Here is a 57,671-nt window from a genome sequence, read left to right as displayed (position 1 = left end):
GACCGCTGGCGCACCCGCTTCGGCGACGGCCGGGTGGTCCGGGCCGGCAGCGCCTGCGTCGGCCTCGGCGCGGCCGCCATCACCCCGTGCGTCTACGTCGTGGCCGCAGGCCACGGCTCCGACGCCCTGGCGCTGGTCGCCGCGATGGGCACCACGGGCCTCCTGGCGGGCCCCGCCCTGATCGGCTTCGTGGCGGGCGCGACGAACCTGACCCTGGGCATGACCACGGTTGCCGTATCGGCCCTGATCGTCACGGTGACGGCGTTCTGGATCCCCTGGGCCGGCCGCGTCTCCGTATCCGCCGCCCCCGGGGCTTCAGTTCCGGCGCACGAGAACGCGTAGGGCCCGGACCGGCGGCGGGCTCACGGAACCGCGCAGCACCCCGGCGCCGCGCGCCCGTACCGCGTCCGCGGTGAGCAGTTCGATCTCGACCAGCGCACGCACGAGCCGCCGTCCGGGAGCCGGGATCAGCGTGGGCAGCTCCCGGGCGGCCGTCAAGGAGGCGCGGGCGACGGCGACTTGGTCCGCCACCAGCGCGTCCAAGCCGCCGGAGCGGCCCGCCGCCAGCTCGGCCGCGCCGAGCGAGAAGCGTTCCAGGGTGGCCGCCGGGATGCCCACGCGACCCTCCCGCAGGTCCTCGGCGAGGTCGTTGACGAAGTCGAGCCGCTGGCTGCCGTCGATGAAGGTCCGGCACGCGGCCCGGTACCCCCGGTCGTCGTCATCCGGCCCGAGCAGGTCCGCGACCAGCATGAAGGCGGGGAACGAGTAGGCGTCCACATAGGCCTGATAGTCGGCCTCGGTGGCGAAGCCGGCGAAGCGCAGTTCGGCCGTGGCGGTCTCCAGATAGGTCTCCACGGTCTCGCGCAGCCGAGGCCGGGCGGACACGGTGTGCACGAGCGCACGCAGCAGCGGGGTGTCACTCGTCCCGGTCTTCAACGCCTCCTGCACCCGCTGCTCCCAGTCGGCCCAGGCCGCCTCGCGCTGTGGCAGCGGCCCGGTGTCCAGGACGTTGTCCCCGTGGTGCATCACGGCGGTCATGGCCACCACGTGCGGCAGCAACGGCCCCGGCAGCAGCAGCCTGGCGGCCAGGTAAGCGGTGCGCCGGAATCTCCGCACCAGCTGCCGCTGCCGGTCGTAGTCCGCACGCAGTCCTGGTTCCCGGACGCCGGCCGCGTCCAGGCTCTTCTTCCACCCTCGCATGAGCCGATCGTAGGGCCGGCCCGGCACGCGTCACCGAATGGCGATCACATTCGTGGCCTTCTTGCCGACGACGTCGAAAAGCACCCGCTGCCCCTCGCGCGTGGTCTGCGTCTCCATGCCGGAGAACGGGCGCAGCTCGCCGTCCTCACCGGTGATGATGCCCACGCCGTCCGCGTCGTTGTACACGGCGATCCTTCCGAGCGGCATCGTCCAGTCCTCCGTGGCTCGGTCGTAAGCTCCTGATGTCCCCCGGTGAGCAGAGCATCACCCGCCGTGTCCGGCGGCGGAAGAGGCATACGGCGCGTCGGCCACTGTTTGACTGAATGTCAACCGCCTACCGTCGAACGGGACACGGCCCTGCTCCGCCCACGGCCGCAGGACCCCGACGGGGCACATCAAGCCACGGGGTCAGCCGCCAGACGGATCACCTCGGCCGGCCCGGCGCGGAACGCCTTGTTGGCGGCGTCGGCTTCGACCATGTGGGGGGCGGCGTCATGGGCATCGAGGGCTTGCCGGCCGGCCCACTGTTCGATCAGGACGAACCGGTCCGGGTCGCCGGCCACCTGGTGCAGGTCGTAGCGCAGGCACCCCTCTTCGGCGCGGACGGTCGGGGCGAGGCGTTCGAAGGCGGCGATCTGCTCGTGACCCCGGCCGGGGAGGGTGGTGATCAGGATGACAAGTCGTATCTGCTCTGACATGCGGGCACCGTAACGAGCCCGCTCGGCTTCAGCAGGACATTTCCGAGGCATGGACAAACCCCGCTCCGGCAATTCCGGGGCGGGGTTCTCGCTGTCGGGCGGTCCGGGCTCCTAGATGTCCCGGAAGGTCTCGATCTGCGCTCCGATCGAATTCAGGCGCTCGGCAAGATCCTCGTAACCCCGGTTGATGACATACACGTTGCGCAGCACCGACGTGCCCTCGGCCGCCATCATCGCCAGCAGGACGACCACGGCGGGGCGCAGGGCCGGCGGGCACATCATCTCGGCGGCGCGCCAGCGCGTCGGGCCCTCGACCAGGACGCGATGCGGGTCCAGGAGCTGGAGCCGGCCGCCGAGGCGGTTGAGGTCCGTGAGGTAGATCGCCCGGTTGTCGTAGACCCAGTCGTGGATCAGGGTCTTGCCCTGCGCGACCGCCGCGATGGCCGCGAAGAACGGTACGTTGTCGATGTTCAGGCCCGGGAAGGGCATGGGGTGGATCTTGTCGATGGGGGCTTCGAGCTTGGAGGGGCGGACCGTGAGGTCCACCAGGCGCGTACGGCCGTTGTCCGCGCAGTACTCGGGGCTTCGGTCGTGGTCGAGGCCCATCTCCTCCAGGACCGCCAGCTCGATCTCCAGGAACTCGATCGGCACCCGGCGCACCGTCAGCTCCGACTCGGTCACCACGGCGGCGGCCAAGAGGCTCATCGCCTCGACCGGGTCCTCGGAGGGGGAGTAGTCCACGTCGACGTCGATGTTCGGCACGCCGTGCACGGTGAGCGTGGTGGTGCCGATGCCCTCGACCTTGACGCCGAGCGCCTCCAGGAAGAAGCACAGGTCCTGGACCATGTAGTTGGAGGAGGCGTTGCGGATGACCGTGACGCCGTCGTACCGGGCGGCGGCCAGCAGAGCGTTCTCGGTCACGGTGTCGCCGCGCTCGGTCAGCACGATCGGGCGGTCGGGCCGGACCGTGCGGTCGACCTGGGCGTGGTACTGGCCCTCGGTGGCCGCGATGTCCAGGCCGAACCGGCGCAGCGCGATCATGTGCGGCTCGATGGTCCGGGTGCCGAGGTCGCAGCCACCGGCGTACGGCAGCTTGAAGTGGTCCATGCGGTGCAGCAGCGGACCGAAGAACATGATGATGGACCGCGTGCGTACGGCGGCGTCCGCGTCGATCGCCGCCATCTCCAGCTCGGCCGGCGGCACCAGCTCCAGATCGACGCCGTCGTTGATCCAGCGGGTGCGCACGCCGATGGAGTTCAGCACCTCCAGCAGGCGGTACACCTCCTCGATGCGGGCCACCCGGCGCAGCACGGTGCGGCCCTTGTTGAGCAGGGACGCGCACAGCAGCGCCACACAGGCGTTCTTGCTCGTCTTGACGTCGATGGCGCCGGACAGCCGGCGACCGCCGACGACTCGCAGATGCATCGGCCCTGCGTACCCCAGCGACACGATCTCGCTGTCCAGGGCTTCACCGATCCGGGCGATCATCTCAAGGCTGATGTTCTGGTTCCCACGCTCGATGCGGTTCACCGCGCTCTGACTGGTGCCGAGCGCCTCCGCGAGCTGCGTCTGTGTCCAGCCTCTGTGTTGCCGGGCGTCACGGATGAGCTTGCCGATGCGTACGAGGTAGTCGTCTGCCATGAGGCTGAGGCTATCTCAGATATGAGATGACACCCGTCAGGGGGGTCCATTCGAGTGACGTGACGTCGGTGACGTCTGGCGTTTTACGTCCGACTTCACCCGAAAGATTCTGTCAAATCCGCCAATATCGCCCGAAATCAGGTATGCATGCCAGTCGCGGAGCGATGCGGACCCGGCCCGGTCGGCGCGGGTCATGGATGGCGTGCGTAACAGCCGTGCATGTTAACCGGGTTCACCGGGACGGAGCGGTGGCGACTCGCTTCGTTGCGACCGGACACTGCCCGGTTGCCACACGGGGTGGCAACCGGGCAGTGCCGCAGCCGGGGCTACTTTCCCCTCACCCGTTTCATCATGCTTTCCCCCCATGTCTCTGGTGCGTTTTCCGCGTCTGGGTTCTTCTCGCCTTTGACTGCCTTGTCCCCGGGGCCGAGGTACAAGTCGGCCTCATGCCTCCACGGCCAGCTACCTGCTTCGCCCACCTTGGGTGTGCCTTGGCTGATCCATATATACGTGTCGTTGAGGTAGGGGGCGTGCAGATACGTCTGGTCGGGGAGGGTCACGACGACCCACTCGAGGAGCCACTTGTCGTCACCGCTCGTCTTGAGCGCGATGCGCTGGGGGGTGCCGAAATCGCCTGGCATGGAGACCTGGTAGGTCCTCCAAGAACCGGCCTCGAAATCGTTTGCTGCGGAGTCCAGCTTGACCCACTCCGACTTGCGGTCGGCGCGTTGGAACCGGCAGAGCACGTCGTCGTCGGTACCGGCCCAGTCCTCTTTGGCGGTTTTGATGCTCACGCCGAACACCAGTGGCGTCGCTGCGGCCTTCTGGGCAGCCTTTTTCTCCGCGGCGGCCACTTGCTCGGATTGTGTGTCCTTGCCGGCCATCTTGCCGCCGGTCGCCACGAAGCCGAGGTCGGCGACGCGGCCGAGCGGACCGGAGGAGCCCTGGCCTGTACCGGTGTCCTTGTCGACCTTGCCGCCCGCCACTTGGTATCCGAGTCGGCGGAAGCCCTCGATCAGTCCGGGCGACGGCGGGTCACCCAAGCGCGTCGAGGAGACGAGGTCGCTCAGGCTCTTGCCGTTGGCGTTCTTGATGTAGCGCAGGTCGTACGGGCCGCCGGGTGGTATATCAACGCGCTCACCGCCGCTCTTCTCGTGCTCATAGAGCTCCAGCGTCCGGGTGGTCTTGTTCACCACACAGGTCACCGAGTCGTTGAAGCTGGAGTCCCCGGCGTCCCTGAAGTTTCCGACCGACTCGTCGGCGACCAGGACCCTGCCCGGGACGGAGTTGTTGCAGTTGGGGTGGTCGTACAGCGCGTAGTAGCCACGGGGGCACGCTTCGGAGCCTTTCCCACGCTTGATCGTCTTGGTCATGTGGACCCCTTCGATCACGTGATCGGTGAACTCTCGGTGACCACTGTGGGCGTGCGCTCGCCCCCTGGCACGCGCACTAGGCCATTCGAGTGAAGCCGACCACCCTGGGTGCCCGTCTGTGCGAGAGCCTTCTGGCCAGGTGTGGATTGCGACATCTGCACCGGCGGCCGGAAAGGCCCTCAGGCTAGGTCAGCCGGTTGGGCGGTAGCCCGACGACGGCCGGATCACGGCTGGGTTCCATCCGGGTACGGGGCGTACGGGTCGTTGCAGCCGCCACGGTCGCCATCCCAGTCCTGGCCGCCGTACCAGTGCAGCGTGGCCCACTCGGTGCAGCCGCTGGAGTTGACCTCCGCACCTGCACGCCAGGCGTCGGGGCTCGGCGTGCCGTGGGTCCACTGCGTCGCCTCGAAGTACCACTGGGTGTAGCTCGTGTTGACGATGCCAGATGCCAGGAGCGGCCCGTAGGGGGAGCTGACCTTGATGGTCGCCGTTCCGCCGACCCGGTTGATGAAGTCCTGGTTCCACCACCAGTAGACGCCCACATGATCGGTGCACTGGTTCCAGTACTGCTGGACCCATCCGGCGGTGATCCAACCCTGCCAGCCGTACGGTGCCTGGTCCCCGATCCAGACCCGCGGGTTGCACGTGGTGGTCACGCTCGGTGTCGCCGTGCTCGTGCGCGGAATGTGGTGCTGCGCGGGGTGAGCCGCGCCGCTGGTGACGCTGATGGTTGCGGGCGCGGCGTCAGCGGCGGTCGCCGTGGTGGCGGCGCCGAATGCGGTTCCGCCGGCGAGAGCGAGCACGGCGGTGGTCATGGCGATGGTGCGGCGGAACTTGCGTGCTCTAGGCAGTGCAGACACGGTTTCCCCTCGTCTCGTGTTGCCGGTGCGTGCGCAACGGCATTGACTGCGCGGTGCTTCTGGAGCGCCAACAAACGTGGCCGGTAGCCCATCGCGCCGGAACGGGCTGAACAACACGGAGGCTACGAAAACGTGTCCTTGGGCCGTCCTGGATTCGTCCTAGCCTCGATCTTGCGTGACGGTCTGCCGACGAGTTCCCAGCGGAACGCTGCGTCTGCCAGCTTCGTTACGAGGTCAGGGAGTTGCTCTCGTGTCCAGCGCTGACTCTCTTGTCTGCGAACGAGGTAAGAAGAAAGGCCGACATCGACGTCCAGTCGACGTGATGTTGTGGCCGTTGTCATTCAGCGCTGGGTGGTGTTGAAGGCGGAGGTCGGAGGGGGCGGCTCGGCGGCTGGGCCGGCATTCACAAGGGTTTTTGCCAGGACCTCCGTCGAGCGTCCGCTGAGGGCGGCGTAGTCAGGCGCGTGCCGCCGCCGCTTGCTCCCCTCGCGCCAGTGCAGCCACAACGGCTGGGAGGTGCGGTCCCGCTCCAGCCACGACTCGTGGCCCACGTGCCCGCCGGTGGTCACCGCGTAGTACCAGCCCGGGAAGCTGCGGTCGCCCTTGTTCCAACGGAACCCGCGTGCTCAACCTTCGCCGCGAGAGATCAACCCCGCCCGTGCATGACCATTCCGCGCCCATGTACTAGAGTTATCTCGACATCGAGATATCTGCCTAGGCGCACCGCAGCCGTCACCCACTAAGGGTTACCTAACTTAGCCTTACCTTAGCGGATTGGCCAGACCGGCGTGGCGGCACGATTGACGGTGGTACGCGCACATCAATGAAGGAGACTGTCGTGTCGGCGAACAGCTTCGACGCCCGCAGCACGCTGCAGGTGGGCGACGAGTCGTACGAGATCTTCCGGCTGGACAAGGTGGAGGGCTCGGCCCGCCTGCCGTACAGCCTCAAGGTCCTGCTGGAGAACCTGCTCCGCACGGAGGACGGCGCGAACATCACCGCCGACCACATCCGTGCCCTCGGCAACTGGGACTCCCAGGCCCAGCCCAGCCAGGAGATCCAGTTCACGCCGGCCCGCGTGATCATGCAGGACTTCACCGGCGTGCCCTGTGTCGTGGACCTCGCCACGATGCGTGAGGCCGTGAAGGAGCTCGGCGGTGATCCCGCCAAGATCAACCCGCTGGCGCCGGCCGAGCTGGTCATCGACCACTCCGTCATCGCCGACAAGTTCGGCACGAACGACGCCTTCAAGCAGAACGTCGAGCTGGAGTACGGCCGTAACAAGGAGCGCTACCAGTTCCTGCGCTGGGGCCAGACCGCCTTCGACGAGTTCAAGGTCGTCCCGCCGGGCACCGGCATCGTCCACCAGGTGAACATCGAGCACCTGGCCCGCGTCGTCATGGTCCGCGACGGCAAGGCCTACCCCGACACCCTCGTCGGCACCGACTCGCACACCACCATGGTCAACGGCCTCGGCGTCCTCGGCTGGGGCGTCGGCGGCATCGAGGCCGAGGCCGCCATGCTCGGCCAGCCGGTCTCCATGCTCATCCCGCGCGTCGTCGGCTTCAAGCTCACCGGTGAGCTGCAGCCCGGCACCACCGCCACCGACCTCGTGCTCACCATCACCGAGATGCTCCGCAAGCACGGTGTGGTCGGCAAGTTCGTGGAGTTCTACGGCGAGGGTGTGGCGGCCACGAGCCTCGCCAACCGCGCCACCATCGGCAACATGTCGCCGGAGTTCGGCTCCACCGCCGCGATCTTCCCGATCGACGACGAGACCCTGAACTACCTGCGCCTGACCGGCCGCTCCGAGCAGCAGGTCGCGCTCGTCGAGACCTACGCCAAGCAGCAGGGCCTCTGGCTGGACCCGAAGGCCGAGCCGGACTTCTCCGAGAAGCTCGAACTGGACCTGTCCACGGTCGTGCCGTCCATCGCCGGGCCGAAGCGCCCGCAGGACCGCATCGTCCTCGCCAACGCCGCCGAGCAGTTCAAGCTGGACGTCCGCAACTACGTGGACGACGCAGACGAGGCGGGCAAGGAGTCCTTCCCGGCCTCCGACGCCCCGGCCGTCCACCCCAACGGCTTCCCGTCCAACCCGGTTCCGGTCACCGCCCCCGACGGCACGACCTACGAGCTGGACCACGGTGCGGTGACGGTCGCGGCCATCACCTCCTGCACCAACACGTCCAACCCGTACGTCATGATCGGCGCCGCCCTGGTCGCCAAGAAGGCGGTCGAGAAGGGCCTGACCCGCAAGCCGTGGGTCAAGTCCACCCTCGCCCCGGGTTCGAAGGTCGTCACCGACTACTTCGAGAAGGCCGGCCTCACCCCGTACCTGGACAAGCTGGGCTTCAACCTCGTCGGCTACGGCTGCACCACCTGCATCGGCAACTCCGGTCCGCTGCCGGAGGAGGTCTCCAAGGCCGTCAACGACCACGACCTCGCGGTCACCTCGGTCCTGTCCGGCAACCGCAACTTCGAGGGCCGGATCAACCCCGACGTCAAGATGAACTACCTGGCGTCCCCGCCGCTGGTCGTCGCGTACGCCATCGCGGGCTCCATGAAGGTGGACATCACCCGTGACGCCCTGGGCACCGACCAGGACGGCAACCCGGTCTACCTGAAGGACATCTGGCCGACCGAGGCCGAGGTCAACGACGTCGTCGCCAACGCCATCGGCGAGGACATGTTCGAGAAGTCCTACGCCGACGTCTTCGCGGGCGACGCCCAGTGGCAGTCGCTCCCGGTCCCGACCGGCAACACCTTCGAGTGGGACGCCGAGTCCACCTACGTCCGCAAGCCCCCGTACTTCGAGGGCATGGGCATGGAGCCGGCCCCGGTCACCGACATCGCCGGCGCCCGCGTCCTCGCCAAGCTGGGCGACTCGGTCACCACCGACCACATCTCCCCGGCCGGCGCGATCAAGGCCGACACGCCGGCCGGCCAGTACCTCACCGAGCACGGTGTGGAGCGCCGCGACTTCAACAGCTACGGCTCCCGCCGAGGCAACCACGAGGTCATGATCCGCGGTACGTTCGCCAACATCCGTCTGCGCAACCAGATCGCGCCGGGCACCGAGGGCGGCTACACGCGCGACTTCACGCAGGAGGGCGGCCCGGTCTCCTTCATCTACGACGCCTCGCAGAACTACCAGGCCGCCGGCACCCCGCTGGTCGTCCTGGCCGGCAAGGAGTACGGCTCCGGCTCGTCCCGCGACTGGGCCGCCAAGGGCACCGCGCTCCTGGGCGTGAAGGCCGTCATCGCCGAGTCGTACGAGCGCATCCACCGCTCGAACCTCATCGGCATGGGCGTCCTGCCGCTGCAGTTCCCGGAGGGCGCCTCCGCCGCGTCCCTCGGCCTGACCGGTGAGGAGACCTTCTCCTTCTCGGGCGTGACCGAGCTGAACGAGGGCACCACGCCGCGCACGGTCAAGGTCAGCACCGACACCGGTGTCGAGTTCGACGCGGTCGTCCGCATCGACACCCCCGGTGAGGCCGACTACTACCGCAACGGCGGCATCATGCAGTACGTGCTGCGGAACCTGATCCGCAAGTAACCTGCAGAGCTGGTCCTGAGGGCCGCATCCCTGTGCCGGGGGTGCGGCCCTTTGCCGTACCGCGACTCCGCGCCCAGGTCATCGCCCTGGCTCAGGTGGAACACAGCCTTCCCTCAGCGGACCGGTACAGGATTGCCACATGTCGGCAAGAGCGCGGAGAGGAAACCCCGAGATGACTCGCCGCCCCCTGTCCCGCACCCGCCGCTCACCCCGCCCGCTGCGCACCCGCCTGCCGCTCCTCCTCACCGCGATCCTCGTCTCCGTGTGCGGCGGGCTCGCGCTCACCACCGTCCTCGCTCAACGCGCCTATCTGACCGCCGAGTTGGACGGCCGGGTCAGCGACGCCGCCGAGCACGGGGTGACCGGTGCCGCGCGCCACCCCGAACGCCCCGCCGACCTCGCCTTCCTCGGTACCGGCGGCCAACCCTCCGGACTCCTCGCCGCCCGGTTCGACACCGGCGGCGAGGTCCTGGCCGCCGCGGTCGTCCGCCGGGACGACCGCCCCCGCGCGCTCACCGCGGCCCAGCGCTCCGCCCTCGCCGGCGTCCCCGACGACGGCGCGGCCCGCACCCGTACCGTCCCCGGCCTCGGCACCTACCGTGTCACCGCGCTCGACGCGAGCGGCATCCGCGTCCTGGCCGGCCTGCCCATGGACGACCTACGGCACACCCTCGACGGACTCGTCCGGATCGAGGCCGCGGCCGGCGCCGTCGCACTCGCACTCGCGGGCGGCGGCTGCACCCTCGCCGTACGTCGGCAGCTGCGCCCGTTCGGCCGGGTCGCCGCCACCGCCGCCCAGGTCGCCCGGGCGCCGCTAGGAGCGGACCGGCCCACCGTCCTCGCCCGGGTCCCCGCACCCGACGCCGACCCCGGCACCGAGGCCGGCCAGGTCGGTGTGGCCCTCAACCGGATGATCGACCAGGTCGAGGCCTCGTTCGCCGAACGCCGGCGCAGCGAGGAACGCATGCGCCGCTTCATCGCCGACGCCGGCCACGAACTGCGCACCCCGCTCGCCTCCATCGCCGGGTACGCCGAGCTGATGAACCGCGGCCCCGGATCCGGCGGCACCGCCGATCTCGCCTGGCGCCGGATCGGCGCGGAGTCGGCCCGGATGACCGGCCTGGTCGAGAACCTGCTGCTGCTCGCCCGCCTCGCCGAGGGCGGGCCCCTCCAGTCGGCCGAGGTGGACCTCGCGGTGGTGGTCGCGGAGGAGGTACGGGACGCCCGCACGGCCGGCGCGGACCACGTATGGCGGGTCGAACTGCCCCTGGAATTCCCGCTCCTGGTCACGGGCGACGGCCCACGCCTGCGGCAGGTGGTGTCCGCCCTGCTGGCCAACGCCCGCGTGCACACCCCGCCCGGTACGACGGTCAGCGTCGCCGTCGAGACCACCGCCGGCCACCACACCCTCCGGGTCCGAGACGACGGCCCCGGCATCCCGCGCGACCTCCTCCCCGCGGTCTTCGACCCCTTCACCCGCGCCGATGCCTCCCGCGCCCGCACGGGCCTCAGCGAGGGCGGCTCGGGCCTGGGGCTGGCCGTGGCGGCGGCGATCACCCGCGCCCACGGCGGCACCGTCCGAGCGGACAGCGCCCCCGGCCGGACGGAGTTCACAGCGGAGTTCCCCGCAACCGGCCCGTCGTTCCCACTGTCCGGACACCCGGCGCCGGCCCGCGCACCCGCCGCCGGACGCCGGGCCTCCCGCCCGCTCGGCAGCTCCGCCTGACCTCAGCACGCGTCGGTCCGCCCCGGTCCGCGAAGAACGCGCCGCCTCACTCCGCGAGCAGCGCGTCCAGGTCCGGCACCGTCAGCTCGGCCCAGATCACCTTGCCCTGCGGGGTGTACCGGGTGCCCCAGCGTTCGGCCAGTTGCGAGACCAGGAACAGGCCCCGTCCGCCCTCGTCGGTCGTCGCCGCGTACCGCAGATGCGGCGAGGTGCTGCTGCCGTCGGCGACCTCGCAGATCAGCGTGCGGTCATGGATCAGCCGTACATGGATCGGGTCGGAGCCGTAGCGGATGGCATTGGTGATCAGCTCGCTCAGCACGAGTTCCATGCCGAAGCCCAGCTCGGACAGGCCCCACTCCGCCAGCTTCTCGGACACGGCCGCGCGCATCCCCGACACGGCGGCCGGGTCGCGTGGCACGTCCCAGTCGGCGACCCGCTCGGCCGGCAGCGCCCGGGTGCGCGCGATGAGCAGGGCGACGTCGTCCCTGGGGCGCTCGGGCAGCAGCTCCTCCAGCACCGCCTGGCAGCTCTCCTCCGGCGGCCGGTCGGGGTGCCCCGCCAGCGACCGGCGCAGCAGCTCCATCCCCACGTCGAGGTCGCGCGAGCGGTCCTCGACCAGGCCGTCGGTGTACAGCGCGAGCTGGCTGCCCTCCGCCAGCTCGAACTCCGCCGCCTGGAACGGCATGCCGCCGAGGCCCAGCGGCGGCCCGGCCGGCACATCAGGGAAGGTAACGCTGCCGTCGGGCGCCACCAGCGCGGGCGCCAGATGCCCGGCCCGCGCCATCACGCAGCGCCGCGTCACCGGGTCGTAGATCGCGTACACGCAGGTCGCGCCCACGATCTCGCCGGCCGTCTCCGCACAGGCCTCGTCCTGGTCGATGCGGCCGACCAGGTCGTCCAAGTGGCTGAGCAGCTCGTCGGGCGGCAGGTCGAGGGTGGAGAAGTTGTGCACCGCGGTCCGCAGCCGGCCCATCGTCGCGGCGGCGTGCAGACCGTGCCCGACGACATCGCCGACGGCCAGCGCCACCCGGGTCCCCGGCAGCGGGATCACGTCGAACCAGTCGCCGCTCACCCCCGACTGGGCGGGGAGATAGCGGTAGGCCACGTCGAGGGCGCTCTGCGGGGGCAGCGCCCGCGGCAGCAGGCTGCGCTGGAGGGTGACGGCCAGCGCGTGCTCGCGGGTGTACCGGCGGGCGTTGTCGATGCTGACCGCGGCGCGCGCCACCAGCTCCTCCGCCAGCGACAGCTCCTCCTCGTCGAAGGCCTCCCGCTTGGAACGCCAGAAGTTGGCGATGCCCAGGACGATGCCGCGGGCCTGTATGGGGGCGGAGATGAGCGAGTGGATGCCGTAGTCCAGTATCTGACGGGCGCGCTGCGGATCCTGCTCGCGCCAGCCGCCGGCGGTCGCCAGGTCGGTCACCAGCTCGGTGCGGCCGGCGCTGTAGCCGCGGGCCTGCGGGGTGGAGGGCAGGAAGTCGATCAGCCGGCCCTTCTCGTAGAGGGGGTGATCGTCGCGGATGCCGCTCACCGCCACGCGCCGCATGTCCGTCGCCGTGGGAGCCGGTTCCTCGCCGTGCAGCACGGCGTCGGCCAGGTCCACGGTGACGAAGTCGGCGAAGCGGGGTACGGCCACCCGCGCCAGCTCGTCGGCCGTCTGCATCACGTCGAGGCTGCTGCCGATGCCCAGGCCCGCGTCGTACAGCAGCTCCAGCCGCTCCCGTGTCACCTCCGCCCGGCCGGTGACGGCCTGCAGCTCGGTGCAGTCCCGGAGTGTCACCACGGTGGCGCACACGCCGCTCGCCCGGTCCGTGGGCCGCTGGTTGACCGCCAGCAGCCGGCCCCCGGCGAAGTGCACCTCGTCGGAGGCGTCGCGCCCGCAGGCGAGCAGTTCCACCGTCGCGGGATCGAGGCCCGGCAGCTCCCGCACGGTGCGCCCCTCGGCATCGGGGGGCAGCTCCAGCAGCCGTCTGGCCTCGTCGTTCACGAGAAGCAGCCGCCCCTCGTCCCCGACGATGAGCACGCCCTCACGCACCGAGTGCAGCACCGTGTCGTGGTGCTCGTACATGCGGGTCATCTCGTCCGGTGCCAGGCTGTGCGTCTGCCGCCGCAGCCGCCGGCCCACCAGCGCCGTACCGCCGGTCGACACCACCAGTGCTCCGGCCCCGGTGGCCAGGATGATCGGCAGCTGACGGTTCACCTCGCTGGTCACGTTCTTCACCTTGAGCCCGGCGGAGACGAGGGCTGTGACCTTGCCGTGGGTGTCGTAGATGGGAACGGTCGCCTGTTCCTCGTGGCCGAGCGGCCCGTGGACCTCCTCGGTGTAGACCTTCCCGGCCAGGGACGGCCCGATCTGGCCCACGAACCGGTGCCCGATCTTGCTCGGCATGGGATGGGTGTAGCGGATGCCCTTGGTGTTCATGACCACGATGAAGTCGACGCCCGCGGACTTGCGTGCCGCCTCGGTGAGGGGCTGGAGCACCTTGGACGGGTCGGGGGTGCTCAGCGCCTGCAGCACGCCGGGGGAGTGCGCGAAGGTCTGCGCGACGGCGATGGACCGGCGCCGGGCTTCGCTGCTGGTGTCACGCTCCGACTGCAGGACGAGAGCGATGACGCCGCAGACCACGAGCAGTACCACGAGGGCCGCCTGCAGAAGGAAGACCTGCCCCCAGACGCTGCGTGGGCTCGTGCCGGCCTTGAAGCGCCAGAAGCTACGCCTGAATCGGGCGAATGCATCCGACATGCGGCATTTGTAGCACTGGTTGGTCTCGCTGCCTATGGCTGGTCCGGTAACCGGACACATTTTCACCGCCTCGCGCATCACACGAGGAAACTCTCGCCCCTCAGGTCACGAGCCGGGGGCTTCTTTCCCGGTCTGCTCCGCCCGGGCGGTGGCGCGCGGCAACGTTGTCTCGATCTGTGCATGACTCCATCGACTCAACCGACAACGATGTCTCTCACTTGGGGTAGTCCGACCGGGTGATCCCGGCCGTGTGCCTGGCGGGGCGTGCGCGATCTTCCGTGGTAACGGTGGCGCACGTCACCGTCCCTGCGGCTTGTGCGACCTGTGGTGCGCGACCCGTCCGTCAGGAGGAAGGGCCGCGTCTTGCGTTTCAGACCCTTGTACCTGCTGCTGGCCGCCACGCTCACGATCGGCGGCGCCATTCCCGCCCTCGCGGCGACCGCCGCACCCCCCGGCCTCGTCAAGGACCCCACCCGGTACGTCGACCCGCTGATCGGCACCAGCAACGGCGGCGATGTCTTCCCGGGCGCCGTCCTGCCCTTCGGCATGCTCTCCTGGAGCCCCGAGAACACCCGAGGAAACGCCACCAGGACCGCCGCGCCCGGCGGCTACCAGTACGACGCCACCCGCATCCGGGGCTTCAGCCTCACCCATCTGTCCGGCACCGGCTGCGCCGGCGGCAGCGGCGACATCCCCTTCTTTCCGTACGCCGGCGAGGTCACCTCGTCCCCGGCGAGCGACACGAAGGACGCCGTCTACGCCTCCGGCTTCACCCACACCGACGAGACCGCCGAGCCGGGCCACTACCGGGTGGGCCTGGCCTCCGGGGTCACCGCCGACCTCACCGCCACCGCGCGCACCGGCTCGGCCCGCTTCGCCTTCCCGTCCGGCAAGCCCGCCTCGCTGCTGGTGCGCACCGCCAACTCCGAGGTGGGATCGGCGGATTCGGCCGTCACGATCGACCCGGACACCCGCACCGTCTCCGGCTCGGTCACCTCCGGCGACTTCTGCGGCTACCTCGACCCGGAAGGCCAACGCGCCTACTACACCCTGTACTTCACCGCCCGCTTCGACCGCCCCTTCAAGAACGCCGGCACCTGGCAGGACGACAAGCTCAGCCCCGGCTCACTGGCGGCGACCGGCGGCACCGGGGGCTTCGCGCACGGCGGGCGGCCCGTCGCGGGCAAGGGCGCCGGCGGCTACGTCGAGTTCGCGCCCGGCACCGGCCCGGTCAACGTCAAGGTGGGCATCTCCTACGTCAGCAAGCGGGCCGCCGAAGCCAACCTCGCCGCCGAGAACCCGCCCGGCCGCTCCTTCGAGGCGATCGAGGGCGCGGCCCGCCGGGCCTGGCGCGAGCGGCTCGGCGCCGTCCGCGTCGGCGGCGGCACGGACGCCGACCGCACCACCTTCTACACCGCGCTCTACCACGCGCTGCTGCACCCGAACGTCATCAGCGACGCCGACGGCAGGTACCGGGGTGCCGACGGGCACGTGCATGCAGCCGGCCGTCGGCAGCATGCCCAGTACGGCACCTTCTCCGGCTGGGACGTCTACCGCGACCAGCTGCAGCTGCTCACCCTGCTCGACCCTCGCACCGGCTCCGACATCGCCCAGTCGCTGTACGAGCTGGCCGGGCAGAACGGCGGGACCTGGGACCGCTGGCTGCACGGCGCGAGCGGTACCCATGTCATGAACGGCGACCCCTCGCCGACCGCGCTGGCCGGCATCCGCGCCTTCGGCGGCACCGGCTTCGACCTGCACGGCGCCCTGGACTCGCTGGTCAAGGCGGCCACCGTGCCCACCCGGCAGGACCTCTCCCCGGCCGGCAAGCCGGTGCTGTCCGCAGGCCAGCGGCCCTCCCTGGACAAGTACCTCACACTGCACTACATGCCGAGTGTCTCCAACGCCTGGGGCGGAGCCGCCGAGACCGTGGAGATGTCCACGGCCGACTTCTCCCTGTCCCAACTCGCCGCAGCGGCAGGGCAGAGGGAGACGCAAGCCGCTTTCGCCCGGCGCGCTCAGTGGTGGCAGAACACCTTCGACATCGCCGCCGACCCCGGCGGCGGCTACATCGCCAACCGCAGAGCCGACGGCAGCTGGGTCACCGGCTTCACCCCGGACACCGGCAACGGTTTCGTCGAGGGTACGGCGGCCCAGTACACCTGGACGGTCCCGCACGACCCGGCGGGCCTGTTCGCCGCGCTGGGCGGCCGCGACAAGGCGCTCGCCCGGCTGGACGACTTCTTCCACACGGCCGACGGCGGCTGGGCCTTCACCGGCCAGGGCGGCACCAAGTCCGAGCTGGACAACGAGCCGTCGATCAACGTCCCCTACCTGTACGACTACGCGGGCGCCCCGTACAAGACGCAGGAGACCGTGCGGGCCGCGATGCGGCAGCTGTGGTCGCCCGCGCCCGGCGGTGTCCCGGGCAACGACGACCTCGGCGCGATGTCGTCCTGGTACGTCTTCTCGGCTCTCGGCATGTATCCGCAGGTGCCCTCCCGTGCCGAACTGGTCCTCGCCTCCCCGCTGTTCGAGCGCGTGGAGATCAGCCGGCCCCAGGGCAACGACATCTCCATCCGCGCGACCGGCGCGGCGCCCGGCGCCCCGTACATCCGGTCTCTGAGCGTCAACGGCCGTATCAGTACCCGCCCTTGGCTGCCGGCGTCCTTCGTCCGCGACGGCGGCCGGCTCGACTACACCCTGTCCGCCACCCCGAACCGCGACTGGGGCGCGGACAGCCCGCCGCCGTCGTTCCGCGAGGGCGAGCAGCCGTACCAGATCGGCGTCGGCCCCACCGCCGCCACGCTGGCACCCGGTGACAGCACCAAGATCGGCGTTCGCACGCTGTCCCTGAACGGCGGCACCGGCCCCGACGTGCGCTTCCGGGTGGACACCCCGCCCGGCGTGACGGCCACGCCCGCCGAGGGGACGGTCAGCGGCGGCACCCAGGAGATCACGTTCACCGCCGCCCAGGACGCCGAGCAGGGCTTCGCCGACGTCAAGGTGTCGGTGACCTCGGGCGACACGTCGTACGAGCAGCCGGTCGCGCTCACGGTGGCCGCCCCCGGCACCCTCCTCGCCGCCTACGACACCACCGGTGTCTCCGGCGACACGGGCGACCACGACGAGGCCGACTACGACGGCGGCGGCCGGAGCTACTCCCGCCAGGCCCTCACCGCGGTCGGCCTGCCGCCGGGCGGGCGGTCCACGATCGACGGCCTCACCTTCACCTGGCCGAACTCACCCGACGGCCGCCCGGACAACGCCTCCGGAGCCGGCCAGACCATCGAACTGCCCATGCCGACAACCAAGTTGTCCTTCCTCGGCAGCGCGGTCAGCGGCAACCAGCAGGCGGCGGCGACCGTCACCTACACCGACGGCACGACCGGCACCGTCGACCTCTCCTTCACCGACTGGACCGTCGGCGGCGGAGCCGGCACCGTCCAGTACGGCAACGAGGTCGTCGCCAGGACGCCGTACCGCAATGCCGCGGGCGCCGGCAAGGACTCGGTGCCCACCTATGTGTTCGCCACCAAGCCGTTCATGGCGCCGTACGGCAAGTCCATCGCGAGCGTCCGGCTCCCGAAGAACGGGAACCTGCACGTGTTCACCCTGGCCACTGGCTGAACCGCAGCACAGGAAAGCGGCCGTCCCTCGCGCGAGGGACGGCCGCTCGCGGGCGTGTGCCCGTCAGGCCAGCAGTTCCACCTCCGCCAGCGTCGACTCGCCGTCCAGGACCAGCCGGTACTTGGAGTACGTGCCCGGCGTGGCGATGGTGAACGCCCGGGTCTGGTGGTCCCAGGGGAAGGACTCGCCGGAGCGGTGGTCCAGGGTCTGCCAGGTGGTGCCGTCGGTGGAGCCCTGGAGGGTCCAGCCGGTCGGCGCCTTGGTGTGGTCGGCGGAGGAGGTCAGCGTGTACTGGACGGGTGTGACGGAGTGGTCGACCGGCAGGTCGACCGAGGTGACCGTCGCGTCCGTCGCCGACGTGTTGTCGAACAGCGGACCGTCGCCCTTCAGGACGTCCGACCGGGGCGCCGGCACCTTGTCGTCCTGGGTGATCGAGACCGGCGCCGCGTCCTTGCCCGTGCCCCACGTGGAGGGCTCGGCGCCCATGGCGAACTCCAGCACCCCGCCCTTGGCCAGCAGCGAGTGGGGGAGCGAAGTGGAGTTCCAGGGGCGGCCGTTGAACGTCACGCCCTGGATGTAGACGTTCCTCGCGCTGTTCCGCGGCGCCTTGACGACCAGGTCACGGCCGTTCTCCAGGTGCACGGTGACCTTCTTGAACAGCGGGGAGCCGATGGAGTAGTCGCCGCTGCCCATGACCAGCGGGTAGAAGCCGAGCGCGGAGAAGAGGTACCAGCCCGACTGCTCGCCGTTGTCCTCGTCGCCGTGGTAGCCCTGCCCGATCTCGCTGCCGGCATAGAGCCGGGAGAGGATCTCGCGGACCTTCGCCTGTGTCTTCCAGGGCTCGCCGGCCGCGTCGTACATGTACGGGATGTGGTGCGCGGGCTGGTTGGACTGGCCGAGCATGCCCATGCGGACGTCGCGCGCCTCGGTCATCTCGTGGATGACACCGCCGTAGGAGCCGACGAACTCCGGGGAGGCCGTCTCCGGGGTGGAGAAGAACGCGTCCAGCTTGTCCGCGAGCCCCTGCCGGCCGCCGTAGAGATTGGCCAGGCCCCGGCTGTCCTGCGGAACGGTGAAGGCGTCGCCCCAGCCGTTGGTCTCCGTGTAGTCGTATCCCCACACGCGCGGGTCGTACTTCGAGGAGTCCAGTCGCCATTTCCCGTTCCCGTCGCGGCCCTGGAAAAAGCCTGCCTTGGAGTCGAACAGGTTCACATAGTCCCGGGCGCGGTTGAGGAAGTACTCGGACTCGTCCTTGTAGTGCTGGTCGCCCGTCTTCTTGTACAGGGCCTCACCCATCCGCGCGATGCCGTAGTCGTTGACGTAGCCCTCCATCGCCCAGGACAGACCCTCGGTGGTGGCGGTGCTGGTGTAGCCGAGGAACGGCGAGGTGGTCATGCCCTTACGGCCCACGCCCGACATCGGCGGGACGACGGTCGCGTTCTTCAGCGCCGCCTGGTACGCCGCCTTCGCATCGAACGTGACGCCCTTGACGTAGGCGTCGGCGAACGCCACGTCCGAGGAGGTGCCGGTCATCAGGTCGGCGTAACCGGGCGAGGACCAGCGGGAGGTCCAGCCGCCGTCCTTGTACTGCTGCACGAACCCGTCGGCCATCTCGCCCGCTTGAGAGGGCGTCAGAAAGGTGTACGCCGGCCACGTGGTCCGGTAGGTGTCCCAGAAGCCGTTGTTGACGTACACCTTGCCGTCGACGATCTTCGCGCCGGTATGCGTCGGCGTGTCCTGGCTCTGCATCGGAGAGAACGGGGAGGCGTACTGATAGGTGTCCCCGACCTTCTCGAAGCCCGAGTTCGGGTACAGGTACAGCCGGTACATGCTGGAGTACAGCGTGGTCAGCTGGTCCGGGGTCGCGCCCTCCACCTCGACCTTGCCGAGCAGCTTGTCCCAGGTGCGCTGCGCCTGGGACTTCACCGTCTCGAAGGAGGCGCCGTCCGGGATCTCCTGGCGCAGGTTGTCCTTCGCCTGGTCGACGCTGATCAGCGAGGTCGCCAGGCGCAGTGTGACGGTGTGGTCCGCGCCCGCGTCGAACCGCAGATAGCCCTTGACCCCGCTGGATCCGCCGTCGGTCACCGGCTTGTCGAACTCGCCGTACACGAACAGCCGGGTCGCGCCGGTCGACAGGCCCGACTTCACGTCCGAGAAGCCGGTGACGGTCCCGTTCTCCTGGTCCAGGGTCAGCCCCGCCTGCTCGGTGATGTTGTCGAAGAGCACGCTCGCGTCGTCGCCGGGGTAGGTGAAGCGCAGCATCGCCGCATGGTCGGTCGGGGTCATCTCGGCCTTGAGACCGTTCTCGAACCGGACCCCGTAGTAGTACGGCCGCGCGGTCTCGTTCTCGTGCCGGAACGCCAGCTGCCGTGCCTCGGGGCCGGTGTCCGGGGTGCCGGCCGCGGCCGACGGCATCACCTGGAAGGTCTGCCGGTCGCCCATCCACGGGCTCGGCTCATGGCTCGCGCTGAACGCCTGGATCGTCGGCAGGTTGTCGTCGTTGTTCGCCCGCGCGTACTCGTACAGCCAGCTCAGCGAGGACGCGTTGGTCACCGGCGTCCAGAAGTTGAAACCGTGCGGAAGGGCCGTCGCCGGGAAGTTGTTGCCGCGCGAGAAGCTGCCGCTGGAGTTGGTGCCGCGTGTGGTCAGCGCGTAGTCCGACAGATGCGCCTGCGGCTTCTCGGGGGGTACGGGCTTGAGAGCCACGTCGTCGATCCAGCCCCGGAACTTCGCCGGCCCGTCGGGGGAGTCGTACGCCACCAGGATCCGGTCGACCGTCTTGCCGGCCGCCACCGAGCCGATCCGCGAGACCACGTTGTTCCACTGGTTGACGTACAGCGACTTGGAGGCGCCCTGGCCGCGCGGCGACAGCGGGAATCCGTGCTGGTCCAGCGCGCCCAGATCGCTCAGGTAGGTGCCGTCGGTGAAGGCCAGGTCGAGGGAGACGTTCGTGGCGTCGTAGTCCCGGTCGCCGTCGGCCATCGACGGGAAGACGCGGTACGACAGCTGGGTGTCGCCGCCGACCTTCACGTTCACGTCGAAGACCTTGTTGTACGAGTAGGCCCGGCCGCCCGCCGTGTGCCGTCCGGCGTAGCGCAGTGCCCTCGTTCCGGTGAACCCGGCTCGTGCCTTGGCTGTCGGCGAGGCGGTCGGGCCCTTGTCGACCAGCGTCAGCATGTCCTGCGGCACCGGGCCGCCCCCGCCGCCGGTGGAGAACTGCACATCGGCGAGCTGCAGGATGCCGGAGGCGCCGTTGTTCTTCGTGATCTCCAGCCGGAAGTGCTGGTACGCGGCCGGCTCGGCCAGGTCGTAGGACTTGGTCTGGAAGCGCTGGTCGAAGCTTTCCCCCGAGCGGGTGTCGACCGTCTTCCAGTCCTTGCCGTCGGTGGAGCCGAGCAGCGTCCAGTCCCTCGGGTCGCGCTCGGCGTAGTCGTTGGCCGAGGTGAGCGCGTATGTCTGCAGCTTGATGGGCTGGTCGAGGTCGAACTCCACCCAGCCGGTGGGCGCGAAGGTCAGCCATTTGGTGCCGGGCTCGCCGTCGACCAGGTTCTCCTTCACCTCGCCGGCGCCCGTGTTCTCGCCGCTCGCCCGGACATCGGTGACATGGTCGGTCACATTGCCCGGAATGCCGGTGCTGTAGCCGCCGTCGACCCCCGAGGCGCGCTTCTTGCCGTCCGGCCCGGTGTCGACGGTGTTCAGCCAGTCGGGTGCCGGATCGCCGGTCTCGAACGAGGATGCGAACTCCCGGCCGGCGGCCGGAGCCTTGGCGGGCAGGGCGACCGCCGCGCCCTGTGCTCCGGCGGCCATGACAAAGGCGGCCGTGAGGACGACCGCCGGACCCCATCTGTGCCGAGTTCTCCGCTGCATCTACGGATTCCCCTCCTGCGCCCCCTCCGGACAACGTTGTCAACTACGAGGCGCAGGAACCAGTAGGGCGTCAAGTGGCCCGTGATGTCAAGGGTGTTGGGTGTGGCATTCAGGGACATATGTCGCGAATATTTGTGCCAGGCGACCCACAGGGGGCTCATATGTCCCCGAGGTCTCAACTCGGAAAAGACCCATCGCCAACCCTGCATTCGATCTTGCTCAGGCGACCGAAAGTGGACTATACCTGTCGGCACTTCCAGCACGACTTCTGCACGACCCAGCACTACCCCTGCACGACCCAGCACTACCCGACCGCGGTGCCGGGGAGGATCCGGTTCACCGCCTGAGTCCTGGAGAAGGCGAGGACTTGAGCATGGGATCCACCTCGAACCACGGTGCCGAAGGCGTCGGCCGTCGTGATCTGATCAAGCGGTCCGCCGCACTGAGCCTGGTCGCGGCCCCGGGCATGAGCCTGCTGTCCGCCTGTGCGAGCAGCGGCGGGGGCGGGCAGACCAAGGACAAGGCGGGGAAGAAGACCGCCAAGAACCCGCTCGGGGTCAACGAGACCGCCCAGATGGAATTCGTCCTCTTCGACGGAGGCTTCGGCCAGGAGTACGCCCAGGACGCGGTGAAGATCTATGAGAAGGACTTCCCCAAGGCCCACGTGAAGTTCTCCGCCACCCAGAAGATCCAGTCCACCCTCCAGCCCCGCTTCAACCAGGGCAACCCGCCGGACCTCATCGACAACTCCGGCGCCGAGCAGATGGACATGGGCGTCCTGGTCGGCAAGAACCAGCTGTCCGACCTCACCCCGCTGCTGGACGCACCGTCGTACGACGACCCGAACAAGAAGGTCCGCGACACCCTGCGCCCCGGCATCGTGGAGATGGGCCAGTTCGACGGCAACCCGGTCTGGATCATGTACTACGCCTACACGGTGTACGGCGTCTGGTACTCGCAGAAGGCCCTGGACTCGCTCGGCGCGGAGTACCCGAAGACCTGGGACGAGATGCTCCAGGTGTGCGAGAAGGCCAAGAAGAAGGGCATGGCGGGCTGGACGTACGCGGGCAAGTACCCGTACTACCTCCCCTTCTCGCTCTACCCGATGATCGGCAAGGTCGGCGGGCGCGAGGTGCTCGACGCCATCGACAACCTGGAGCCGAACGCCTGGAAGCACCCGGCCGTCAAGGCCTGCTTCGAGGCGTACTACGAGCTGTACAAGAAGGGCTACATCCTCAAGGGCACCCCCGGCCTCGACCACATCCAGTCGCAGACCGCCTGGGCCAAGGGCGAGGCGCTGTTCATTCCGAACGGCTCCTGGGTGGAGAACGAGTCGGCCAACGTCATCCCGAAGGACTTCAACCTGGCCGTGTCGGCGCCGTCCGGCATCGACAGCAACGACAAGCTGCCCTTCGGCACCATCTGGGCCTCCGGCGGTGAGCCGTTCATCGTCCCGGCCAAGGCCGCGAACGCCGAGGGCGGCATGGAGCAGCTGCGCATCATGCTCTCCGAGGCGTCCTCCAAGAACTTCACCGCCAAGGTGAAGTCGCTGACCGCCTACAACGGCGGCACCACCGGCATCACCCTCACCCCGGGGCTGAACTCCGGTGTGGCGGCGCTGAAGCTGGCCGGATCCAACGTGGTGAATCCGCGGCTGCAGGACTGGTACGTGCAGCTGCAGAAGGAGAAGATCGGGGTGGCCGGTCTCGGCGAGATGATGGCCGGCCGGCTCACCCCGGCCGAGGCCATCAAGAAGATCCAGGGATTCGCCGACGAGGCGGCCAAGGACTCCTCGATCAAGCACTACAAGCACCAGTAACCAGCACCCTCTCAACGCACCGGAGTGGCGATGCAGCACGGCAAGTACCGGTTCATCGTGGGGTTTCTGGCGGTGCCCCTGGGACTGTACGCGCTCTTCGTGGTGTGGCCGTTCATCCAGTCCATCTATTACTCGTTCACGGACTGGACCGGCCTGAGCCCCGATTTCAAGATGGTCGGCTTCGACAACTACACGAGGATGCTCCACGACGACGTCTTCTGGAAGTCGTTGCAGCACAGTCTGCTGTTCGCCCTGGTGCTCCCGCTGGTGACGATCAGTCTGGCGCTGTTCTTCGCCTTCATGATCAATGTGGGCGGGCGCCGGAGGAAGGGCGGCCCCGTGATCTCCGGGGTCCGGGGCTCGTCCTTCTACAAGATCGTGTATTTCTTCCCGCAGGTACTGTCCATCGCGATCGTCTCGCTGCTGTTCGCCTTCGCGTACAACCCGGACAGCGGCGCGATCAACTCCCTGCTGCGCGGGATCGGCCTCGACCACGTCCAGCCGCTGTGGCTGGGTGACCCGAGCCTCGCGCTGTGGTGTGTGATGGCGGTGCTGGTGTGGTCCACGACCGGCTTCTTCGTGGTCCTGTTCTCGGCGGGCATGGCCTCCATCCCGACGGAGCTGTACGAGTCGGCGCTGCTCGACGGCGCGGGCCGGGCCACCACCTTCTTCCGCATCACCCTGCCGCTGCTGTGGGACACCGTGCAGTCCGGCTGGGTCTACATGGGCATCCTCGCGCTCGGCGCCGAGTCGTTCGCGGTCGTACAGATCATGACGACCGGGCCGGGCGGGCCCGACTACTCGACCACGGTGATGGTCCTGTACGTGTACCAGAAGGCGTTCCGGGACGGTCAGGCCGCCTACGCCACCACCATCGGCGTCGCCCTGCTCGTCGTCACCCTCGCCTTCGCGGCGATCGTGATGCGGCTGGGCCGTCGCGAGCGGCTGGAGTTCTGAACCGATGGAACCGATGAAGACGACCGAGACCCCCGCACCGCGGCCGGCCGAGTCCGGCGCCGGCGTCTCCAAGACCGACGCACTCGCCCCGAAGCCCGACCGGCGGAAGAAGGAAGGCGGCGTCCTCAACGTCTTCTCACACGGCGTGCTGATCATCTGGGCGATCATGGTGGTCACGCCGCTGCTGTGGGCGGTGATGACGTCCTTCAAGTCGGACAGCTCGATCTTCGGCTCGCCCTGGTCGCTGCCGGACAAGCTGCACTTCGACAACTGGTCGCGGGCCTGGACCCAGGCCAACATGAGCGACTACTTCCTCAACACCGTCCTGGTGGTCGGCGGCTCGCTCATCGGCACCCTGGTGCTCGGCTCCATGGCGGCCTATGTCCTCGCCCGGTTCGACTTCCCGGGCAACCGCTTCATCTACTACCTGTTCGTCGGCGGCATGAGCTTCCCGATCATGCTCGCGCTGGTTCCGCTGTTCTATGTAGTGAACAACATGGGCATGCTGAACACGATCCATGGCCTGATCCTGGTCTACATCGCGTACTCGCTGCCGTTCACGGTCTTCTTCCTCACGGCCTTCTTCCGCACCCTGCCCACCTCGGTGGCGGAGGCGGCCTTCGTGGACGGCGCTTCGCACACGCGTACGTTCTTCCAGATCATGCTCCCGATGGCCAAACCGGGCCTGATCAGCGTGGGCATCTTCAACTTCCTGGGCCAGTGGAACCAGTACATGCTGCCCACGGTCCTCAACACCGACCCCGACAAGAAGGTGCTCACCCAGGGCCTGGTCCAGCTCGCGGTCAGCCAGGGCTACAAGGGGGACTGGTCCGGCCTCTTCGCCGGCCTGGTGATGGCCATGCTGCCGGTGCTCGGGGCGTACATCGTCTTCCAGCGCCAGGTCGTCCAGGGCCTGACCGCGGGGGCGCTGAAATAGGGCCGCGGGGGCGCTGAAACGGCACTGCGAGCCAGGTGGGGTGACGCCCCGCGTTCGTCCGTACGCACGCCGCTTCCTCGCTGGGGGCGGCGTGTGCGCGTGTTTCCCGGGACCCGGAAACGGTTCAACCTCTTGACGTAAGCAGCCCCGAACGGCTCAGCTTAGAGTTCACTAGTTGGACATACGCGGGGCCTCGCCGAAGCGGCCTCGCGCTCAGGAGGTCGTCGTGGAGACTCCAGGGTCGCAGTCGTCGCTGCACCGAGCCAACCTGGAGCGGGTCGTACGGGCCGTACGCTTGGCCGGGTCCCTCACGCAGGCGGAGATCGCGCGGACGACCGGTCTGTCCGCCGCGACCGTCTCCAACATCGTGCGGGAGCTGAAGGACGGCGGAACCGTCGAGGTCACGCCCACCTCGGCGGGCGGGCGGCGGGCCCGCAGCGTCAGCCTCAGCGGCGACGCCGGCATTGTGATCGGCGTCGACTTCGGGCACACCCACATGCGCGTCGCGATCGGGAACCTCGCCCATCAGGTGCTGGCCGAGGAGTCCGAGCCGCTGGACGTCGACGCCTCCGCCGCGCAGGGCTTCGACAGGGCGGAGCAGCTGGTCAGCCGCCTGATCGCGGCCACCGGGGTGAACCCCTCCAAGGTGGCCGGCGTGGGCCTCGGCGTACCGGGTCCGATCGACGTGGAGTCGGGGACGCTGGGGTCCACCGCCATCCTGCCGGGCTGGACCGGCACCAAGCCCGCCGAAGAGCTGCGCGAGCGGCTCGGCGTGCCCGTGCACGTGGACAACGACGCCAACCTCGGCGCCCTCGGCGAGCTGGTCTGGGGCAGCGGCAAGGGCGTCCGGGACCTCGCGTACATCAAGGTCGCGAGCGGTGTCGGCGCCGGTCTGGTGATCGACGGGAAGATCTACCGCGGCCCGGGCGGCACAGCCGGAGAAATCGGACATATTACACTCGACGAATCCGGCCCGGTCTGCCGTTGTGGGAACCGCGGCTGCCTGGAGACGTTTGCGGCCGCACGCTATGTGCTCCCGCTGCTGCAGCCCAGCCACGGCCCCGACCTCACCATGGAGGGCGTCGTACGGCTGGCCAGGGACGGTGACCCGGGCTGCCGTCGGGTGATCGCCGACGTCGGCCGCCATATCGGCTCTGGGGTGGCCAATCTCTGCAACCTGCTGAATCCGAGCCGGGTGGTCCTCGGCGGTGATCTCGCCGAGGCCGGTGAGCTGGTGCTCGGCCCGATCAGGGAGTCCGTCGGCCGCTACGCCATCCCCAGCGCGGCGCGCCAACTGTCCGTTCTCCCGGGGGCACTCGGGGGCCGTGCCGAGGTGCTCGGGGCGCTCGCCCTGGCCCTCAGCGAGATGGGCGATTCGACTCTTTTGGACGGATCGCTGGCTGTTGCGGCCCCTGCCTTCACTTAGAGAACGGATGGCACCGTTGCCATCTCGTTAAGGATTTACTTCTTGACGTCGCACGTGTGGCCGAGTTGACTTCCAGCCACCTCGGCCGCAACGACGCGGCCTCGTCAGGGAGGTTTCTGAAGTGAACGCACGTATGCGTCGTGCCGCCGTTGCCGTAGCCGCCGGTGCGATGGCGGTCTCGCTGGCCGCCTGTGGCAGTGCCAAGGAGTCGAAGGGCGGCAGCTCTTCCTCCTCGTCCTCCGCCAAGAAGGGCGACAACATCAAGGTCGGTCTCCTGCTTCCGGAGAACAAGACCGCGCGTTACGAGAAGTTCGACCGGCCGCTGATCGAGAAGAAGATCAAGGAGCTGACGAACGGCAAGGCCACCATCGACTACAACAACGCCCACCAGGACGCGAACCTGCAGGCCCAGCAGGTCGACACCATGATCACCAACAAGGTGGACGTCCTGATCGTGGACGCGGTGGACGCCAAGGCCATCCAGAACTCCGTGCAGAAGGCCGTGGACGCCGGTATCAAGGTCGTCGCCTACGACCGCCTGGCCGAGGGTCCGATCAGCGCCTACACCTCGTTCGACAACGAGAAGGTCGGCGAGACCCAGGGCCAGGCCCTGCTGACGGCGCTGGGCAGCAAGGCCAACAAGTCCTCCAAGATCGTCATGGTCAACGGCTCGGTCACCGACCCGAACGCCGCCCAGTTCAAGGCGGGCGCCCACAAGATCCTCAACGGCAAGGTGACCATCGCCAAGGAGTACGACACCAAGGAGTGGTCGCCGGACAACGCCAACTCCGAGATGGAGACGGCGATCTCCGCGGTCGGCAAGAACAACATCGCGGGTGTCTACTCCGCCAATGACGGCATGGCCGGCGGTATCATCACCGCCCTCCACGCAGCCGGCATCAACGTCCCGGTCACCGGCCAGGACGCTGAGCTGGCCGGTGTGCAGCGCATCGTCGCCGGTACCCAGTACATGAGCGTCTACAAGCCGTACGCCCCCGAGGCCGACGCCGCCGCCGAGATGGCCGTCGCGCTCGCCCAGGGCAAGTCGCTGGACTCCGTCGCCAAGGACAAGGTCTCCAGCAACTCCCAGAAGGGCGTCCCCTCGGTCCTCGTCCCGGTCACCGCGCTGACCAAGGACAACATCAAGGACACCGTCATCAAGGACGGCGTCTACACCGTCGCCGACATCTGCACCGCCGACTACAAGGCGGCCTGCGACAAGATCGGCCTCAAGTAAGCGGCGTCAAGTCCCTTCCCGTACACGGGTGTTCGTCCTTGAATGCCCTCAGGGAAGTCCGACTGGCCGCCTCCGGCTCCTCCGGCGTCCCGCGATCACACAGCCCCGCAAGCTCGGCGCGGGGCGCCGGACGGAACTCCCCCAAAATCTTTCTGCACAACCTCCCGCCGGGTCAGGCGGCGAAGGAGATGGTTCACGTGTCCGCTACGCCCGTGCTGGCGTTGCGCGGGGTCTCCAAGCGGTTCGGTGCCGTTCAGGCGCTCACCGACGTAGAGCTTGAGGTCCACGCCGGTGAGGTGGTCGCCCTGGTGGGCGACAACGGCGCCGGAAAGTCCACGCTGGTCAAGACGATCGCCGGCGTGCACCCGATCGACGAGGGTGTCATCGAGTGGGACGGCAAGCCCGTCACCATCAGCCGTCCGCACGACGCCCAGGCCCTGGGCATCGCGACGGTCTACCAGGACCTCGCGCTGTGCGACAACATCGACGTCGTCGGCAACCTGTTCCTCGGCCGTGAGCTGAGGAAGTGGGGCGTCCTGGACGAGGTCGAGATGGAGCGCCGCTCCCGCGAGCTGCTGACCACGCTGTCGATCCGCATCCCCAGCGTCCGCATCCCGATCGCCTCGCTCTCCGGCGGTCAGCGCCAGACCGTGGCCATCGCCCGCTCCATGCTCGGCGAGCCCAAGCTGGTGATCCTCGACGAGCCCACCGCCGCCCTCGGCGTCGAGCAGACGGCCCAGGTCCTCGACCTGGTGGAGCGCCTGCGCGAGCGCGGCCACGCCGTCATCCTCATCAGCCACAACATGGCGGACGTGAAGGCGGTGGCCGACAAGGTCGCCGTCCTGCGCCTCGGCCGCAACAACGGCGTCTTCGAGGTCAAGACGACCTCGCAGGAGGAGATCATCTCCGCCATCACCGGCGCCACCGACAACGCCGTGACCCGCCGTGCCGCGCGCACGACCAGCGCGAACGGGGAGGCTTCCCAGTGAGCATCGACAAGACCTCCGCGAACGTCGACGAGACGCCGTCCCAGGACGACCCCGTCGTCGAGAACCCCGAGGCCGCGGCCGCCGCGGTCACCGCGGTCGACCCGCGCCTGCTGGTCCAGCAGGAGGGCCTGCTCGGCTACTGGCACGAGTTCAAGCGCAAGATGAAGGCCGGCGAGCTGGGCTCCCTCCCCGTCGTCCTGGGCCTCGCGATCATCTGCGTCATCTTCCAGGTGCTGAACTCCGAGTTCCTGTCCGCGCAGAACATCAACGACATCACGATCACGATGGTCGGCACGGGCATGATCTCGGTCGGCATCGTCTTCGTGCTGCTGCTCGGCGAGATCGACCTGTCGGTCGGCTCGGTCAGCGGCGCGGCCAGCGCCCTCGCCGGTGTGCTCGCGGTCAACCAGGGCTGGCCCGAGTGGACGGCCGTACTCATCGCCATCGCCGCCGGCATCGCCATCGGCGCGCTGCACGGCTTCTTCTTCGCGGTGCTCGGCGCCCCCGCCTTCGCCGTGACGCTGGCCGGTCTGCTGTTCTGGCTCGGCTTCATGCTGAAGGTGCTGGGCGCGGACGGCACGATCAACCTCGACCCGAACGGCCTGGTCGGCAAGCTGACCACGTACTACTTCTCGGACGTGGCCGCCGCCTACGGGCTCGCCGTCGTCGTGGTCGCCGTGTTCTTCCTCACCTCCTTCCTGAGCAACCGGCGCCGGCAGGCCGCGGGCATCCCGTCCCGGCCCCTCAGCGACACGGTCCTGCGGACCGTGCTGCTGGCGGTGATCTCCTTCGCCGCGGCCTACATGTACAACCAGTACAAGGGCCTGCCGCTGGCCACGGTGATCTTCCTCGCGTTCCTGATCGCCACGGACTTCGTGCTGCGCCGTACCTCCTACGGCCGCAAGATCTTCGCGCTCGGTGGCAGCGTGGAGGCGTCCCGCCGTGCGGGTATCAACGTCACCGCGGTGCGGATCTCCGTGTTCGCCATCTCGGGTGGTTTCGCCGCGATCGGTGGTCTGTTCCTCGCGTCGAAGATCGCTTCTGCCAACCAGAGCGCCGGTACGGGTGACCTGCTGATGAACGCGATCGCCGCCGCGGTCATCGGTGGTACGTCGCTCTTCGGCGGGCGTGGGCGTACGTGGAACGCGCTGCTCGGTGTGCTGGTGATCGTCTCGATCCAGTACGGGCTGCAGCTGGAGTCCATTGCCGAGCCGGTCAAGTACATGATCACTGCGGCTGTGCTTCTCACCACGGTGGTGATCGACTCCATCACCCGTAAGACGCAGAAGACGGCCGGACGCGCGTAAAGAGCGCCGTCCGACCGACTCGACGTGCCCGGTGCCCGAAAGGCGCCGGGCGCTGTCGTGTCGTGCAAAGCATGAACATTAGACTCGGGCGAGCCCGGCGAAAGCTCGATCAGCTCTACTGCAAGGAGGCACGGGTGCCGCTGCTGACCCGCATCAGGGGACCGCGCGATCTGGACCGGCTCAGCCTGGAGCAGCTGGACCAGCTGGCACAGGAGATCCGGACCTTCCTCGTCGACGCCGTCTCCAAGACCGGCGGCCACCTCGGCCCCAACCTCGGTGTGGTGGAGCTGACCATCGCCCTGCACCGGGTCTTCGACTCGCCGAAGGACAAGGTGCTCTGGGACACCGGCCACCAGTCCTATGTGCACAAGCTGCTCACCGGCCGGCAGGACTTCTCCAAGCTGAAGAAGAAGGGCGGCCTGTCCGGCTACCCCTCGCAGGCCGAGTCCGAGCACGACGTCATCGAGAACAGCCACGCGTCGACCGTGCTCGGCTGGGCCGACGGCATCGCCAAGGCCAACCAGCTGAAGAAGCGGGACAGCCATGTCGTCGCCGTCATCGGTGACGGCGCCCTCACGGGTGGTATGGCCTGGGAAGCCCTCAACAACATCGCCGACGCCAAGGACCGCCCGCTGGTCATCGTCGTCAACGACAACGAGCGGTCGTACGCCCCGACCATCGGCGGTCTCGCCAACCACCTGGCCACGCTCCGCACGACCGACGGCTACGAGCGGTTCCTCGCCCGCGGCAAGGACATCCTGGAGCGCACCCCCGTCGTCGGCAAGCCGCTCTACGAGACCCTGCACGGCGCCAAGAAGGGCCTGAAGGACTTCATCGCCCCGCAGGGCATGTTCGAGGACCTGGGCCTGAAGTACGTCGGCCCCATCGACGGGCACGACATCGAGGCGCTGGAGTCCGCCCTGGCCCGGGCCAAGCGGTTCGGCGGGCCGGTGCTCGTGCACTGCCTCACCGAGAAGGGCCGCGGCTACCAGCCCGCCCTCCAGGACGAGGCCGACCGCTTCCACGGCATCAGCCCGATCCACCCCGACACCGGCCTGCCGGTCAAGGCCTCGGGCGCCGACTGGACCTCGGTCTTCGGCGACGAGATGGTCAAGCTGGGCAAGGAACGCGACGACATCGTGGCGATCACGGCGGCCATGCTGCAGCCGGTCGGCCTGAAGAAGTTCGCCGACACCTTCCCGGACCGGATCTACGACGTCGGCATCGCCGAGCAACACGCCGCCGTCTCCGCCGCCGGCCTCGCGCACGGCGGGCTGCACCCCGTCTTCGCCGTGTACGCCACCTTCCTCAACCGCGCCTTCGACCAGGTCCTCATGGACGTGGCCCTGCACAAGTGCGGGGTGACCTTCGTACTGGACCGCGCCGGTGTCACCGGCACCGACGGCGCCTCCCACAACGGCATGTGGGACATGTCGATCCTGCAGGTCGTGCCGGGCCTCAGGCTGGCCGCGCCGCGTGACGCCGAGCAGGTGCGCATGCAGCTGCGCGAGGCCGTCGCCGTGGACGACGCGCCGACCGTGGTGCGCTTCTCCAAGGGCGCCGTCGGCCCCGCCGTACCCGCCGTGGGCCGGGTCGGCGGCATGGACGTGCTGCGCGAGCCCGGCACCGACAGGCCGGACGTGCTGCTGGTCTCGGTCGGCGCACTCGCCCCGATGTGCCTGGAGATCGCCGGCCTGCTGGACAAGCAGGGGATCTCCACCACCGTGGTCGACCCGCGCTGGGTCAAGCCCGTGGACGAGGCCATGGCCCCGCTGGCCGAGCGGCACCAGGTCGTCGTCACCGTCGAGGACAACAGCCGCGTCGGCGGTGTCGGCTCCGCGATCGCCCAGGCCCTGCGCGACGCCGGCGTGGACGTGCCGCTGCGCGACTTCGGCATCCCGCCGCGCTTCCTGGACCACGCCGCCCGCGGCGAGGTCCTCGCCGAGATCGGCCTGACCGCGCCCGACATCGCCCGCCAGGTCACCGGGCTCGTGGCCAAGCTGGACGGCCGGTACGACCGTACGGCCGCCGAGGTGGACTCGGTGGAGCCGGCGCGCGACTGACCCGGAACGCGCCCTTGCGGGCCGGTTCCGCCACCCACTGCGGTGGCGGAACCGGCCCGTTTGCGTGAACCTTCCCGTACCGGGGCATACGCATCCCGACCCACTCGATCATGTCGAGGACGACGGGCGTGGGAGGTAGGCACGTGAGCAGCGCGCTGTTCAGGACGAAGAACGTCGAGCAGTCCATCCAGGACACCGAGGAACCGGAGCATTCGCTCAAGAAGTCCCTGTCCGCGCTCGACCTGACCGTCTTCGGCGTCGGCGTCATCATCGGTACCGGCATCTTCGTCCTCACCGGACAGGTCGCCAAGAACAACGCCGGTCCGGCGGTGTCCCTGGCCTTCGTGGCGGCCGGCGTGGTCTGCGGGCTCGCCGCCCTCTGCTACGCCGAGTTCGCGTCCACGGTCCCCGTGGCGGGCTCGGCGTACACGTTCAGCTACGCCTCCCTGGGCGAGCTGCCCGCCTGGATCATCGGCTGGGACCTGGTCCTGGAGTTCGCGCTGGGTACGGCGGTGGTGGCGGTCGGCTGGTCCGGCTACATCCGCTCGCTGCTGGACAACGCCGGCTGGCATCTGCCGGACTATCTGGCCGGCCGGGACAACGCCACCGGCTTCGGTTTCGACATCCTCGCCGCCGCCCTGGTGCTGGTGCTCACCGGCATCCTCGTCCTCGGCATGAAGCTGTCGGCCCGGATCACCTCGCTCGTCGTCGCCATCAAGGTGGTCGTCGTCCTCATCGTGATCGCCGCCGGTGCGTTCTTCATCCACGGAGACCACTACAAGCCGTTCATCCCGCCCTCCCAGCCGGTGCCCGCGGGCGGCAACCTCAAAGCCCCGCTCATCCAGCTGATGTTCGGCTGGGCGCCGTCCAACTTCGGCGTCATGGGCATCTTCACGGCCGCCTCGGTGGTGTTCTTCGCCTTCATCGGCTTCGACATCGTGGCCACGGCCGCCGAGGAGACCCGCAACCCGCAGCGGGACATGCCGCGCGGCATCCTCGGCTCCCTGTTCATCTGCACCGTGCTGTACGTGGCCGTGTCCATCGTCGTCACCGGCATGGAGAAGTACTCCAAGCTGTCGGTGGAAGCCCCGCTTGCCGACGCCTTCAAGGCCATCGGGCACCCCTGGTACGCGGGCGTGATCAGCTTCGGCGCGGCGGTCGGCCTGACCACCGTGTGCATGATCCTTCTCCTCGGCCAGACCCGGGTCTTCTTTGCGATGAGCCGCGACGGACTGCTGCCGCGCTTCTTCTCCCGGGTCCACCCGCGCTTCAAGACCCCGCACCGGCCGACCGTCCTGCTCGGCGTGATCATCGCGATCGTCGCCGGGTTCACCAGCCTGAGCGAGCTGGCCGAACTGGTGAACATCGGCACGCTCTTCGCGTTCGTGGTGGTCGCGATCAGCGTGATCATCCTGCGCCGGACCCGCCCGGACCTGCCGCGCGCCTTCCGCACCCCGTGGGTCCCCGTCATCCCGGTCCTGTCGGTGTGCGCCTCGCTGTGGCTGATGCTCAACCTCCCCGCCGAGACCTGGCTGCGGTTCGCCATCTGGATGGTGATCGGCTTCTTCGTCTACTTCCTCTACGGCCGTACGCACAGCCGGCTGGCCCTGCGGGACAAGGCCGCGCAACAGACCGCCGGCGACACTCCGTAACCGCTGTCTTGGGACAGCGTGGCCGGTCATGCCTGCCGCCCCGCCCACCCCCCGCACGCACCGTAGTCACGAGATCCGGCACAGGACCGTCACCCGGACGGTTCACCGGACGCGGCTGCTGCCCCTCCTCGCGGCCCTGGCCCGGGTCACCCGGCTGCCGTCCGGTCTTCCGGCGGGAGACGGACACGCACGCCCCCGCCCTGGTCGTGGACGGCGGCCGGGCAAGCCGTACGCCCCGACCGCGTCCCGGCCCTGCGACGGCTGCCGGCCGCGCGGTACCGGGAGGCGGACACCGTGGACGGGGCGGTGCGGTACACCCGGGTGCCGGGGGAGTGACGTCGGGATCAGGCCCGTGCTCAGGCCCGTACCGAGCGCGGCCCGGTGACCTGTGCGCCGTGTTCCTGGACCCGGCGGCGCAGTTCGCGGTCGGCCGTGACGACCAGGCACGGGCGGTCGCCGGCCGCTGCCGCGAGGGCCGCGATGTGGTCGTCGCCGCTGCCGGGCGCCTCCTCGACACGTACCCCGGCCACCGAGGCCACGCCCCGGGCCGCGCCCTCCACCACGAGGACCAGCTCCAGCGGACCGGGCAGGCCGGCCACCCCGGACCGTGCGAAGGGCACCAGCCGGTCGCGCAGGCGCTCGGCGGCACCGCGGCGGTCGCGCCACCAGCCGTCGGGCACCGACCCGACGACGTTGGCGCCGTCGACGATGAGCAGGGGGAGGGGCGGTGCGTCCGCCGCGCCCGAAGTATCCGTCATGGCAGGTGAAAGCCCTGTTTCGTCGTGTTCGTGGCCAACTCAGTCTGTCACGGGTTGCCCCGCCCACCGGCGGGTGATCTCGGCGACGGCGTCGGCCGCCCGCTCGGCGGGCCGTCCGCCGGCCCGGATCGTGGGGGAGAACTCGACGTGCAGGAACGGCACATGGTCGGCGTCGGCGACCTGGCCCTGCACGTTCGTGCGGCCCTCCAGCGGACAGGACCGCACCCAGGCCCGGCACACCCGGAAGCCGTGGCCGCGCAGGGCGTCGGCCAGCTCGCGGCCCTCCGGCCGGGCCGCCGTACCGGCGCCGGTGGAGGTGATCACGTCGTAGTCGGGCGCGGCGGAGGCGGCGAATCCGTGCAGCTGGATCCCGGGCATGCCACGGCGGGCCAGCTCGGCGCAGATGGCGTGGAAGACGCTGTCCCGGCGGTGTGCCACATCCGCGGAATTACCGACCCCGGCTTTGCGATGTGCACCTGCGATGACCAGGATGCCACCGGGGGAGCCACGCAGCACGCGCACGCCCAGCTGCTCGGTACCCAGGTCGAAACCGGGATGCGGAACCTGGACCGACCAGCGCGGGCGGTGGTCCAGATCGACGTAGACCCGGCCCCAGCCGCGCGGTGTCACGGCCGTGTCGGTACGGTCGGCCACCTCGGCGTAGCGATGACCGGAGGGTCGGTCGACGACCGTGCGGACACTGAAGTCCCGCTGTGCAAGCCGCTGTTCCGCTTGTTCGCGGTGACCGTCGAGCAACAGGCCGATGGCCGCGGCGATGCCGTCCCGGTCTGCCTGGCCGGGCTGGGCGTAGCCCCGGCCGGGGCCGAACCGGCTCGTGTAGCCGGCCACCTCGCGCGCCAGGTCGATCTGTGCGGCCCCCTTCGGGGCGGGCCGGCCGGGGTCGTCGGGGGCGCCCGTGCGGTGGAGCAGGGCGGTCAGTACCCCGGCGAGAGTGGCGATGACGAGCAGAAGTGTTGCGACCGTTATGACGCGTGAGCGATGGGCTCTCATGGTTGTATCAAGATATCTTGGTGAACAGACGCCCTAGCCGGACCCTGCGGTCCCTGTTGTCCCTGCTGACCCCGCTCTCCCTGCTCGCCGCCGTCTCCGGCTGTGGTCTCCTCTCGGACGACGCCTCGGCCCAGGGCGGCGGGCGCTCCTTCACCGTCGCGGCCGCCGGGGACATCCTGATGCATCCCGAACTGGTCGAGCAGGCACGCAAGGACGCGAAGCGCACCGGCGAGGGCGTGGACGGGCTGGACTTCGGGCCGATGATGGCCGGTATCAAGCCGGTGATCAGCAAGGCGGACCTGGCGATCTGCCACTTCGAGCCGGTGATGGGCTCGGCGAAGGGCCCGTTCGAGGGCTTCCCGGACTTCCAGGTGCCGCCGCAGCAGGCGAAGACGATCAAGGACATCGGCTACGACACCTGCTCCACCGCCTCCAATCACACCCTCGACCACGGCTACGGCGGCGTGCGGCGCACCCTGGACGCGCTGGACGCCGCCGGGCTGAAGCACACCGGCTCGGCCCGGACCGCCAAGGAGGCGCTTACTCCGCTGGTCATGGACGTCAAGGGAGTCAAGGTCGCGCAGATCTCCTACGCCTACGGCTTCAACGAGCCGCACACGCTGCCGAGGGACAAGCCGTGGCTGGCCGGCCAGCAGGACCTGGGCCGGATCAAGGCCGCCGAGCAGCGGGCCCGCAAGGCCGGTGCCGAGGTGGTGATCCTCTCCCTGCACTGGGGCCGTGAGCACCATCCCGAACCGTCCGCCTCGCAGCTCTCCTTCGCCCGGCAGATCGCCCGGCACACCGGTGTCAACCTGGTCATCGGCCATCACGCGCATGTCGTGGAGCCGATGGAGAAGGTCGGCGGGACCTGGATCAGCTACGGGCTCGGCAACCAGATCGCCCGGCACGAGGTGCCGACGGGGCTGACCGAGGAGGGCGTGATCGCCTGGTTCACGTTCACCGAGCGCGGCAAGGGTCACTGGGAGGTCCGGCCGCGGTACGAGCCGACGCTGCTGACGATCCCGCCGGACGCCGAGAACGTCCGGGACGGCGGCACCGCCGCCTACGGCGACGACGACGTGCGCGACTACCGTCTGCTGGACGTGCCGGCCGCGCTCCGCGACGACCACGGCCTCACGGACGCCCAGAAGGCCCGGCTGCGGCTGGCGTTCGAGCGGACCGAGGGCACGCTGCTGAACCGGGGCGCGGGCGCGGACGGACTGAAGCCGCTGACCCCGCTGCCCCAATAGGCGGGGCGTTCGTCTAGTCGGGGCATTTACCCGAATATGTCCATGAGTTAAGGAATGTTGCCTAGATCACGTACGACTTACGGCAACTTAACCGTCCTCTTATCTGTCTGAGGTTTCCGGACGCGCTCTTACCTTCAGCGCATCCGGACCACATTCAAGAGAGGACCGTCCTGTGGCGTCATCGCCCCCGGCGCGGCAGCACCGAGCCCGCCGCCGAGCCGACATGTCGCTGATCGGCGGCATACGCCCGCCGATCGCGGTCCTCTCGGCGTTGCTGCTGACGCTCGCCGGCATCACGGCACTCGTGCTCGGCCGTGTCGACGACGCCGGTGTGCCGAGGGCGGTCATGACGTCCCAGCAGCACTTCGCCGAGGACGGCGCCGTAGCGCTGCGTGCCTCCATCGACGAGTCCGTCACCGACGTCACCCGCTCCGCCGCGCTGTTCGGCGCCGGGCAGCCGGTCTCCGGTGACGCGGTTCTCGACAAGCTCGGCAGCACCTACCAGAAGTGGACGGGCACCGCCGTCGTCGAGATCCGCACCGGCAAGCTCGTCGCGGCCCGTGGCGAGACGGTGCCGCTGACCTCCGTGGACCTCTCCTCGCTCAAGGGCGAGGACGGGCTGGCCCCGCGCATGGTGCGGCTGAGGAACGGCGAGGTACGGCTGCTGTCCTTCGGGCTGCTGACCTGGCCGGGCAAACCACAGCTGCTGCTGGTCGCCTCCCGGAACCTGAAGTTTCCCGGTATCAGTCTCGGCCAGTTCCGCTCCATCGCCGTGGTCGACTCGGCCGGCGCGATCCTCAGCAGCGACGGCATCGCCGAACCGGAGTCGGCGCGCAACAGCACCGACCGCAAGGACATCAAGGACTCCGCCAAGCAGCTCAAGGACTTCGCCCAGCGGGCCGCCCGCAAGGCGGAGCAGGATCCGCGCAGCAGCAAGGAGCCCGGTAGCGGCGGCTACCAGGGCGTCAGCGGCAGCCTGCTCGGCGGGAAACCGGCCGGCGACCGGTCCGTCGCCGGCTACGCCACCCTCGCCGCGGCCGAGCCCGGCGTCACCACCACCGCCGGCGGGCTCGGGCTGTCCGTGGTCGCCATGGTCAAGGTGACCGAGGAGTCCGGCGGGACCCATTCCCCGGTGTTCGGACTGGCGGCGGGCGGCGCGCTGCTCCTCGTCGGCGCACTGGCCGTGGCGGTGCTGCTGGGCACCGTGCAACGCCCGCTCATCCGGCTGTTCCTGGAGTCCCGCCGGCTCACCCGCGGCGATCTGACCCGGCCCGTCACCGTCCCCGGCTACGGCGAGGCGCACCGTATCGGCGGCGCCCTGGAGCGGCTGCGCCGCCAGCTGCTCGGCGAGAGCGCCGAGGCCACCGGCCCTGCCGAGCGCCCGACCGGGCTGCGCCGGGTGGGCACCGGCGCCCTCCTCGCAGTCTGCGCGGCCCTGCTGCTCGCCTGGTCCGCACCGCTGATGCTGCTGGTCAACCGCGCCGACAGCACGGCCGACGTACCCCGGCAGCTCGTCAACGACCAGCGCGAACGCACCGACACGCTCAGCGACCGGGTGCGCCGCGCGCTCAACGAGGGCGACGCCGACCTGCAGTCGGTCGCTTCCCTCATCGGCGACAAGACCTCACCCGAGGCCATGGAGGAGGTGCTGGAGCGCACCTACAACGAGAACAGGCGCTACCGCTCCCTCTACGTCGTCGACTCGCACGGCGGGATCCAGGCCCGCGAGGGCAAGGAACCGAAGGTGATCAAGTCCGACCGCGTCTCCGGCAAGCCCCTCAGGCTGCTGGGCCGCGGCGGCAAGGAGCCCGTGGTCGTCGTCGCCGCCGAGATCCCCGGCCGTAGCGGAGCCCAGCTGGTCGGCGAGTTCCGCGTCGAGTTCTTCAACGCGCTGCTGACCCGGCCGGGTCTCGGCGTGGTCCGGCTCGTGGACGACCGGCACCGGGTCATCGCCGGCAACACCGGCTTCCTCGCCTTCCAGTCGCTGCCAGACCAGCACCTGAAAGACCTCGTCACGGCCGGCGCCCAGCGGCTCGGCAAGAAGCCGCGCCCGGGCGGCGTGCTGTACCGCGAGAACGGGATACGGATCGCCGCCGCCGCGCCGTTCTCCGGCAGCGGCTCGGCCGAGTCGCTGCACTGGGGCGTGGTCAGCTGGCAGCCCGTCGACCGGCTCGCCATCCCCGAGTACGACGCCCAGCACCGCACCGTCCTGGCCGGTCTGCTCGGCGCCGCCGCGGCCGTCGCCTGCCTGGGCTGGCTGCACATCGTGGTGGCCCGGCCGCTGAGCACTCTGGCCGACCGGGCCGAGGCGCTGGCCGGAGGCGACCGCAAGACGGTGCTCTTCCCGCAGCACCACGACGAGGTCGGCGCCGTCACCCGCTCCCTGGAACTCATCCGGCAGCAACTGCAGGACCAGAGCCGCAGGCAGCCCCGCCGCACCCCGTCCCCGCAGCCCACGGCACAGCCGTCCCCGCCCGAGCAGTACACAAGGAACTGATCACCCGTGCTCTTCCTCTACACCGTGCTGCTGGTCGGCTGCGCGATCCTGCTCATAGCGGGCGTCGTGGAACAGCGGCGGCACTTCGTCAACCTGGAACACATCCCCACCCGGGTCCTGGTCAACGGCATCCGGGGCAAGTCCTCCATCACCCGGCTGTGCGCGGGCGCGCTGCGCGGCGGCGACCTGGTCACCGTCGCCAAGACCACCGGCACCGCCGCCCGGTTCATCCACCCGGACGCCACCGAGGAGCCGGTCTACCGCAAGTTCGGCATCGCCAACGTGGTCGAGCAGATCGGCATCGTCCGGCGCGCCGCCGCGTACAAGCCGGACGCGCTGGTCATCGAGTGCATGGCCGTCATGCCGGCCCTGCAGGAGATCAACCAGTCCAAGCTGATCCGCTCCACCATCGGCGTGCTCTGCAACGTCCGCGAGGACCACCTCGCCGAGATGGGCCCCACCCTGGACGACGTGGCCCGCTCGCTGTGCCGCTCGATGCCCGAGGACGGCATCTGTGTCACCGCCGAGAAGGACCGCTTCCACATCCTCCAGAAGGAGGCGGACTCCCGTAACTGCAAGCTGGTCTACGCCGATCCCGAGACGGTCACCGACGAGGAGCTGCGCGGCTTCAGCTGGTTCACCTTCAAGGAGAACGTGGCCATCGCCCTCGCCGTCGCCGAACTCCTCGGCGTCGACCGCGAGACGGCCCTGCGAGGCATGTACGACGCCCCGCCGGACCCCGGTGTCCTCTCCGTCGAGCGCTATCTGACGCCCGAGGGCAAGAAGCTGCGCTTCGCCAACGTCTTCGCGGCCAACGACCCCGAGTCGACGCTGATGAACATCAACCAGCTGCTCGACCTCGGCGCCGTCCACCGCCCGCTCAACGTGGTCATCAACTGCCGCCCCGACCGCGTCGAACGCAACGGGCAGATGGGCGAGATCATCCCCGGCCTCGACCCCGAGCGCGTCTTCGTCATCGGCCACCCGGCCAAGTCGGCCATCGACGCCATCCCCGCCGGGTTCCGCTCCCGCGCCGTCGACCTCGGCGGCGACAAGCGCGACCCCGGGGAGTTCATGGCCAAGCTGCTGGACCAGCTCGGCCCGGACTCCTCGCTGGTCGCGATCGGCAACATCCACGGCCAGGGCGAGATCCTGCTGGAGCACCTCGCCGAACTGCCACCGGACGAGAGCGCCGACGAACCAGCGGCCGCAGCCCCGGCGGGCCGGACCGAAGCGGCACCCGCCATGGCCGAGCACGTCGAGACGATGCAGCTGTACGTGCCCCGCATCGACCCCTACCAGCGCTACCCGGAGGCGTACGAGGCGCGGGACGCGCAGCCGCAGCCGTACGTCCCGCAGCTCCCCGCGCAGACCCCGTACGAGACGCCGTACGTCACGCCGTACGACACCCCCTCCGCCGACGACAGCCAGCAGTGGCACAGCCCAGGAGAACCGCGTTGATCCCCTCCGTCCTCACCCCCGAGATCGCCGCGATCGGCATCGGCCTGGGCCTGATGTTCTCGCTCATGTGCTACCTGACGACCAACCTGTCGCCGGGCGGCATGATCACCCCGGGGTGGCTCGCCCTCACCCTCATCGAGGACCTGCAGCGCGCCGCGCTCGTCGTCGGTGTGACCGTCCTGACGTACCTCGCCACGCTGCTCATGCAGAAGTTCGTGATCCTGTACGGCAAGCGGCTCTTCGCGGCCGTCGTGCTCAGCGGCGTGCTCATCCAGGCCACCGTGATCATCGTGCTGCAGAAGGAGTTCCCGCTGCTGTACGCGAACCAGACGCTCGGCTTCATCGTCCCCGGCCTGATCGGCTACCAGCTGGTCCGCCAGCCCAAGGGCGCGACCCTGCTGTCCGTCGGCTCGGTCACCCTCGCCACCTATGTGGTGCTGACCGCCGGCATCCTCCTGGGCCTCATGCCGACCGCCTGAACCGTCCCTCTCCGACGCACTCCTGGAGCACCCCACCATGCCGAAGCGCAAAGGCCGCCCCGTCGTCCACACGGTGACGGTCCTGACCCTGCTCGCGGGCAGCGCCTACTTCACCTACGAGCTGCGCAAGGACGAGAAGGCGAAGCTCCCGGCCACCCAGACGATCACCGAGAACCTGAACGGCTCGGGCGGGGCGACCGGCAAGCAGACCTGGGAACGGCTGAACAACCCGGCGCGCTCGGTGCTGCGCGACGGCAAGGGCGCGGTCATCGCCACCTTCACGGACGGCGCCCGTACGGCCACCCTCAAGGGCCGGACCCGCACCTTCAGCGAACCGGCCGACACCACCACCAAGGTGGTCACCGACGACTGGGTCCGCCTCATGCCGGAGACATGGACCAAGGGGTCCGAGAAGCAGCAGTGGTTCAAGGACTGGTTCAAGCAGTACTACGGCAGCGAGGAGGACGACGTCTTCGCGTACGCCTTCCAGTACACCCAGGGCGCCCCGGTCAAGAAGGACGACCAGGGCATCCAGTACGCCGGCCACGCGAACTACGGCCCCCTCAAGGCCGACGGCGTCGACCGCTACGAGCAGACCGACTTCTACGACTACCTGGGCATCCCGTACACCTTCCGCGACGGCGTCACGGTGTACCCGCAGAAGGACCGGCTGCGTTCCGTGGACTGCTCCGGTTATCTGCGCCTGGTCTATGGCTACCGGGCCCGCTACCCGCTGATGTCCGACAACACCCACGGCGACGGGCTGCCGCGCACCGCCGACGGCATGGCCCGCGGCAAGGAGGGCGTGGACATCATCAAGCTCCAGGGCCCGAGCCCCTGGTACGTGCGGCCGCAGAACATCGACGTCCTGCAGCCCGGTGATCTGCTGTTCTTCAAGATGGACCACCGCACCGCCAACCACATGGACCACTCCGCGATCTACCTCGGCCCGGACACCGAGGGCCACAAGGTCTTCATCTCCAGCCGCAAGGAGCAGAACGGCCCCACCATCGGCGACCAGGGCGGTGTCTCGCGCCTCGACGGCAACGGCTTCTACGCCGGGCTGTTCCGCAGCGCGAAGCGGCTGTGAACGGCGACTGGCTTCTGCGCGGCCGGGACGGGGGCGCGGGGGCGGAGCCCCCGGGAACGCGGACGCCGGGTGCCCGCACCCCAACAGGAGTGCGGGCACCCGGCGTTGATCAGCGAAGCGTTACGCCGGGATGCTCGCCACGCCCGGGGCCAGGAACTTCTTGCCGTTCACGCGCTCCGAGACGCCCTCGCGGTCCAGGTACGGCGTGATGCCGCCCAGGTGGAAGGGCCAGCCGGCGCCCGTGATCAGGCACAGGTCGATGTCCTGCGCCTCGGCGACGACACCCTCGTCGAGCATGAGCCCGATCTCCTGCGCCACCGCGTCCAGCACGCGCTCGCGGACCTGCTCCTCGGTGAGGACGGAGTCGCCCTGCTTCAGCAGCGCGGCGACCTCCGGGTCCAGCTCCGGCTTGCCGCTGTCGTAGACGTAGAAGCCGCGCTTGCCCGCCTTGACGACGGCGGCGAGGTTCGGGGAGACCGTGAAGCGGTCCGGGAAGGCCCGGTTGAGGGTCTCCGAGACGTGCAGTCCGATCGCCGGGCCGACCAGCTCGAGCAGCACCAGCGGGGACATCGGCAGACCGAGCGGCTCCACGGCCTTCTCGGCGACCTCGACCGGGGTGCCCTCGTCGATGACGTTCTGGATCTCACCCATGAAGCGGGTCAGGATGCGGTTCACGACGAACGCCGGGGCGTCCTTGACCAGAACCGCGGTCTTCTTCAGCTTCTTGGCGACGGCGAACGCCGTGGCCAGGGAGGCGTCGTCGGTCTTCTCACCGCGGACGATCTCCAGCAGCGGGAGGACCGCGACCGGGTTGAAGAAGTGGAAGCCCACGACCCGCTCGGGGTGCTTGAGCTTCGACGCCATCTCCGTCACCGACAGCGAGGAGGTGTTGGTCGCGAGGATCGCGTGCGCCGGGGCGACCGCCTCGACCTCCGCGAACACCTGCTGCTTGACGCCGATCTCCTCGAACACGGCCTCGATGACGAAGTCCGCGTCGGAGAAGCCCTCGGCCTTGTCCAGGACACCGGTGACCAGCGCCTTGAGGCGGTTGGCCTTGTCCTGGTTGATGCGGCCCTTGCCGAGCAGCTTGTCGATCTCGGCGTGGACGTAGCCCACACCCTTGTCGACGCGCTCCTGGTCGATGTCGGTCAGCACGACCGGCACCTCCAGGCGGCGCAGGAAGAGCAGGGCGAGCTGGCTGGCCATCAGACCGGCACCGACGACACCCACCTTGGTCACGGGACGCGCGAGGTTCTTGTCGGGCGCACCGGCAGGCCGCTTGCCGCGCTTCTGCACCAGGTTGAACGAGTAGATACCGGCGCGGAGTTCGCCGCCCATGATCAGGTCGGCGAGGGCCTGGTCCTCGGCGTCGTAACCCTGCTGCAGGTCGCCGTTCTTGGCGGCGGCGATGATGTCGAGGGCGCGGTAGGCGGCCGGGGCGGCGCCGTGCACCTTGCCGTCCGCGATGAGGCGGCCCTTGGCGACGGCCTGGTCCCAGGCCTCACCGCGGTCGATCACCGGGCGCTCGACCTCGATGTCGCCCTTCAGCACCTGGGCCGTCCAGAGCAGCGACTGCTCCAGGAAGTCGGCGCCCTCGAAGAGGGCGTCGGCGATGCCCAGATCGAAGACCTGCTGGCCCTTGAGCTGCTTGTTCTGGTTGAGGCTGTTCTCGATGATCACCGAGACGGCCTTGTCGGCGCCGATCAGGTTCGGCAGCAGCGCGCAGCCGCCCCAGCCCGGGACCAGGCCCAGGAACACCTCGGGGAGGGAGAACGCCGGGATGGCCTTCGAGACGGTGCGGTACGTGCAGTGCAGACCGACCTCGACGCCACCGCCCATCGCGGCGCCGTTGTAGTACGCGAAGGTCGGCACGGCCAGGCCCGCGAGGCGCTTGAAGACCTCGTGGCCGCCCTTGCCGATGGCGAGCGCGTGCTCGTGCTCCTTGAGCAGCTCGACGCCCTTGAGGTCGGCGCCGACCGCGAAGATGAACGGCTTGCCGGTGACACCGGCGCCGACGATCGTGCCCTCGGCCGCCTCCTTCTCGACCTGGTCGATCGCGGTGTTGAGGTTCGCCAGCGAGGCCGGTCCGAAGGTGGTCGGCTTGGTGTGGTCCAGGCCGTTGTCCAGGGTGATCAGCGCGAAGCGGCCGGCCCCGAACGGCAGGTCGAGGTGGCGTACGTGCGCGGACGTCACGACCTCGTCGGGGAACAGGTCCGAGGCCTGCTTCAGAAGCTCGGCGGTGGTGCTCACTTGTCCCCCTCGAAGTGCGGGTTCTCCCAGATGACCGTCGCGCCCATGCCGAAGCCGACGCACATGGTGGTCAGGCCGTAGCGGACGTTCGGCTGCTCCTCGAACTGGCGGGCCAGCTGCGTCATCAGACGCACACCCGACGAGGCCAGCGGGTGACCGTAGGCGATCGCACCGCCGTACTGGTTGACGCGCGCGTCGTCGTCCGCGATGCCGTAGTGGTCGAGGAAGGCCAGCACCTGCACGGCGAAGGCCTCGTTGATCTCGAACAGGCCGATGTCACCGATGCCCAGCCCCGCCTTGGCGAGGGCCTTCTCGGTCGCCGGGATCGGGCCGTAGCCCATGACCTCCGGCTCGACGCCCGCGAAGGCGTACGAGACGAGGCGCATCTTGACCGGCAGGTTGTTCTCGCGGGCGAAGTCCTCGGAGGCGATGATCGAGGCGGTCGCACCGTCGTTCAGACCGGCCGCGTTACCGGCCGTGACCCGGCCGTGCACACGGAACGGGGTCTTGAGGCCGGCCAGGTTCTCCAGCGTCGTGCCCGGACGCATCGGCTCGTCGGCCGTCACCAGGCCCCAGCCGGTCTCGCCGGCCTCCGGGTTCGTCCGGCGCACCGAGATCGGCACCAGGTCCTGCTGGATCTTGCCGTTGGCGTACGCCTTGGCGGCCTTCTCCTGCGAGCGCACCGCGTACTCGTCGGCGCGCAGCTTGGTGATCTGCGGATAGCGGTCGTGCAGGTTCTCCGCGGTCATGCCCATGAAAAGAGCGGACTCGTCGACCAGCTTCTCGCTCACGAACCGCGGGTTCGGGTCCACGCCCTCGCCCATCGGGTGGCGGCCCATGTGCTCGACGCCACCGGCGATGACGGCGTCGTAGGCGCCGAAGGCGATGGAGCCGGCGGTGGTGGTGACGGCGGTGAGGGCGCCGGCGCACATGCGGTCGATCGAGTAGCCCGGGACGGACTGGGGGAGACCGGCGAGGATGCCGGCCGTACGACCGAGGGTCAGGCCCTGGTCACCGATCTGCGTGGTCGCGGCGATGGCGACCTCATCGATCTTCTTCGGATCCAGGCCGGGGTTGCGGCGCAGCAGCTCCCGGATCGCCTTCACGACAAGGTCGTCGGCGCGGGTCTCGTGGTAGATGCCCTTCGGGCCCGCCTTGCCGAACGGGGTGCGGACGCCGTCGACGAAGACGACGTCCCTGACGGTACGAGGCACGATGGCTCTCCTCCAGGGTGCGGGATGGCACTGCTGCGCAACGCTGCACTGAGCGCGCGCTCAGGCCCATGCTACTTATGAGTAACGTAGCTGCACAGCCCTGCGAGCTTGAGCGGCGAAGGTCACACTCTGGGTGCGCCGAGTGCTCCCGGGCCGAAGAGCGGTATGGCTTGATCTCGACGTCTAGACACCCTGGCCGTCGGCCAGCGCGGCGACCAGTACCGGCGTCACCTGCTCCACCTGCCACGGACGCGCGCCGTATCCCGCCAGCGCGACCCCCACGGACTCGGTGTCGACCACCTTCGGCGGCTCCCAGCAGATGCGCCGGACCGTGTCCGGGGACACCAGGTTCTCCTGGGGCATGACGAGCTGCTCGGCGAGAGCCGTCACACCCGCCCGGGCCGCGGACAACCGCGCCGCCGCGGCGGGATCCTTGTCGGCCCACGCCCGTGGCGGCGGCGGCCCGGTGACCGGCTGCCCCGGCTGCGGCAGCTGCGACTCGGTCAGCGCCTTCGCACGGTCCACGGCCGTCTGCCACTGCTCCAGCTGCCGCCGCCCCATCCGATGCCCGAACCCGTTCAGCGCCGCGAGCGCATGGACGTTGGCCGGAAGCGCGAGCGCCGCCTCCACGATGGCGGCGTCACTGAGCACCTTGCCCGGCGACACGTCCCGCCGCTGCGCGATCCGGTCCCGCGTCTCCCACAGCTCCCGTACGACACCGAGCTGCCGGCGTCTGCGCACCTTGTGCATGCCGGACGTACGACGCCAGGGATCCTTCCTCGGCTCGGCGGGCGGCGCGGCCGCGATCGCGTCGAACTCCTGCAGGGCCCACTCCAGCTTGCCCTGCCGGTCCAGCTCCTTCTCCAGCGCGTCGCGCAGGTCGACGAGGAGTTCCACGTCGAGCGCGGCATAGCGCAGCCACGGCTCGGGCAGCGGCCGGGTCGACCAGTCGACGGCCGAGTGGCCCTTCTCCAGAACGAAGCCCAGCACGTTCTCGACCATGGCGCCGAGGCCGACCCGGGGGAACCCGGCGAGCCGGCCGGCCAGCTCGGTGTCGAAGAGCCGGGTCGGGATCATGCCTATTTCCCGCAGACAGGGCAGGTCCTGGGTGGCGGCGTGCAGCACCCACTCGACGCCGGACAGCGCCCCACCGAACGCGGAGAGGTCCGGGCAGGTCACGGGGTCGATCAGCGCGGTCCCGGCGCCCTGGCGGCGCAGCTGCACCAGGTAGGCGCGCTGCCCGTAGCGGTAGCCGGACGCCCGCTCGGCGTCGACGGCGACCGGGCCGGAGCCCGCGGCGAAGGCGGCGATCACCTCGGCGAGGGCGGCTTCGCCGGCGATCACGGGCGGAATGCCCTCGCGGGGTTCGAGCAGCGGAGTCGGCGCCCCCATCACAGAAGATCCGGCGTCGTCCGGAGGGGTGCCTCCGGTGGTGCGCAGGGAGCTGTCTGCTGCGGTCTCTTGGGCGTCGGTCACCTGTCAAGGGTATCTGTGTGTGGACGGCGCCCGTCGACGGAACGTTCCGTCGACGGGCGCGGGAGGGTCGTAAACCAGTCAGGCCGGTGAAAGCTGCGGTTCACACGAGTGAGCCGGGCGCTGCTCCGGACGGCTCAGTGGATGATGCCGGTGCGCAGGGCCACGGCCACCATGCCGGCCCGGTCGCCCGTGCCCAGCTTGCGGGCGATACGGGCGAGGTGGCTCTTGACGGTCAGGGCGGACAGGCCCATCGAGACGCCGATCGCCTTGTTCGACTGGCCCTCCGCGACCAGCCGGAGCACCTCGACCTCGCGTCCGGACAGCTCGCGGTAGCCGCCCGGGTGGCTCGGGGCACCCGGGGGGCGGCGGTGCATCCGGGCGGCGCCGAGGGGGGCCGCGCCGGGCCGGGTGGGCAGGCCGATATTGGTACGGGTGCCGGTGACGACATAGCCCTTGACCCCGCCGGCCAGCGCGTTGCGCACCGCGCCGATGTCGTCGGCCGCGGACAGCGCCAGCCCGTTGGGCCAGCCCGCGGCGCGGGTCTCGGACAGCAGGGTCAGGCCGGAGCCGTCGGGCAGGTGGACGTCGGCGACGCAGATGTCGCGCGGGTTGCCGATGCGGGGACGAGCCTCCGCGATGGACGAGGCCTCGATGACATCGCGCACGCCGAGCGCCCACAGATGGCGGGTGACGGTGGAGCGGACACGCGGGTCGGCCACGACCACCATGGCGGTCGGCTTGTTCGGGCGGTAGGCGACCAGGCTTGCGGGCTGCTCGAGGAGAACGGACACCAGGCCTCCTGGGTGGGGGGACGGGGCCGGCTTGTGGGGAGGAAGCCGGGACGAACCGTGCTTTCAAGGTCACAGTCGTCTTCGGCAGCAAACTCGTCCGCCTTTAGAGAATGATCACGATCTAGTGAGTAACAATCTGCGCAATTCGGACACGCGATCGATCATCCGAAGATCGAGTCGCTTCGAGCGGGTGCGATTCGGGGGCGGAAAGTGGCCGTATCGACAAAGGGATGGTCAATAAGGCGCCCATGCGGATGACCCCGCCCGGACCCCGCGATCGGCTCACCGCGACTGCGGGCCCCTGCGCTGCGGCAGCGTCACCACCGAGGCGTCCCCCGGACCGGCCGGCGGCAGCCCCGCGACCTGGGCCAGCAGATCGCACCAGGAGGCCAGATGGGACGCCGTGTCCGGCACCCCGCCGAGACCCTCGCGGGGCGTCCAGGACGCCCGGATCTCGATCTGCGAGGCCGCCGGCCGCTCGGACAGCCCGCCGAAGTAGTGCGAACTCGCGCGCGTGATCGTGCCGCTCGGCTCGCCGTAGCCCAGCCCGCGCGCTTGCAGCGCCCCGGTCAGCCACGACCAGCACACCTCGGGCAGCAGCGGATCGGCCGCCATCTCCGGCTCCAGCTCCGCGCGCACCAGCGTCACCAGCCTGAACGTTCCGCGCCAGGCGTCGTGGCCCGCCGGGTCGTGCAGCAGCACCAGCCGGCCGTCGGCCAGCTCCTGTTCGCCGTCCACCACGACGGCCTCCAGCGCGTACGCGTACGGGGCGAGCCGCTGCGGGGCGGGAGTGGCCTCCACCTCGACCTGCGGCCGCAGCCGGCAGCTGCGCAGGGCGTCGACCGCGGCCCGGAAAGCCGGCGGCCCCGGAGTGCTGGAGCGCCCGTCCCCCTCCTCGGTGTCCTTCACGTCGTCCAATCCGTCAGCACTGTCCGACATTCGTCCGTGACCCGCAGCCATGCGGGGAAGAGTAAAGGGAACCGCGGCTCCGTGCAGGGCAAGACACCCTCACGACATGCGCGGCTGAGGTCAGCCACATGCCGCCTCAGCTGCGGACAGCCGCGTGCCGCCGCAGCGGGCGACCCCACCCGGCGGCGACCGGCACACCGGGTAAGTCTCCATCCGACGGCATGCGAAACTTGCCCCGTGACCGCCAACACCAGCACGCAGCCGACAGCGACGTACGACAGCGCCTTCCTCAAGGCGTGCAGGCGCGAACCCGTGCCGCACACCCCCGTGTGGTTCATGCGTCAGGCCGGCCGCTCCCTGCCCGAGTACCGCAAGGTGCGCGAGGGCATCCCCATGCTCGAGTCCTGCATGCGGCCCGAGCTGGTCACCGAGATCACGCTGCAGCCGGTGCGCCGACACCACGTGGACGCGGCGATCTACTACAGCGACATCGTCGTCCCGCTGAAGGCCATCGGCCTCGGCCTCGACATCAAGCCGGGCGTCGGCCCGGTCGTCGACGAGCCGATCCGCACCCGCGCCGACCTGGCCCGGCTGCGCGACCTCACGCCCGAGGACGTCCCCTACGTCACCGAGGCGATCGGCCTGCTCACGAAGGAGCTGGGGCCGACCCCGCTGATCGGTTTCGCCGGCGCGCCTTTCACCCTCGCGAGCTACCTGGTCGAGGGCGGTCCCTCTCGCACGTACGAGAACGCCAAGGCGATGATGTACGGCGACCCCCAGCTGTGGGCCGACCTGCTGGACCGTCTGGCCGACATCACGGCCGCCTTCCTGAAGGTGCAGATCGAGGCCGGCGCGAGCGCGGTCCAGCTCTTCGACTCCTGGGTCGGCGCCCTCGCCCCGGCGGACTACCGGCGCTCGGTCATGCCCGCCTCCGCGAAGGTCTTCGAGGCCGTCGCCGGCTACGGCGTCCCGCGCATCCACTTCGGTGTCGGCACCGGTGAGCTGCTGAACCTCATGGGCGAGGCCGGAGCGGACGTCGTCGGCGTCGACTGGCGCGTCCCGCTGGACGAGGCCCAGCGCCGCGTCGGCCCCGGCAAGGCGCTGCAGGGCAACCTCGACCCGACGGTCCTGTTCACCGACAAGGACACCGTCGAGAGCAGGGCCCGCGAGGTGCTGGACGCGGCCGCAGGCCTGGAGGGCCACGTCTTCAACCTCGGCCACGGCGTTGTGCCGAACACCGACCCGGACGCGCTGACCCGGCTCGTCGAGTACGTCCACACCGCGACCGCCCGCTGACGCGTCGGCTCACCACGTGTAGCGGGGCCGCGCCCGCCTGCCGAACAGCAGGCCGCGCGGCTCCGGCGGAGGCGGGGTGCCGGGCTTGAGCGGCCAGGCGAGCAGCATGCCCGCGACGAAGCCGACGACATGGGCCGCGTACGCGACCGCGCCGGCGTCGGAGACTCCGTGCCCGGACGAGTACACCGCCTGCAGCCCGAACCAGAAGCCCAGCACCAGCCAGGCGGGCAGCCGTAGTGGCAGGAAGACCAGGAACGGCACGAGGACCCAGACCCGCGCCCTCGGCCACAGCACGATGTAGGCGCCGAGGACCCCGGCGATCGCGCCCGACGCGCCGATCAGCGGGTCGCCCGACGTGGCGTTGAGCAGCGCGAAGCCGTAGCCGGCCGCGTAACCGCAGACGACGTAGAAGAGGAAGTAGCGGATGTGGCCCATCCGGTCCTCGACGTTGTTGCCGAAGATCAGCAGGAACAGCATGTTGCCGAGCAGATGCAGCCAGCTGCCGTGCAGGAACATCGCCGTGAAGACCGACAGCGGCGGCGACTTGTCGTAGGACGGCGGGGCCACGACGCAGCCGGGCCCGTGCGGGCCCACACCGATGTCTCCCGTCGGGACCACCCGGGGCATCTGATGGTGGATCAGCTCTCTGGGAACCGCCGCGTAGTGATCCATGAAGGCCTGCAGATGGCACAACTGCGCCAGATCGCTGCCACCGGCCACCGAGCCGGCTATCCCGGGCGTGCTGACGAACACGAGGACATTGGCGGCGATCAGCGCGTACGTCACCCAAGGGGTACGACGTACCGGGTTCACGTCATGGACGGGGATGACCACACAGAAGTAGTGCCCGGGATGGGGCGGGCGAATCGGTGAACACAGCGGGGTGGGCGCGCGTATGTGTGGACAACCTACGTGAGGACAGGCGATGAGCGAACGAATCACTCCTCCGATGCATGCTCTGCCCGACGGCGAGGCGGAGATCTCGCTGGTCGTACGGCTCCCCTGGGAGGATGTCGCGCGGCTCGGACAGGAAGCCGGGCGGCTGGCCGCACAGACGCAGCGGCCCGTGACCCTGGACGAGGCCGTGAGCTACCGGCTGAGGTCCACGCGGCCGTCCGCCACTCATGCGAAACCGGCGGGAGAACAGCCGCAGGCAGCGGTGTCCGCCTTGCCGCGCATCAGCGGTACGGCCTAGGAAGCGCGTGAAGCGCGTACCTTGGCTGTCGCCTTTCTCGCTGCCACCAGCACCGGGTCCCACACGGGCGAGAACGGCGGGGCGTAGCCCAGGTCCAGGGCAGTCATCTGTTCCACCGTCAGCCGCGCGGTCAGCGCCACCGCGGCGATGTCGACCCGTTTCGCCGCACCCTCCCTGCCGACGATCTGGACGCCGAGCAGACGGCCGGTGCGGTGTTCGGCGAGCATCTTGACCGTCATCGGGGAGGCGCCGGGGTAGTAGCCGGCGCGGCTGGTGGACTCGATGGTCACGGTCTCGTAGCGCAGGCCCACCCGGCCCGCGTCCTTCTCGCGCAGGCCGGTGCGGGCGATCTCCAGGTCGCAGACCTTGCTGACCGCCGTGCCGACCACGCCAGGGAAGGTGGCGTAACCGCCGCCGACGTTGCTGCCGATCACCTGGCCGTGCTTGTTGGCATGGGTGCCGAGGGGGACGTACTGGTCCTGGCCGGAGACCAGGTTCAGCACCTCCACGCAGTCGCCGCCCGCCCAGATGTTCCCGTGGCCGCGCACCCGCATCGCGAGGTCGGTGAGCAGGCCGCCGTGCGCGCCGAGGGGCAGGCCCGCGGCCCGGGCGAGCGCGGTCTCCGGGCGGACGCCGATGCCGAGGACCACCACGTCCGCGGGGTACTCGGCGTCCTCCGTGGCGACCGCGCGGGCCCGGCCGTCGTCTCCCGTGAGGATCTTGGTGACCTCGGCGTCGTTCACCATGGTGATGCCGAGGCCCTCCATGGCCCGGTGCACCAGGCGGCCCATGTCCGCATCGAGGGTCGACATGGGCTCCTTGCCACGGTTGACGACCGTCACCTCGAAGCCACGGTTGATCAGCGCTTCCGCCATCTCCACGCCGATGTAGCCCGCGCCCACGACCACCGCCCTGCGGCCACGCGTGTGTGCCAGCGTCTCCAGCAGGGCCTGGCCGTCGTCCAGGGTCTGTACGCCGTGCACACCGGCGGCGTCCGCGCCGGGCAGGTCGGGACGGACCGGACGCGCGCCGGTCGCGATGACGAGCTTGTCGTACGACGTCCAGGACTCGGCGCCGGAATCGACGTCACGCGCGCGTACCCGCTGTCCGGGCACGTCGATCTCCGTGACCTCGGTGCGCAGCCGCAGATCGATCCCCCGCGCGCGGTGTTCCTCAGGGGTGCGGGCGATCAGGTCGTCCCGTTCGGGGACGTCGCCGCCCACCCAGTAGGGGATGCCGCACGCCGAGAAGGACGTGAAGTGGCCGCGTTCGAAGGCCACGATCTCCAGTTCGCCGGGCCCCTTCAGCCGGCGCGCCTGCGACGCCGCGGACATGCCCGCGGCGTCGCCGCCGATGACGACCAGCCGTTCCGTCCCGCCCTGCCCACCGCTCATGCTCATGGGAACACGCTACGGGGCGTGGGCATTTCAGTCCCGGCCCGGCTCTGGCGCGTCCGGCTCGGGCACCGGGCGCGCCGACGGCAGCGGACCCAGCGCGGTCATCCCCTGCGCGGGCTCCCGGCGGCGCGGCAGCCGGGGCCGTACGACCCGCAGCCACAACAGCGTCAGCAGGGCCGCGAAGGCCACGAACGGCAGGGCGGCACCGAGCGCGAGGGCGATCCAGCGCAGCACGGTGACGAACACGTGCCAGCCACCCGCCAGCGCGTCCCCGATGCCGGGCGAGTCGTCACCGGCCGCCTTCCGTACCGGCGTCTCGGACAGCGACAGCGTGATCGTGGCGAGGCTCGTGCGGTCCTTCAGGGAGGCCTGCTGCGCCAGCAGCGACTCCAGATCGGCCTGGCGGCTGCTCAACTCGCCCTCCAGCATGACGACATCGCTCAGCTGTGCCGCCCGGTCCGTCAGCGCGCGGATCCGGTCCACGCTCGCCCGCTGCGACGTGACCCGGCTGCTGACGTCCACGACCTGACCGGTGACGTCCTCGGCCTCGGCCGTGCGGTCGATCAGCCTGCCCGTGCCCTGGAGGCGGGCGAGGACCGAGTCGTACCGCGCGCCGGGCACCCGCAGGACGACCTGAGTGCGCTCGTGGCCGCCGGTGTCCCGGCTCGTGTCCTCCTTGCCGACGTCCTTGACCTCGACGGTGAGGGACGCGGTGCGGATGATCGCGTTCTGCGGGAGCCGCGGTGACCGGGGAGCCGGCTTGCCACTGCCGGCCTCGGCACTGTCGGCCTTGCCGGGGCCGGCGGCCACGCCGGCGCCGTGCGCCGCGGACTTCGCCGAGCCGCCACCCGAGTCGTCCGCGCTGCCGCACCCGGTGAGCGCGAGGCCGGCGGCGAGCAGAATCCCGGCCACGGACAGGACGGGACGTGCTGGTCGTGCGGAACGTGGTGTGCGCATGGGCGATACCCCCGAGGACCGAGAACCGATGACGCTGCTACGACGGCCGGGCGCGCCGGAACGCTGGCGCCGGGTGGTCCCGAAGAGGTCACGGTCGGGACTCGGCAGGGACACCGGGCCGCGGACGGAGAGGACCTCGGGCCCAGGGCCTGATCCGCCGGACAGGCCTTGGCGGGAGTGTCAGTGGGGTCTGAGAGAGTGGGGGCATGAGCGCAACGGGTACGCGTACAGGGCATGTCGTCGTGATCGGAGCCGGTGTCGCCGGGCTGGCCGCCGCCCACCGGCTGCTCGGGCGCGGTGCGCGCGTGACCGTGCTGGAGGCCGCGGACCGGGTCGGCGGCAAGCTGCTGCCCGGTGAGATCGCGGGCGTGCGGGTCGACCTGGGCGCCGAGTCGATGCTCGCCCGCCGCCCCGAGGCGGTGACCCTCGCGCGTGAGGTGGGCCTCGCCGAGCGGCTGCAGCCGCCGGCCACCGCGACCGCCTCGATCTGGACCCGCGGCGCCCTGCGCCCCATGCCCAAGGGCCATGTGATGGGCGTGCCCGGCACCGCCGCCGCGCTCTCCGGTGTGCTGTCCGCGGAGGGCCTCGCCCGCATCGAGCGCGACGCCGACCTGCCCCGCACAGAGGTCGGCGACGACGTGGCCGTGGGGGAGTTCGTGGCCGCCCGGCTCGGCCGCGAGGTCGTCGACCGCCTGGTCGAGCCCCTGCTCGGCGGGGTCTACGCGGGCGACGCGTACCGCATCTCGATGCGCTCGGCCGTCCCGCAGCTCTTCCAGGCCGCCCGCACGCACGCGTCCCTCACCGAGGCGGTCCGCGAGATCCAGGCCAAGGCTGCGGCGAACCAGCAGACCGGCCCGGTCTTCATGGGCATCGAGGGCGGCGTGGGCACCCTGCCGCTCGCGATCGCCGACTCCGTCCGCGCGCGCGGTGGCGAGATCCGCACCGGGACACCGGTCACCGGCCTGCGCGTCGAGGCCTCCGGCGGCTGGCGCATCACCACCGGGGAGCGCGTGCTGCACGCCGACGCCGTGATCGTCGCCGTCCCCGCCCCAGCCGCCGCGCGGCTGCTGCGCGCCGAGTCCCCGGAGGCCGCCGCCGAGCTGGCCGCCGTCGAGTACGCGTCGATGGCGCTGGTCACCCTCGCCTACCGCCGCTCCGCCCTGGACCTCCCCGAGGGCAGCGGCTTCCTGGTCCCGCCGGTCGACGGCCGCACCATCAAGGCGTCCACGTTCGCCTCCCACAAGTGGGGCTGGATCGCCGAGGAGGACCCGGACGTGGTCGTGCTGCGCACCTCCGTGGGCCGGCACGGTGAGACGGAGATCCTCCAGCGCGACGACGCCGCCCTGGTCGAGGTCTCCCGGCACGACCTGCGGGAAGCCACCGGCCTGGACGCCGTACCCCTCGAGACCCGGGTCACCCGCTGGACCGACGGCCTGCCCCAGTACCCGGTCGGGCACCACGCGCGCGTGGCCCGTGTCCGCGAGCAGGTTGCCAAGCTGCCGGGGCTCGCGGTGTGCGGCGCGCAGTACGACGGCGTCGGCATCCCGGCGTGCATCGTGAGCGCGTACGCGGCGGTGGACCAGCTGGACGGCGACCTGAGCCGAGTCCGGGAGCTGACGGCCAACCCGGTGCAGAGTCTCCACGGCGGAGCGGGAGAATAGGGACCATGAGTGACGACGCCCCCATCACCGAGTCTGGCAAGATCCCGAACAAGGGCAAGCTGGCCAAGGATCTCAACGAGGTCATCCGCTACACCCTGTGGTCGGTGTTCAAGCTGAAGGACGTGCTGCCGGAGGACCGCGCGGGTTACGCCGACGAGGTCCAGGAGCTGTTCGACCAGCTCGCCGCCAAGGACGTGACGATCCGCGGCACCTATGACGTCTCCGGCCTGCGCGCCGACGCCGACCTGATGATCTGGTGGCACGCCGAGACCAGCGACCAGCTCCAGGAGGCGTACAACCTCTTCCGCCGCACCAGGCTGGGCCGCGCCCTGGAGCCGGTCTGGTCGAACATGGCGCTGCACCGCCCCGCCGAGTTCAACCGCTCGCACATCCCGGCGTTCCTCGCCGACGAGACGCCCCGCAACTACGTGAGCGTCTACCCCTTCGTGCGCTCCTACGACTGGTATCTGCTGCCCGACGAGGACCGCCGCCGCATGCTCGCCGACCACGGCAAGATGGCCCGCGGCTTCCCGGACGTGCGCGCCAACACGGTCGCCTCGTTCTCCCTCGGCGACTACGAGTGGATCCTGGCCTTCGAGGCCGACGAGCTGTACCGCATCGTCGACCTCATGCGCCACCTGCGCGCCTCCGAGGCCCGCAGGCACGTCCGCGAGGAAATCCCGTTCTACACGGGCCGCCGCAAGACCATCGCGGACCTGGTGGCAGGCCTGGCCTGACAGCGCTCCGGGGGGCGGGGAGCGCCTACTGCCGGCCGGTCCTGCCTCGCCGCGAGTCTGCCTGGGGCTTCTTTCCGGCTGAACGGCCGGAGGCAACCGGTTCCTCGCGCGGCGCGCACGACGCGCGCCGCACGGGGAACCGGCCCTCCAGCAGATAGCTGTCGAGGTACCCGTTGACGCACTTGTTGGGTCCGGCCCCGATGCCGTGCGTCCCCGCGTCCCGCTCGGTCACCAGCACCGAGTCGGCCAGCCGCCGGTTCATCTCCAGCGACCCCGCGTACGGCGCCGCCGCGTCCCGCTCAGCCGCCAGGATCATCACCGGCGGCAGCTCACCCTGCCCGGTCCGCACGTCCAGCGGCTGCTGGCGAGGTGCCGGCCAGTAGGCGCACGGCAGGTTCATCCACGCGTTGTCCCAGGTCTCGAAGGGCGCCACCCGGGCGAGCCGGGTGTTGTCCCGGTCCCACACCTTCCAGTCCGTCGGCCAGGGCGCGTCGTTGCACTCCACGGCCGTGTAGACCGCGTTGGTGTTCTCCGCGTCCGCGGCCTCCTTCGGGCTCGGCGCAGCCATCTGCACCAGCGGCTTCGAGTCGCCGTGCAGATACGCCGACAGGGCCTGGGCCCGGCTCGGCCAGTAGCTGTCGGAATACCCGGCCTTCAGGAGCGCGCTCTGCAGCTGGCCGGGTCCGACCTTCCCGCCGGCCGCCTTGCCGGCCAGCCGCTCCCGCGCGATGTCGTAGCTGCGCTGCACCCTCGCGGCGGTGTTGCCGAGCCGGTAGACGTCGTCGTGCCGGGCGATCCAGTCCCGGAAGTCCGCCCAGCGCTCCTCGAACGCCGCCGACTGGTCGAGGTTGTTGCGGTACCAGATCTTCTGCGGGTCCGGGTTCACCGCCGAGTCCAGCACCATGCGCCGTACGTGCGTGGGGAACATCGTCGCGTACAGCGCGCCGAAGTAGGTGCCGTACGACGCCCCGTAGAACGTCAGCCGGTCCTCGCCCAGCGCGGCCCGCAGGACGTCCAGGTCCCGGGCGTTGTTCAGCGAGGTGTAGAAGGGAAGCGTCTTCCCGGCGTGCAGGGCGCAGCCGCGGGCGTACGCCTTGGCCTGGGCGATGCGCTGCCGCTTGAACGACTCCGACGGGTGGTACGGCGACGCGGTGGGCCCCGTGACGAAGCGCTTCGGGGTCTCGCAGGACAGCGGGGCCGAACGGCCCACGCCGCGCGGGGCGTAGCCGATCAGGTCGTAGGCGGCCGCGATCCGCTTCCACTCCGGGATCGCGCCGACCAGCGGGAACAGCATGCTGGACGCGCCGGGGCCGCCCGGGTTGTAGAAGAGGGCGCCCTGCCGGGGGACCTTCCGCTTGCTGTTGCGCGGGTCCTTCTGGGTCGCCGGGGTCCGGCTGACGGTCAGTGTGATCTGCGTGCCGTTGGGGTGGGCGTAGTCGAGCGGGACGGTCACCGTGCCGCACCGCACGTTGCGCGCGGCCTTCGGTACGTCGGCGGCGGCACACGCGCCGAAGTCGACGCCGGCCGCGCGGGCGCGGGCCACGGCCACCTCGGTGCCGCGCAG

The 57,671-nt window shown here is 70.0% G+C and carries 42 protein-coding genes (1 of these 42 cut by a window edge); 22 read left to right on the top strand and 20 right to left on the bottom strand.

The features are described from left to right. Positions 1-342: the 3' portion of an MFS transporter gene (locus tag M878_RS59365; RefSeq protein ID WP_023545982.1), read on the top strand. It extends 786 nt beyond the left edge of the window; 342 of the gene's 1,128 nt are visible here — the last part of the coding sequence; the start codon falls outside the window, past its left edge; the stop codon is at positions 340-342. On the opposite strand, the gene M878_RS59360 is transcribed toward M878_RS59365, so the two are convergent. From M878_RS59360 to M878_RS59335, 7 genes are all read right to left on the bottom strand, one after another. Further along, positions 316-1,200: a phytoene/squalene synthase family protein gene (locus M878_RS59360; RefSeq protein ID WP_031224617.1), complete on the bottom strand. Its 885-nt coding sequence runs from the start codon at positions 1,198-1,200 to the stop codon at positions 316-318. The genes M878_RS59365 and M878_RS59360 overlap by 27 nt on opposite strands. 30 nt (positions 1,201-1,230) lie before the next feature. Then, positions 1,231-1,407: a cold-shock protein gene (locus tag M878_RS98285; RefSeq protein WP_023545980.1), complete on the bottom strand. Its 177-nt coding sequence runs from the start codon at positions 1,405-1,407 to the stop codon at positions 1,231-1,233. 188 nt (positions 1,408-1,595) lie between these two features. Beyond that, positions 1,596-1,898 (bottom strand): putative quinol monooxygenase, encoded by a 303-nt coding sequence (locus M878_RS59355; protein ID WP_023545979.1) that lies wholly within the window; start codon positions 1,896-1,898, stop codon positions 1,596-1,598. 111 nt (positions 1,899-2,009) lie between these two features. After that, on the bottom strand, positions 2,010-3,539 hold the full coding sequence (locus tag M878_RS59350) for a helix-turn-helix domain-containing protein (protein WP_023545978.1): 1,530 nt from the start codon (positions 3,537-3,539) through the stop codon (positions 2,010-2,012). A gap of 326 nt (positions 3,540-3,865) precedes the next feature. After that, positions 3,866-4,912, bottom strand: a complete 1,047-nt coding sequence (locus M878_RS59345) for a PLAT/LH2 domain-containing protein (protein WP_023545977.1) — start codon at positions 4,910-4,912, stop codon at positions 3,866-3,868. A 224-nt stretch (positions 4,913-5,136) separates the two neighbouring features. Next, on the bottom strand, positions 5,137-5,772 hold the full coding sequence (locus tag M878_RS59340) for a hypothetical protein (protein WP_158692675.1): 636 nt from the start codon (positions 5,770-5,772) through the stop codon (positions 5,137-5,139). 341 nt (positions 5,773-6,113) lie between these two features. Then, positions 6,114-6,341: a hypothetical protein gene (locus M878_RS59335; RefSeq protein ID WP_023545975.1), complete on the bottom strand. Its 228-nt coding sequence runs from the start codon at positions 6,339-6,341 to the stop codon at positions 6,114-6,116. 269 nt (positions 6,342-6,610) lie between these two features. Between M878_RS59335 and acnA the strand changes: the two genes are divergently transcribed. Continuing rightward, positions 6,611-9,328: an aconitate hydratase AcnA gene (gene acnA / locus M878_RS59330; protein ID WP_023545974.1), complete on the top strand. Its 2,718-nt coding sequence runs from the start codon at positions 6,611-6,613 to the stop codon at positions 9,326-9,328. 172 nt (positions 9,329-9,500) lie between these two features. Then, positions 9,501-11,054, top strand: a complete 1,554-nt coding sequence (locus tag M878_RS59325; RefSeq protein WP_023545973.1) for a sensor histidine kinase — start codon at positions 9,501-9,503, stop codon at positions 11,052-11,054. 46 nt (positions 11,055-11,100) lie between these two features. Here M878_RS59325 and M878_RS59320 read toward each other — a convergent pair whose 3' ends face one another. After that, entirely contained in the window at positions 11,101-13,794 is a 2,694-nt protein-coding gene (locus M878_RS59320; RefSeq protein ID WP_023545972.1) for a SpoIIE family protein phosphatase, read from the bottom strand. A gap of 363 nt (positions 13,795-14,157) precedes the next feature. Here M878_RS59320 and M878_RS59315 point away from each other — a divergent pair, with 363 nt between their 5' ends. Beyond that, positions 14,158-17,424 carry a GH92 family glycosyl hydrolase gene (locus tag M878_RS59315; RefSeq protein ID WP_031224613.1) on the top strand — a complete coding sequence of 1,089 codons (3,267 nt, stop codon included), beginning with the start codon at positions 14,158-14,160 and terminating at the stop codon, positions 17,422-17,424. Between the two features lie 63 nt (positions 17,425-17,487). Here the strand turns inward: M878_RS59315 and M878_RS59310 are convergent, their stop codons facing one another. After that, positions 17,488-21,291, bottom strand: a complete 3,804-nt coding sequence (locus M878_RS59310; RefSeq protein ID WP_023545970.1) for a GH92 family glycosyl hydrolase — start codon at positions 21,289-21,291, stop codon at positions 17,488-17,490. Between the two features lie 373 nt (positions 21,292-21,664). Between M878_RS59310 and ngcE the strand changes: the two genes are divergently transcribed. The 9 genes from ngcE to M878_RS59265 all read left to right on the top strand — a co-directional run bounded on the left by ngcE (position 21,665) and on the right by M878_RS59265 (position 33,678). Continuing rightward, complete coding sequence (gene ngcE / locus M878_RS59305; protein WP_023545968.1) at positions 21,665-23,110, top strand: N-acetylglucosamine/diacetylchitobiose ABC transporter substrate-binding protein; 1,446 nt, start codon at positions 21,665-21,667, stop codon at positions 23,108-23,110. 30 nt (positions 23,111-23,140) lie between these two features. Then, positions 23,141-24,067 (top strand): carbohydrate ABC transporter permease, encoded by a 927-nt coding sequence (locus M878_RS59300; RefSeq protein ID WP_023545967.1) that lies wholly within the window; start codon positions 23,141-23,143, stop codon positions 24,065-24,067. A 13-nt stretch (positions 24,068-24,080) separates the two neighbouring features. Further along, positions 24,081-25,004, top strand: coding sequence for a carbohydrate ABC transporter permease (locus M878_RS59295; RefSeq protein ID WP_031224611.1), 924 nt, complete (start codon positions 24,081-24,083; stop codon positions 25,002-25,004). A 226-nt stretch (positions 25,005-25,230) separates the two neighbouring features. Then, complete coding sequence (locus M878_RS59290) at positions 25,231-26,430, top strand: ROK family transcriptional regulator (protein ID WP_023545965.1); 1,200 nt, start codon at positions 25,231-25,233, stop codon at positions 26,428-26,430. 133 nt (positions 26,431-26,563) lie between these two features. Next, the gene (locus M878_RS59285) at positions 26,564-27,667 is read left to right on the top strand and encodes a sugar ABC transporter substrate-binding protein (protein ID WP_023545964.1); all 1,104 of its coding nucleotides are present in this window, start codon (positions 26,564-26,566) and stop codon (positions 27,665-27,667) included. 188 nt (positions 27,668-27,855) lie between these two features. Continuing rightward, the gene (locus tag M878_RS59280) at positions 27,856-28,656 is read left to right on the top strand and encodes an ATP-binding cassette domain-containing protein (RefSeq protein ID WP_031224610.1); all 801 of its coding nucleotides are present in this window, start codon (positions 27,856-27,858) and stop codon (positions 28,654-28,656) included. Beyond that, positions 28,653-29,963 carry a sugar ABC transporter permease gene (locus M878_RS59275; RefSeq protein ID WP_023545962.1) on the top strand — a complete coding sequence of 437 codons (1,311 nt, stop codon included), beginning with the start codon at positions 28,653-28,655 and terminating at the stop codon, positions 29,961-29,963. Before M878_RS59280 ends, M878_RS59275 begins: the two co-directional genes overlap by 4 nt. Positions 29,964-30,097: 134 nt before the next feature. Continuing rightward, positions 30,098-32,026 carry a 1-deoxy-D-xylulose-5-phosphate synthase gene (gene dxs, locus M878_RS59270; protein ID WP_023545961.1) on the top strand — a complete coding sequence of 643 codons (1,929 nt, stop codon included), beginning with the start codon at positions 30,098-30,100 and terminating at the stop codon, positions 32,024-32,026. A gap of 143 nt (positions 32,027-32,169) precedes the next feature. Then, the gene (locus tag M878_RS59265; protein WP_023545960.1) at positions 32,170-33,678 is read left to right on the top strand and encodes an amino acid permease; all 1,509 of its coding nucleotides are present in this window, start codon (positions 32,170-32,172) and stop codon (positions 33,676-33,678) included. Between the two features lie 356 nt (positions 33,679-34,034). On the opposite strand, the gene M878_RS59260 is transcribed toward M878_RS59265, so the two are convergent. Further along, positions 34,035-34,436, bottom strand: a complete 402-nt coding sequence (locus tag M878_RS59260; protein ID WP_023545959.1) for a hypothetical protein — start codon at positions 34,434-34,436, stop codon at positions 34,035-34,037. Positions 34,437-34,475: 39 nt separating this feature from the next. Next, complete coding sequence (locus M878_RS59255; RefSeq protein WP_023545958.1) at positions 34,476-35,447, bottom strand: hypothetical protein; 972 nt, start codon at positions 35,445-35,447, stop codon at positions 34,476-34,478. Positions 35,448-35,467: 20 nt separating this feature from the next. Between M878_RS59255 and M878_RS59250 the strand changes: the two genes are divergently transcribed. The 5 genes from M878_RS59250 (at position 35,468) to M878_RS59230 (ending at position 42,224) form a co-directional block, all read left to right on the top strand. Next, positions 35,468-36,697, top strand: a complete 1,230-nt coding sequence (locus tag M878_RS59250) for a CapA family protein (RefSeq protein WP_342452716.1) — start codon at positions 35,468-35,470, stop codon at positions 36,695-36,697. A 223-nt stretch (positions 36,698-36,920) separates the two neighbouring features. Continuing rightward, positions 36,921-39,194, top strand: a complete 2,274-nt coding sequence (locus M878_RS59245; RefSeq protein WP_023545956.1) for a cache domain-containing protein — start codon at positions 36,921-36,923, stop codon at positions 39,192-39,194. 6 nt (positions 39,195-39,200) lie between these two features. Next, positions 39,201-40,655, top strand: coding sequence for a poly-gamma-glutamate synthase PgsB (gene pgsB, locus M878_RS59240; RefSeq protein ID WP_023545955.1), 1,455 nt, complete (start codon positions 39,201-39,203; stop codon positions 40,653-40,655). Further along, positions 40,652-41,134 carry a poly-gamma-glutamate biosynthesis protein PgsC/CapC gene (locus M878_RS59235; protein ID WP_023545954.1) on the top strand — a complete coding sequence of 161 codons (483 nt, stop codon included), beginning with the start codon at positions 40,652-40,654 and terminating at the stop codon, positions 41,132-41,134. Before pgsB ends, M878_RS59235 begins: the two co-directional genes overlap by 4 nt. 37 nt (positions 41,135-41,171) lie before the next feature. Further along, complete coding sequence (locus tag M878_RS59230) at positions 41,172-42,224, top strand: NlpC/P60 family protein (RefSeq protein ID WP_023545953.1); 1,053 nt, start codon at positions 41,172-41,174, stop codon at positions 42,222-42,224. A 120-nt stretch (positions 42,225-42,344) separates the two neighbouring features. On the opposite strand, the gene M878_RS59225 is transcribed toward M878_RS59230, so the two are convergent. The 5 genes from M878_RS59225 to M878_RS59205 form a co-directional block, all read right to left on the bottom strand. After that, on the bottom strand, positions 42,345-44,474 hold the full coding sequence (locus M878_RS59225) for a 3-hydroxyacyl-CoA dehydrogenase NAD-binding domain-containing protein (protein WP_023545952.1): 2,130 nt from the start codon (positions 44,472-44,474) through the stop codon (positions 42,345-42,347). Then, on the bottom strand, positions 44,471-45,688 hold the full coding sequence (locus M878_RS59220; protein ID WP_023545951.1) for a thiolase family protein: 1,218 nt from the start codon (positions 45,686-45,688) through the stop codon (positions 44,471-44,473). The genes M878_RS59225 and M878_RS59220 overlap by 4 nt, the downstream gene beginning before the upstream one ends. A 183-nt stretch (positions 45,689-45,871) precedes the next feature. Beyond that, a complete protein-coding gene (locus M878_RS59215) occupies positions 45,872-47,164 on the bottom strand; it encodes a ribonuclease D (RefSeq protein ID WP_031224606.1) in 1,293 nt (430 codons plus the stop codon). A gap of 134 nt (positions 47,165-47,298) precedes the next feature. Beyond that, complete coding sequence (locus M878_RS59210) at positions 47,299-47,955, bottom strand: response regulator transcription factor (protein WP_023545949.1); 657 nt, start codon at positions 47,953-47,955, stop codon at positions 47,299-47,301. A 282-nt stretch (positions 47,956-48,237) separates the two neighbouring features. Beyond that, positions 48,238-48,915: a DUF3000 domain-containing protein gene (locus tag M878_RS59205; protein ID WP_078630237.1), complete on the bottom strand. Its 678-nt coding sequence runs from the start codon at positions 48,913-48,915 to the stop codon at positions 48,238-48,240. 186 nt (positions 48,916-49,101) lie between these two features. Between M878_RS59205 and hemE the strand changes: the two genes are divergently transcribed. After that, positions 49,102-50,160 (top strand): uroporphyrinogen decarboxylase, encoded by a 1,059-nt coding sequence (gene hemE / locus M878_RS59200; protein WP_023545947.1) that lies wholly within the window; start codon positions 49,102-49,104, stop codon positions 50,158-50,160. Positions 50,161-50,169: 9 nt separating this feature from the next. Here hemE and M878_RS59195 read toward each other — a convergent pair whose 3' ends face one another. Further along, positions 50,170-50,994, bottom strand: a complete 825-nt coding sequence (locus tag M878_RS59195; protein ID WP_031224604.1) for a rhomboid family intramembrane serine protease — start codon at positions 50,992-50,994, stop codon at positions 50,170-50,172. A 91-nt stretch (positions 50,995-51,085) separates the two neighbouring features. On the opposite strand from M878_RS59195, the gene M878_RS59190 reads away from it, so the two are divergent. Then, positions 51,086-51,355, top strand: coding sequence for a hypothetical protein (locus M878_RS59190; RefSeq protein ID WP_031224603.1), 270 nt, complete (start codon positions 51,086-51,088; stop codon positions 51,353-51,355). Here the strand turns inward: M878_RS59190 and M878_RS59185 are convergent. Together M878_RS59185 and M878_RS59180 are read right to left on the bottom strand one after the other, a co-directional pair. Continuing rightward, positions 51,352-52,755, bottom strand: coding sequence for an FAD-dependent oxidoreductase (locus tag M878_RS59185; RefSeq protein ID WP_023545944.1), 1,404 nt, complete (start codon positions 52,753-52,755; stop codon positions 51,352-51,354). The genes M878_RS59190 and M878_RS59185 overlap by 4 nt on opposite strands. 27 nt (positions 52,756-52,782) lie before the next feature. Further along, positions 52,783-53,709 carry a DUF4349 domain-containing protein gene (locus M878_RS59180; protein WP_031224602.1) on the bottom strand — a complete coding sequence of 309 codons (927 nt, stop codon included), beginning with the start codon at positions 53,707-53,709 and terminating at the stop codon, positions 52,783-52,785. Between the two features lie 206 nt (positions 53,710-53,915). On the opposite strand from M878_RS59180, the gene hemG reads away from it, so the two are divergent. Together hemG and hemQ are read left to right on the top strand one after the other, a co-directional pair. After that, positions 53,916-55,370: a protoporphyrinogen oxidase gene (hemG, locus tag M878_RS59175; RefSeq protein ID WP_031224601.1), complete on the top strand. Its 1,455-nt coding sequence runs from the start codon at positions 53,916-53,918 to the stop codon at positions 55,368-55,370. A 5-nt stretch (positions 55,371-55,375) separates the two neighbouring features. Further along, positions 55,376-56,107, top strand: a complete 732-nt coding sequence (gene hemQ / locus M878_RS59170) for a hydrogen peroxide-dependent heme synthase (RefSeq protein ID WP_023545941.1) — start codon at positions 55,376-55,378, stop codon at positions 56,105-56,107. 25 nt (positions 56,108-56,132) lie between these two features. Here hemQ and M878_RS59165 read toward each other — a convergent pair. Then, positions 56,133-57,671 (bottom strand): alpha/beta hydrolase (locus M878_RS59165; protein WP_023545940.1); only part of this gene is annotated, 1,539 nt, incomplete at its 5' end.

It is taken from the genome of Streptomyces roseochromogenus subsp. oscitans DS 12.976 (assembly GCF_000497445.1).
Classification (GTDB): Bacteria; Actinomycetota; Actinomycetes; order Streptomycetales; family Streptomycetaceae; genus Streptomyces; species Streptomyces oscitans.
This window is presented reverse-complemented; position numbering and strand designations above follow the sequence as displayed.

What these genes read in the sequence shown, in the direction of transcription:
- M878_RS59360 (WP_031224617.1), bottom strand. Translation starts at nt 1,200, where the DNA reads ATGCGAGGGTGGAAGAAGAGCCTGGACGCGGCCGGCGTCCGGGAACCA.
- M878_RS98285 (WP_023545980.1), bottom strand. Translation starts at nt 1,407, where the DNA reads ATGCCGCTCGGAAGGATCGCCGTGTACAACGACGCGGACGGCGTGGGC.
- M878_RS59355 (WP_023545979.1), bottom strand. Translation starts at nt 1,898, where the DNA reads ATGTCAGAGCAGATACGACTTGTCATCCTGATCACCACCCTCCCCGGC.
- M878_RS59350 (WP_023545978.1), bottom strand. Translation starts at nt 3,539, where the DNA reads ATGGCAGACGACTACCTCGTACGCATCGGCAAGCTCATCCGTGACGCC.
- M878_RS59345 (WP_023545977.1), bottom strand. Translation starts at nt 4,912, where the DNA reads ATGACCAAGACGATCAAGCGTGGGAAAGGCTCCGAAGCGTGCCCCCGT.
- M878_RS59325 (WP_023545973.1), top strand. Translation starts at nt 9,501, where the DNA reads ATGACTCGCCGCCCCCTGTCCCGCACCCGCCGCTCACCCCGCCCGCTG.
- M878_RS59320 (WP_023545972.1), bottom strand. Translation starts at nt 13,794, where the DNA reads ATGTCGGATGCATTCGCCCGATTCAGGCGTAGCTTCTGGCGCTTCAAG.
- M878_RS59310 (WP_023545970.1), bottom strand. Translation starts at nt 21,291, where the DNA reads ATGCAGCGGAGAACTCGGCACAGATGGGGTCCGGCGGTCGTCCTCACG.
- ngcE (WP_023545968.1), top strand. Translation starts at nt 21,665, where the DNA reads ATGGGATCCACCTCGAACCACGGTGCCGAAGGCGTCGGCCGTCGTGAT.
- M878_RS59300 (WP_023545967.1), top strand. Translation starts at nt 23,141, where the DNA reads ATGCAGCACGGCAAGTACCGGTTCATCGTGGGGTTTCTGGCGGTGCCC.
- M878_RS59295 (WP_031224611.1), top strand. Translation starts at nt 24,081, where the DNA reads ATGAAGACGACCGAGACCCCCGCACCGCGGCCGGCCGAGTCCGGCGCC.
- M878_RS59285 (WP_023545964.1), top strand. Translation starts at nt 26,564, where the DNA reads ATGCGTCGTGCCGCCGTTGCCGTAGCCGCCGGTGCGATGGCGGTCTCG.
- M878_RS59280 (WP_031224610.1), top strand. Translation starts at nt 27,856, where the DNA reads ATGGTTCACGTGTCCGCTACGCCCGTGCTGGCGTTGCGCGGGGTCTCC.
- M878_RS59260 (WP_023545959.1), bottom strand. Translation starts at nt 34,436, where the DNA reads ATGACGGATACTTCGGGCGCGGCGGACGCACCGCCCCTCCCCCTGCTC.
- M878_RS59255 (WP_023545958.1), bottom strand. Translation starts at nt 35,447, where the DNA reads ATGAGAGCCCATCGCTCACGCGTCATAACGGTCGCAACACTTCTGCTC.
- M878_RS59245 (WP_023545956.1), top strand. Translation starts at nt 36,921, where the DNA reads ATGTCGCTGATCGGCGGCATACGCCCGCCGATCGCGGTCCTCTCGGCG.
- M878_RS59230 (WP_023545953.1), top strand. Translation starts at nt 41,172, where the DNA reads ATGCCGAAGCGCAAAGGCCGCCCCGTCGTCCACACGGTGACGGTCCTG.
- M878_RS59205 (WP_078630237.1), bottom strand. Translation starts at nt 48,915, where the DNA reads ATGGCTGCGGGTCACGGACGAATGTCGGACAGTGCTGACGGATTGGAC.
- M878_RS59190 (WP_031224603.1), top strand. Translation starts at nt 51,086, where the DNA reads ATGAGCGAACGAATCACTCCTCCGATGCATGCTCTGCCCGACGGCGAG.
- M878_RS59185 (WP_023545944.1), bottom strand. Translation starts at nt 52,755, where the DNA reads ATGAGCATGAGCGGTGGGCAGGGCGGGACGGAACGGCTGGTCGTCATC.
- M878_RS59180 (WP_031224602.1), bottom strand. Translation starts at nt 53,709, where the DNA reads ATGCGCACACCACGTTCCGCACGACCAGCACGTCCCGTCCTGTCCGTG.
- hemG (WP_031224601.1), top strand. Translation starts at nt 53,916, where the DNA reads ATGAGCGCAACGGGTACGCGTACAGGGCATGTCGTCGTGATCGGAGCC.
- hemQ (WP_023545941.1), top strand. Translation starts at nt 55,376, where the DNA reads ATGAGTGACGACGCCCCCATCACCGAGTCTGGCAAGATCCCGAACAAG.